Genomic DNA, 57671 nt, shown 5'->3' with positions numbered 1-57671 from the left:
TTGGTTTTACTTCCCTTTGCGATAACGGGGATGCTCGTCTTGGATCGACAACCAGGGCAGCTGGCTGTCGGTATGGATGTGATAGGTTGGCGCAACAACCTCTGGATTATCGAGAGAGGCGATAGTCAGGGTACTGGGTGCTGCGATACGTGAGGGTGGAGCCACACTCGGCGCAAAATCCCCGTCGGATAAAATCTGAAGACGCATACTCGGTCGGTTTGCCGCATAACCACTGCACCTGTTCGGCGTGAAAGTCCATCCAGGCCCCGACCGGTGCACCCGTGGTGCGCTGGCAATCCCGACAGTGACAAAAATCGGCCGCAAAAGGTGCAGTCAGCACCTCATAACGGATCGCCCCGCAATGACAACCCCCCTTCATCTTGCCCCCTCGTTGCAATTTTGCACAAGCCAAAGAGATTACCAATATAAACCGGCCGTTTACATCTATTTTCTCAAGGGAATAAGCGACAATGTACCGAGATAAAGCTGAGTGATATAGCAAGACCTCACCATTTCAGGTGATAAATGACAGATTACCAATAGAGAATATACTCCTCATATTCGCAATGAGAGGTTTCATTTTATGGTGGAAAATGAATTCGCAAGTAACGCACTACGCTCATCAGAAGACGCTAGTTTATGGGGGCTAACGAACCTGAATATAAATTTTATTCTCAACTTTGATTCAATACTATTTTATTTCAATTTTCAGATAAAAACTCACCTTAACAGTTAGAACATAAGCACCATTGAAAATACAAGATAATATTCAGTGATGTACTGTTGATAATTAACGAGGAGAAGGAGTTATCCCCCCTCTCCTCTTTGGGAGTTAAATTACGCCATCTTATTTGGCAGGAACTACAACCCAGGGGCCACCTTTGGCGGGATCATCCCCCTGGGTCCACCATTTGGCCTGATAGACGGCGCCCTTGTAGCTCACCTTGCTGCCAGCGGTGTAGACCTTGGTCGCTTCCCAGGCCGGGTTGCCACCGATGGGTGGTTCACTCGGATCGACCGGCGGTGGAGTCAGTTTGTCCACGATCCGCACTTTCGGCCAGTTGGCGTGGGAGCCGTAGAAGTTGGTCACGCACTTCTCGTAATCACCCGGCACCAACGCAGAATAAGCGGTCTGAAAGCCCACCAGCTCACACTCGAAGGAGTAACCGCCCGGGCGATCCGGATAGTACTTCCAGTTGCCATCCCAGTTGGTGTAGAGCACGTCGGTAGCACCGTTGAGATTAAGGCTGCCATAGGGAGTCTGCTGCCAGCAGGTGTTCTTCTCATCCGCCTTGAGCGGGATCTGGTAGTGGTCGGCCAGTCCTTCCCAGTAGCGGATGCGATTGACCGGCTGCCCCTTGTCCTTGTTCTGCTCGCCGCACTCGATACCGCCGTTGATGACGTTGATGGTGGTGCCAAAGCCGTAGCCGATACCAGCGTCAGCTTCCCGTTTGGAAGGTACCCAGGTGCGATCAATCACGTGCAGCATGGCCGGTTTCGGGGCCTGCGGGGTGAGGAAGAACCAGATGGCAGAAGCGAGGTTGAGCCAGGAGTCCGCCACCAGCCCCGGGTTGTTGAGCAGCACGGAGGCATCGCCATCAAACATCGCCTCGGAGAAGGCGCCGTAGTTGAAGTGGTAAGAAAGCTGCTTGGCGCCGCGGCCGAAATACCCCTGACCCGTGCTGCAGGGCCACTTCTTGTTCTGCCAGTCGTTCTGGCCACAGCCGGTGGTATAACCGGTCTGTCCCTCTGACCAGCCCATCTCCCGCACATGCACCAGCGCCTGTTGCCACTCCTCCAGCCCCAGCGGGTTATCGGAGACGTTCTCCTTGGCAATATGGCCACCGGTCTCCTGAGAGAAGTGGGCAAAGGCCGTCACAATGGATTTTTTACAGATCGCATCAGCATCGCGACCGTCAGTATATTCGCCACAGAACGCAGGGAATTTACCGATGGCCCGCAAGAAGCGGACATAAGTATATTCCGGCGCAGCCATCTGGGTTAAATATTCCCATTCAGATTGGGGAAATACCCGTTCAACCCGTTTTACGTTGTCAGGATTGCTTGCCAGACCCGGTTCAATGGCATCAACGATTTTATTTGACCGTGTCGCCAATGCCTTGGCCCATATCGCATACATGGGATTAGCCGTCTTTGCTTTTTCCATGGCTGCCAGGTCTGGGGCCGCAATCACATATCCTCCCGCATTTTGCGGATCGGGTTGAATATTCATGGCTGCACTCATTGCGGCATAGCTTGGCAATGTGCAGGTGGCAGCGATCAGCCAGGCACAACGCTTGGGTTTGAACATGTTTATCGTCCTTGTTTGAATTAATGCGTTCCAAGAGTAGGTGTTTCAACAACTAAATTCACGATGAGAATTAAGAAATAAGCAGAATTTGTGAGCCATTTCACCTTGTGATATTCAGTGCAGCTGAAACAAAGAAAAAGAACCCAAACGAAAACGACACAGCGTGATCTGTCGCCCATTTTTAGAACAGTTGAGACGGCCAGGTGACCTGCCATACGGTCATTGTTCGTGATGAAAAAAATGGCTGACAGGCTCAAGCTGTCAGCCATCATCAATGTTCAAGAAAAATGCTCAAAATAGCCGGATGTCAGGCACGCACGGCACGGATCAGGATATTGCGCGGGGTCATGGGTTTGGCACAAAACTCCCCCATTTCGACCCGATAGCCCTGCTCTTGCAAAAAGAGCGCGCGATCCAGCGCCAGCCAGATCTCGAGGGGACGGCGAAACAAATGACGCACCAGCTCCATGCGGGCGACATCGCCAAAGCGGCGCTCCCCGTGCTCCAACCAGGCGGGGTAGTCGAGCCCGGCGGGCAGCACAATCCCTTTGCGCTCTGCAGCCCAAACGCAGAATGCCTCGAAGGTGCCGGTCAGCAGGCTCTTTTGCATATTGGGCACCGGCAGATACTCATCCACCCCGCGCACCTGACGCTGCAGGCAGTCAAACCCGAGCCGCCACACCACTTCCTGCTCGCGCAGACGGGCGATCCGCGCACCGCCGGTCACCGTCTCCTGCAACGGCAATTTGAGATCCGCCTTGCTCAACACCAGCTCGCTGGCGTTGGCCGCTACCGACAGCGGGCGATAGTGGCTGGTACGGATCAGGTGGTAACAACAGGGAGAGATAGTCACGCCGCGGGCACCGCGCTCGGCCACCCGCTCCAGCAGATGGGTGTGCAGCTCGCCGCAGGCATGGAGTGCCATAGCGTGATGTTCGGGGGCGATCAGCGCCGCCGACTCGGGGGCAAAAGCATCGGCGCAGGTAAAGGTCATATTGGCGCCATCCCGCTCGGCCAGCAGCCGACCTTCGTCACAAAGCTGCTCTTGCAACTCCAGACTGAGGATAGGAGCCTGTCGATGAAGTGACACCAGCCGCCCAAGGTGGCCCTTACCGGCACACCACTCCAGATAGGGGCCCTGATGGGCAGGCAGACAGGCGGTGAACGACTCGATCTGAGCCTGCTTGCGCCCCGGCATATGCAGCGCCATCTCCTTGCTGCAGGTGATGGGCTCCGGGGTAAACGGGGCAAGCTGGCTGAGTTGCTGCAGCTCGGCTCCCTCGGCAATCCAGGGAGCAAGCAGCGTGCTGAGTGCATCCATATCCCCATCGAGCTCCGCCAACTGGGCAAGGGTCAGCCCATTGAGCAGTGCCGCCAGTTCGGGCGCCTCATCGGCAAAGGCCATGGTCAGATGATGATATGGCTGATATTGCCACCAGCGTTGGTAGCGGGTGAGCAGTCGATCCAGTTGTTGAAAACGTTGAGCCAGCACGAATGCCCCTGCCTTGCAGTCAAAAAGGAGGCTCATTCTAGCGATCCCGCTTCAAATTGCACTCTCAATACCAAACGATCAGCGCCGCGCAACAGCACAGCAAGCCTGTGAGCCAGGGCAGCCCTGACAAAGTACGGGGTTTTATGCTATATTCCGCCCCCTCTTTCACGCGCCCCGCCAACGCGGGACGCTTTACACTAGCTATGGGACCAACAACATGACCATCAACGCCATTCTGCAAGCGCGCGCGGGCGCCAAGTGTGAACTGTGCAGCGCCGAGCAGGTGCTGACCGCCTTCGTGGTGCCTCACTCCCCCGCCAGCGACGATGATCACAGCGTTGCTATCTGTGACACCTGCCGTGGTCAGCTGGAACAACCGGATACCCTGGTGGTGAACCACTGGCGTTGCCTGAGTGACAGCATGTGGAGCCAGGTGCCTGCGGTGCAGGTGATGGCATGGCGCCAGCTCAAAGCACTCTCCGGCAAGGGTGAAGTATGGGCTCAGGATCTGCTGGACATGATGTACATGGAAGACGAAGCCAAGGCTTGGGCTGAAGCTGGTATTGCTGACGAAGATGACGACAGCGTACCGACCGTTGACTCCAACGGCGCCGTGCTGCAAGAGGGCGACTCCGTTACCCTGATCAAGGATCTGGACGTGAAAGGCGCCGGTTTTACCGCCAAGCGCGGCACCCTGGTCAAGGGCATCCGTCTGACCAACAACCCGCTCCATATCGAAGGCAAGGTCAACGGCGTGCAGATCGTACTGGTTGCTGCCTACCTGAAAAAGGCCTAAGCCAAGGGCGATTGCTCTGCTGTCTGCAGCCAGAGCACAAGCACAACGGAAAAAGGATGGCGTCACGCCATCCTTTTTTATACCCGCTTGCCGCAAACGGCCAACCTGAGTCCATAACAAGCCAGCCAAAGCAACAAGGCGCATCCGAATGAACGCGCCTTGTTTACATGGCCGATGCCGTTAACCGGCAGCGGAAACGGTCACTCAGGAGGAGAGTTTGCCGTCCAGCTCGGCAATCTTGGCAGACCAGTAGGCCGGGCCGGTTTCGTGGATGTTGTTGCCTTCGGAATCGACCGCTACGGTCACCGGCATATCTTCCACTTCAAACTCGTAGATCGCTTCCATGCCGAGATCGGCAAAGGCCACCACGCGTGCCTTCTTGATGGCCTTGGCCACCAGATAAGCGGCGCCGCCTACCGCCATCAGATAGACGGCCTTGTGCTGCTTGATACTCTCGACAGTTTTCGGACCACGCTCGGACTTGCCGATCATGCCGATAAGGCCGGTTTCACCCAGCATCATGTCGGTGAACTTGTCCATCCGGGTAGAGGTGGTGGGGCCAGCCGGGCCAACTACTTCGTCACGCACCGCATCGACCGGGCCAACGTAATAGATGAAGCGGTTGGTGAAATCGACCCCTTCCGGCAGCCCTTCGCCATTTTTCAGCATGTCGGCGATACGCTTGTGGGCGGCATCGCGACCGGTGAGGATCTTGCCGGAGAGCAGCACGGTATCACCGCTCTTCCAGCTGGCCAACTCGGCCTTGGTGATGCCATCGACGTTAACGCGGCGCACGTTGCCACCCGCTTCACGGGTGATCTCCGGCCAGTCGCTCAGTTTCGGCGGGGTCAGCTCGGCGGGGCCTGAACCATCCAGCTCGAAGTGAACGTGGCGGGTGGCGGCGCAGTTGGGGATCATCACCACCGGCTTGGAAGCGGCGTGAGTCGGCGCAGATTTGACCTTCACATCCAGCACGGTAGTCAGACCGCCCAGACCCTGGGCACCGATCCCCAGCTTGTTGACCTTGTCGTAGAGCTCGACCCGCAGCTTCTCTTCGGTAGTTTGCGGGCCACGGGCGATCAGCTCCTGAATGTCGATGTGCTCCATCAGAGCCTCTTTGGCCAGCACCGCCGCTTTCTCGGCGGTACCGCCGATGCCGATGCCCAGCATGCCGGGCGGGCACCAGCCTGCGCCCATGGTCGGCACGGTTTTCAGCACCCACTCGACGATATCGTCAGAGGGGTTGAGCATCACCATCTTGGATTTGTTCTCGGAGCCGCCGCCTTTGGCCGCGATGCTCACTTCCACCTTGTTGCCGGGGATCATGTCGATATGCACCACGGCAGGGGCGTTGTCTTTGGTATTCTTGCGACTGCCAGCCGGATCGGCCAGCACGGAGGCGCGCAGCGGGTTGTCAGGATTGGTGTAGGCACGACGGGTCCCTTCGTCCACCATCTCCTGCACCGTCATGTCGCTGTCCCACTGGACTTGCATGCCGATCTTGACGAAACAGGTCACGATACCGGTGTCCTGGCAGAGCGGACGATGACCTTCGGCGGACATGCGGGAGTTGATCAGGATCTGGGCCAGCGCATCTTTGGCGGCCGGGTTGGCCTCACGGTCATACGCCGCTTTGGCAGCCTGAACAAAATCCAACGGGTGGTAATAGGAGATGTACTGGAGGGCATCTGCGATAGAATCGATGAAATCCTGTTTTTTTATAATGCTCATATCATCCTCACTGGTCCTTGTCTCTGCCACGGAGCAGGGCAAGGGCTTCCATATGATGGGCCGTGCTGACGTGCTGGCTAAAAACTATCAACCAGCAAAAAACGAACGACACGGCAGTTTTTTCTTAAGTCACCGACACCTATGATACGCTTGCCCACCAGCACCGACTAGGGTTCGGGAACCAAACTGTTGCCTGTGTAACATAAAATGACGCCAACACTTCATATCCATCATCTAGACCATAGTGCTGAACTCCATCAGCTTTTTGCCCGCCTGCAACATCAGCCGTGGGCCATGTTGCTGGAATCGGCGGGACCACTCGGCGCCGATAACGGCTTTGATGTCATCACTGCCGATCCGCTGGCGACCCTCGAAACCCGTGGCGAGGTGACCACTCTGCGTGTCGGGGCGAATATCAGCAAACACCACGAAGATCCCCTCGCCCTGCTGGCCCATACCCAGCAACAGTTGCTGGGGGAGCTGGAACTGTACGCCACTCACCTGCCCTTTATTGGCGGCGCCCTCGGCCTGTTTGGCTATGATCTGGGCCGCCGCTTCGAGCGGCTGCCGGTGCAGGCCGCCGCCGATATCGCGGTGCCGGACATGGCGGTAGGCATCTACGACTGGGCACTGCTGCGCAATGTGGCGACCGGCGACTGGCAGCTGGTGCACTGGGGGGATGAAGCTGGCCTTGCCAACCGGCTGGCCTGGCTTGAACAGCAACAGGCCAAACCGGCCCCTGCCTTTGCCTTGCAGGGGTCGTGGCAGAGCAATATGAGCCGCGCCGAGTATGGCGAGAAGTTTGCCCACATTCAGGAATACCTTGCCGCGGGGGATTGCTACCAGATCAACCTGACCCAGCGTTTCAGCGCCCCCTATCAGGGGGATGAGTGGCAGGCCTATTGCCTGCTGGCAACCGCCAACAAGGCCCCCTTCTCAGCCTTTATCCGCCTGCCGGACAGTGCACTGCTGAGCCTCTCCCCCGAGCGGTTCCTGCTGCTTGATGGCCGCCATATCGAAACCAAACCTATCAAAGGCACTCGCCCTCGCCACCCCGATCCGGCCACCGATCGGCAAGTCGCGCGGGAGCTGGCACAGGCGGACAAGGACAGATCAGAGAATCTGATGATCGTTGATCTGCTGCGCAACGACATCGGTCGGGTCAGCCGGCCTGGCTCGGTCAGCGTGCCTCATCTCTTTGCGGTGGAGTCGTTTCCGGCGGTACATCATCTGGTCTCCACCATCCATGGTGAGCTGGATGCACGCTGGCAAGGGGTCGATCTGCTGCGGGCCTGTTTCCCGGGTGGCTCCATCACCGGCGCCCCCAAGATCCGCGCCATGGAGATCATCGAAGAGCTGGAGCCCCAGCGCCGCAATGCCTATTGCGGCAGCATCGGCTATCTCAGCCAGCATGGCCGGATGGATACCAGCATCTGCATTCGCACTTTGATCGCCGAAGCGGGTCGTCTGCACTGCTGGGCCGGTGGCGGCATCATCGCCGACTCCGACGCCGACAGCGAATATCAGGAGACCTATGACAAGGTCGCCCGCATCCTGCCGCCGCTGTCGGCGCTGTAACCCTCCCCACTGTCTGGCCAACGCACAGGAGAGCTCCCCGCCATGGATCGCCACGAACTGCTGACCCGCTTCCAGTTGCAGCGACCCGCCCCGGCACATCGCCTCGCCATTGGCGGGCTCAGTCCGGCGGCGGTGTTGATCCCGGTGGTGATGCGCGATGAGGGGCTCAGCGTGTTATTGACCCGGCGCAGCCCACGGCTGCGCCATCATGGGGGACAGATCAGCTTCCCCGGCGGGCGACAGGATCCCGGCGACGAAAACCTCATTGCCACGGCGCTGCGAGAGACCGAAGAGGAGCTCGGCATTCCGGCCCGACTGATTGAAGTGATCGGCACCCTCAACCCGCTCAATACGGTGTCACGATTCGAGGTGCTGCCGGTGCTGGGGCTGCTCGATGGCAACTATCCTCTCATCCTGAGTCCGGATGAGGTGGATCACGCCTTCGAAGTGCCGCTGACCCATCTGCTGGATCGGCGCAACCACATCCCCCTGACCCTTTACAGGGGGGGGAAAGCACACACCATCTACTGGATCCCCTGGCAACAGCACTTTATCTGGGGGGCTACCGCCAGCATGATTAACCAGCTAGCCCAGCATCTCGCAAAATAACAATTTACCTACATTTGTCTGAGCGAGATTTAATCATTAACACTAAAATAACGTGCCAATTGATAAACAATAATTGAATTTTTCTTGTTTTGATCACATTTCCATAAGAAAGTGCGGTTTTTCGTGCCGTAAAGATGAATTTGATCAACATTTTTGATTAGAAAAACCGTATCCTTGCGCCGACTTAATAAGAACCACACATTCGGGGTGAGATAGATGTCAAACACAGTCACTGGCACGCAGGGAGTTGCGGCGTCAACAGAGCAAGGGATCAGCTCTACTCAAACCACTCGTTGGGAAAAACGCGACTCTACCTGGGTCATCAGTCTGTTCGGGACCGCGGTTGGCGCGGGGATCCTGTTCCTGCCGATCAACGCGGGTATGGGCGGTTTCTGGCCGCTGGTCGTCATGGCGCTGCTGGTAGGTCCCATGACCTATCTGGCCCACCGTGGCCTGGCCCGCTTCGTGCTCTCCTCCAAAAAGCCAAATGCAGACATCACCGAAGTGGTGGAAGAGCACTTTGGCGTGGGTGCTGGTAAATTAATCACCCTGCTCTACTTCTTCGCCATCTACCCCATCGTGCTGATCTACGGCGTGGGTATCACCAACACCGTCGAAAGCTTTATGGTCAACCAGCTGCAGATGAGTGCCCCGCCGCGCTGGATCCTCTCCATCGTGCTGATCATGGGCATGATGTCGGTGATGCTGGCCGGTGAAAAGCTGATGCTGAAAGTGACCGAGCTGCTGGTTTATCCGCTGATCGCCATTCTGGCCGGTATCTCTTTGTACCTCATTCCGGACTGGACCGGTGCCGCGCTGGAGCAAGTGCCCTCTGCCAAGGATTTCGCCACTACCCTGTGGCTGACCATTCCGGTACTGGTCTTCTCCTTCAACCACAGCCCGGCCATCTCCAGCTTCTCCCTTGCCCAGCGCCGCGACCACGGTGATCAGGCGGTCGAGAAAGCCGATGCCATCCTCAAGCGTACCGCCATGGTGCTGCTGGGCTTCGTGATGTTCTTCGTCTTCTCCTGCGTCATGAGCCTGACACCGGCCCAGCTGGCGGAAGCCAAGGCTCAGAACATCGCCGTGCTCTCCTATCTGGCCAACCAGCATGCCAGCCCCATCATCTCCTACTTCGGTCCGCTGGTTGCGTTCGTCGCCATCGTCTCCTCCTTCTTCGGCCACTATCTGGGTGCCCGTGAAGGTCTGAAAGGGATGATCGTGCAGAACATGCGCAAGTCCGGCAAAGAGCCGAACGCCAAGAAAGTCGAGATGTTCATCATCGCCTTCTTCATCCTGACCCTGTGGGGCACTGCCATTGCCAACCCTTCCATCCTGGGCATGATTGAATCCTTGGGCGGCCCGATCATCGCTACCATCCTGTTCATCATGCCGATGTACGCCATCAAGCGCGTACCGGCCATGGCGAAATATCAGGGCCATATCAGCAACGTATTTGTCGCTGTGATGGGGATGATCGCCATCTCCGCCATCCTCTATCAGCTGGTCGGTTAATCCCCTACCTGCCACTGATAGCAAAAAGCCAGCCGAACACTCGGCTGGCTTTTTTTATTGCGTTGTCCCGTCCTGAATAGTCTTGCCACTCATCACGCAGTTATTGCAGCCACAGCACCTGAACTCACACAACAACCAAGGAAACAACCCTTATCCGGCAACCACATCATGATGTTTCAGGGCTTCTCACCGAACCTCGACCAACAAAAATGCCAGTCGGGTAAGCGACTGGCATCTCTTGATAAACACGCACTATCTCTGGCTGATTAGAGTGGTTGCGCTTCCAACAGGAACGGCGTGATACCGGTGATTTCCGGAATACCGAGCACCAGGGTGTCTTTCTGACCATTGCTACCCGGTTTCATGGTCAGATATGCAGTGACACTGGCGTTGCGATCGGCAAATTCGCGCATCCTTTTTTCCCAGAGCCCCTCATAAATTTTTCCCTCTTTGATATCAGCAGGCCCTGTCAAGGTATTGAAACTGCATGACCGATTGTTCCAACCAGTCAACGTCAGCTTGTTCAAACCTTGAGTGTTGGCCTCTGTCTCACCGCTTACAGAACACCCTTCTTTAAACAGGATGGTCAGCTTGATCCCCAAGCCATTGTTGCTGCGCTCGGTTTTGAAATCTTGAAACAGTGCACTCTCCCCAAGGTTGTACCAGGAGTCCGCGTTGATAGGCGCAGTGACCATCGGCTGCAATGCCACTTGGCCGCCCCAATTCTGAATAGTGAGTGCAGAATCGATTTTGGCTTTGACGGGTCGATAATCGAGTACCCAGAGTGACTGGCTGCTTCCCGCCGTATCTGGCACAGACGCCACCTTGACCAACCCATCGACATTGGTATTGGACTTTTGCTCAGCCGAGTCGAAGGTACTGGGTTGGCTTTTGTTCACCAGCAACGACAACGTCAGTGGGTAACCCTCACCTTTATTCAGAGAAGAGAAGCCTTGAGGGAAGGTATAAGTGCTGACTGTGGCACTTCTTTTCTCAGCAATGTTCATCACCCAACCCGTACCCTCTGTGGACGCCGGATAGACAAGACCGACCGCACGATAACTGTCGTTGACCGGACGGTTGATTAACTGCCCCTGAGCGTCCATCAGGACGGGGAGATAGACGCCAGCCACCGGCAGCGCCCTCGGTTGCGGCTCAGGTGGAGTGGTACCACCACCACCACTATCTCCGCCACCACCACCGCAACCAACCAAACCTAATGCACCAATAATTGCCCACGAAAGCGTAGTTTTTTTCATTATTTAATCTCGTTTTTTAGCCTGAACCTTATTATTCCGCAGCTATTTTAACGGGGCAGCACCCGCACTGTCTGTCGGCTATTTGTAACCAAACATTTCATCAAAATGAATGTTTTCTTGCGCACTCCTCTCCTCAACACATTTAGGCCCGCTGATATAAAAAGCCCCTCACAGAGAGGGGCTGAATCGAAAAATCGAGCTACCGGCTCACGCCTCGCTGCTGGGCAGCGCGGAAGGTTCCAGCAGGGTTTCATCTTCGGCCATGCAAGCAGCGGCGGTGAACAGCACGTCGGTGGAGCTGTTCAGCGCCGTCTCGGCAGAATCCTGCAGCACGCCGATGATAAAGCCGACTGCTACCACCTGCATGGCGATGTCATTGCTGATGCCAAACAGGCTACAGGCCAGCGGGATCAGCAGCAAGGAGCCGCCCGCCACACCGGAAGCGCCACAGGCACTGATGGTGGCGACCACGGAGAGCAGAATGGCCGTTGCCATGTCCACTTCCATCCCCAGGGTATGTACCGCCGCCATGGCGAGCACAGTGATGGTGATAGCGGCACCCGCCATATTGATGGTGGCACCCAGCGGGATGGAGACCGCGTAGGTATCTTTGGGCAGGCGCAGTTTTTCACACAGCGCCATGTTGACCGGAATGTTGGCGGCAGAGCTGCGGGTAAAGAAGGCGGTCACACCGCTCTCTTTGAGGCAAGTCAGCACCAGCGGATAGGGGTTGCGCTTGATCTTCCAGAACACGATCAACGGGTTGACCACGAAGGCGATAAACAGCATGCAGCCGATCAGCACCACCAGCAGTTGGGCATAGCCAAACAGGGCGTCAAAGCCGGTCTCTGCCAGAGTGGAAGCAACCAGACCCAAGATCCCGAGCGGAGCACAGCGGATCACCGCTTTCACGATGGCGGAGACACCGTGAGACAGGTCAGTGATCAGCGCCTTGGTGCTCTCGTTGGCATGGCGCATGGCGATACCCAGACCGATGGCCCACGCCAAGATCCCGATATAGTTGGCATCCATCAGCGCCTTGACCGGGTTGGTCACCACGTTGAACAGCAGGGTCTGCAGCACCTCGGTGATCCCGCCTGGCGGGGTGATCTCGGCAGTATTGGCCACCAGATGGAGGTTGGAGGGGAACAGGAAGCTGGCAATCACCGCGACCACGGCCGCAGAGAAAGTACCAAAGAGGTAGAGCGCCAGCAGCGGGCGAATATTGGTCTTCTGACCCTGCTTGTGACCAATGATGGCCGCCATCACCAGTACGAATACCAGCAGCGGGGCTACCGCTTTCAGTGCACCAACAAACAGACTGCCGAGCAGACCTGCCGTTTTCGCCCACTCGGGGGCAAACAGAGCCAGCAAGATACCGAATACCAGACCAACCAGGATCTGGCTGACCAGACTGGTGCTATTGACCAGCCGAAGGAGGGGGTGTTGTTGTGTCATCAAAAAAGTCCCTAAGCACCGTAGTGCATGAATCATGAGTCCTGTCTGCAACCACTCATCGGAAGACCCCTGTCGCCCGAATGTGGTGTCTGTGGCCAGCCTTCTGTCGGGCCGATCCGCCAGTCACCGGATTGCATGACGGAATATCCCATTCGCCATCTTTTTTTTCCAGAGACTCACCAAAAAATATCCCGTTTCCATCACAAAAAACCGCAACAAAACCTTAACCACAGCGCAACCACCCATTTTTGTACGTTTTATCGACACTCTCTGCCCTCACCCTCACGACCATTCCTGTGTCATCCATGACCGGAATCGCTGTGCTATCATCCCCCATTTGCTGCGGAGTCTTGCCATGATCACATCCCTGCTCAACCAATATTTTGGTTTCTCCGCACTCAGGCCAGGTCAGGAGGCGGTGATCAGCCGGGTGCTGGCTGGTCAGAGTGCCGCCGCCATCTTTCCCACCGGCTCCGGCAAGTCCCTCTGTTATCAACTGCCTGCCCTCGCCCTGCCTCACCTGACCCTGGTGATCTCGCCGCTGCTGGCGCTGATGCACGATCAACTCGCCTTCCTTAAAAGCAAGGAAATAAGCGCTGCTACCCTCGACTCAAGCCAGAGCCCGGAGGAGAGCCGACGAGTGATGCAGCAGGCGCTGGATGGACAGCTCAAGATCCTGATGATCTCGGTGGAGCGACTCAAGAATGAGCGCTTTCGCCGCTTTATCCAGCAAGTGCCGCTCTCGCAGCTGGTCGTCGATGAGGCGCACTGTATCTCGGAGTGGGGCCACAACTTTCGCCCCGACTACCTCAAGCTGCCGAGCTATCGCCATGACCTGAAGATCCCACAGGTGTTGCTGCTGACGGCCACCGCCACACCGGCGGTGATTCAGGATATGCAGACCAAATTCGGCATCGCGCCGGAGGGGGTCGTGGTCACCGGTTTCTATCGCCCCAATCTTGATCTGGCCGTCATTCCCCTGTCGCCCGATGCGCGGGATAGCTGGCTCGCGCAGGAGTTGGCCAACGATCCGACGGCCCCCACCATCGTCTACGTCACCTTGCAACACACCGCCGAAGCCTGTGCCGAGCACCTCATTAGAGAAGGGATCAACGCCCGCGCCTATCATGCCGGACTCGACTCGGCGCTGCGCAGTCAGATCCAGCACGACTTCATGGCGGGCAAGGTGGACTGCATCGTCGCCACCATCGCCTTTGGCATGGGGATCGACAAAGCGGATATCCGGCGGGTCATTCACTACGATCTGCCCAAATCTATCGAGAACTACAGCCAGGAGATTGGCCGCGCCGGACGGGATGGCCAGCCATCGCGCTGTATCGTGCTGGCCAACCAGAGCCAGCTGCCGGTGCTGGAGAACTTCGTCTACGGCGATACGCCGGATTTGAGTGCCATCCTCCAGCTCCTTGCCATCATCAAGCAGAGCGGGAGCGAGTGGGAATTCACCCTGCTGCGCCTCTCCAACGACACCAATATCCGCCAGTTGCCCCTTAAAACCCTGCTGGTCTATCTGGAGATGGCAGGCATCATCACCCCGGCCTACAGCTACTACGCCGACTACCGCTTCAAGTTTGTGCTGGATAAAGGCGAGATAGTGAGTCGCTTCAATCCGGATCGTCGCCAGTTTCTGGAGCAACTGTTCGCCTGCGCCCCGCAAGCCCGCAGTTGGTGCACCATGGACTTTGACGCCCTCTGGCAGGGCTATCAGGGGGAGCGACAGCGGGCGGTTGCGGCGCTCGACTACCTGCAGCAGCAAGGCTGGATCGAGCTTGAAAGCAAACAGATGACCGAGGTCTACCGGATCAACCGTCAAGGGTGGGACAACGAGCAGGAAGCAAAAGCCCTGCACGCCCTGTTCCTGCAAAAAGAGCAGAGCGAGCTGGCAAGACTGCAAGCCATGCTCGACTTTTTCACCTCAAGTGAGTGCCTGAGCCACCGCCTCGCCCGCTATTTTGCCGATGAGGTGGCGCCGGTTCATTGTGGCCACTGTTCGGTTTGTCGCGGCGAGGTGGCGCATCTCCCGCCCCTGCCCTCACTGACCATGCCAAACGAGGCGGGGATCCGCGCCTGGTGCGATCCGCTGATTGCCAAGACAGGTTCGGTGGATGCGCGTGTTCTGGCCCGTTTCCTGTGCGGCATCACCACACCGCTGACCAGCCGGGTCAAAGCCAAATCGCTGGCGGGTGCAGGCCAGTTGGCCGCGCACCCGTTTGCAAGCGTCCTGGCGGCAGTGCAACAAGCCTACCCTTGCTAGATGAGTGCTGGCGGCGTCAATAGCCACCAGCAGAAACAAGCGTTTACAGACACAGAAAAAGAAGACCCTCGCGGTTGCGAGGGTCAAGCCAACGGAAACGTGCTTAAACAGAGCTTGGTGAGGCAACAGTCAACTCTCTTGCTAAAGCGTCTTGCTGCTCACACATCGCCAATCTAGGGCACTCAAAATGTAGCGTCAATGTAAAAATTAGAGCTAAAACTCCAAGCAAAGTGATTTACGTTGACGTACACGTAATGACGTTTTCATTCATAACCCCGCCAACCCGCAGCCCCATTGCCTTTCGTCAAACCCCTTAATCTTTTCGCAATAAGTTCCCTGTTTCCCATAAACATTTATTTTTTATGTCTTTGACATTTACCTCACTATCGTGGCAAAAATAATTTAACAGTCAGTAACATAGCGGTGTTGTTGACTGACCCTCCCCGCACAAGGATCGGGCAGGTTTCTTCAGAATTTAACCTATCAACCGTGATGGATTACTGGAGTCTGTTGACTAGGCTTTAAAAGCGCACAACACAAAAGCAGTCATCCACATTTTTCAGGGTAAGCGACTATAACGAGGGCAAAGTTATGGGCATATTCGAGCATTACCAACAGCGATATGAAAAAGCGAGAGAAGAGGAATATACCATCCAGGAGTTCCTGGATATGTGTAAGCAGGATAAAGCCTGCTACGCCTCCGCAGCCGAACGTCTGCTGACCGCCATTGGTGAGCCGGAGATGGTAGACACCTCAGCCAACCCCAGACTGAGCCGACTCTTCTCCAACCGCGTCGTGGCACGCTATCCCGCCTTCAAGGATTTCTACGGGATGGAAGAGGCCATCGAACAGATCGTCTCCTACCTCAAACACTCCGCCCAAGGGCTGGAGGAGAAGAAACAGATCCTCTATCTGCTGGGCCCTGTTGGCGGCGGTAAATCCTCGCTGGCAGAGAAACTCAAATCCCTGATGCAGAAGGTGCCCATTTATCGCATCAAGGGCTCACCGGTCAACGATCACCCCTTCTGCCTGTTCGATATCGAAGAGGATGGGGAGATCCTGGAAAAAGAGTACGGCATCCCGCGCCGTTACCTGCGTCCCATCATGTCCCCCTGGGTGGCCAAACGCCTGCACGAGTTTGGCGGCGACATCACCAAGTTCAAGGTGGAGAAGGTCAACCCCTCCATCCTCGATCAGATTGCCATCGCCAAAACGGAACCGGGTGATGACAACAACCAGGATATCTCCTCACTGGTCGGCAAGGTCGACATCCGCATGCTGGAGCACTTCGCCCAGGATGACGCCGATGCTTACTCCTACTCAGGTGCGCTCTGTAAAGCGAACCAGGGGGTTATGGAGTTTGTGGAGATGTTCAAGGCGCCTATCAAGGTACTGCACCCGCTGCTGACAGCAACCCAGGAGGGTAACTACAACGGTACCGAAGGGCTCTCTGCCCTCCCCTTTGACGGCATTCTGCTGGCCCACTCCAACGAATCCGAATGGCAGCAGTTCCGCAACAACAAGAACAACGAGGCCTTCCTCGACCGCGTTTACATCGTCAAGGTCCCTTACTGCCTGCGCGTCTCGGAAGAGGTGAAGATCTACGAAAAGCTGCTGGTCAATAGCGAACTGACCGAGGCCAAATGCGCCCCAGGTACCCTCGAACTGCTGGGCCAGTTCTCGGTACTGTCACGGCTGAAAGAGCCGGAAAACTCCAGCATCTACTCCAAGATGCGGGTCTATGATGGCGAGAGCCTCAAAGACACCGATCCCAAGGCGAAGAGCTATCAGGAGTATCGCGACTACGCCGGTGTGGACGAGGGGATGAATGGTCTCTCTACCCGTTTTGCGTTCAAGATCCTCTCCCGCGTCTTCAACTTCGACCACGCGGAAGTGGCTGCCAACCCGGTGCACCTCTTCTATGTGCTGGAGCAGCAGATCGAGCGCGAACAGTTCCCGCAAGAGCTGCACGATCGCTACCTTGAGTTCATCAAGGGCTATCTGACCCCGCGCTATGTGGAGTTCATCGGCAAGGAGATCCAGACCGCCTATCTCGAGTCCTACTCCGAGTACGGTCAGAACATCTTCGATCGCTACGTCACCTACGCCGACTTCTGGATCCAGGATCAGGAGTACCGTGACCCCGAAACCGGCCAGCTGTTTGACAGAGCGTCTCTCAACAGCGAGCTGGAGAAAATTGAAAAACCCGCCGGGATCAGCAACCCGAAAGATTTCCGTAACGAAATCGTCAACTTCGTGCTGCGTGCCCGGGCCAACAATGCAGGCCGTAACCCCAACTGGACCAGTTACGAGAAGCTGCGCACCGTGATCGAGAAAAAGATGTTCTCCAACACGGAAGAGCTGCTGCCGGTTATCTCCTTCAACAGCAAAACCTCGGCCGAGGAGCAGAAGAAGCACGATAACTTTGTCGAACGGATGATGGAGAAAGGCTACACCCGCAAACAGGTGCGACTGCTCTCCGAATGGTATCTCAGGGTACGCAAGTCATCCTGACCCTGACTGTTCAAGGGGGAGTTATGGCGCATTTTATCGACCGCAGGCTCAACGGCAAAAACAAAAGCGCTGTCAATCGGCAGCGCTTCATCCGCCGCTACAAGAAGCAGATAAAACAAGCGGTCTCGGATGCTGTCTCCAAGCGCAGCATTCAGGACGTAGACAAGGGTGAGAGCATCAGCATCCCGACCAAGGATATCGGCGAGCCCCATTTTCATCAGGGGCACGGCGGTAAACGGGAGATGGTGCATCCCGGCAATGACCAGTTCGTCTCCGGCGACAAGATTGACCGTCCCAAAGGAGGGGGCGGTGGACAGGGTTCCGGCGAGGGACAAGCATCCAATCAGGGAGAAGGGGCCGATGATTTCGTGTTCCAGATCTCCAAGGATGAGTATCTCGATCTGCTGTTTGAAGATCTGGAGCTGCCCAGGCTGCAGAAAACCCAGCTCAACCAGCTGATGGAGGTGAAAACCTACCGGGCGGGCTACACCTCAAACGGGGTGCCCGCCAACATCAACGTGGTGCGTTCCCTGCAAAATTCGCTGGCACGTCGCATGGCGCTGCAAGCGGGCAAGAAACGCCAACTGCATGAACTGGAAGATCGGCTGGCTCTGCTGGCCAACGATCCCAACGAGCACTTTGCCGAAATCGCCCTGCTCGAGAAGGAGATCAGGGAGCTGAAACGACGGATCGATGCGGTGCCGTTTATTGACACCTTCGATCTCAAGTTCAACAACTTCGTCAAACGGCCCGTCCCCTCCAGCCAGGCGGTGATGTTCTGTCTGATGGACGTCTCGGGCTCCATGGATCAGGCCACCAAGGAGATGGCCAAACGTTTCTATATCCTGCTCTATCTGTTCCTGAGCCGGACTTACAAGAACGTAGAAGTGGTCTATATCCGCCACCATACCCAAGCCAAGGAGGTGGATGAACACGAGTTCTTCTACTCCCAGGAGACAGGCGGCACCATCGTCTCCAGCGCCCTCAAGATGATGAATGACATCATCAATGAGCGTTATCCCGCCAACCAGTGGAACATCTATGCGGCGCAAGCGTCGGATGGTGACAACTGGGCTGATGACTCACCACAGTGCAGGGAGATCTTGGCGCGGGACATCATGCCAAGGGTGCGGTACTACTCCTACATCGAGATCACCACCCGTGCTCACCAGACCCTGTGGCACGAATATGAGTCGGTAGCCAGCCAGTTCCCCCACTTTGCGATGGAGCATATTCGCAAGGTCGAGGATATCTATCCGGTGTTCCGCGAGCTGTTCAAGAAACAAGCGGCGTGAGGAGGTCACATGATCGAAACAGAAAAACGTGTAGCGCCACTGGATGACGGACCAGACTGGAACTTCGATCTGCTGGAGACCTATCACCAGGAGATCGCCCGGGTCGCCCGTTTCTACAAGCTGGACACCTACCCCAACCAGATCGAGGTGATCACCGCCGAACAGATGATGGATGCCTACTCCAGCGTCGGCATGCCCATCGGCTATCAGCACTGGTCGTTCGGCAAGCGCTTTATCCATACCGAGCGCAACTACAAGCGCGGCCAGATGGGGCTGGCCTACGAGATCGTCATCAACTCGGATCCCTGCATCGCCTACCTGATGGAGGAGAACACCATGCCGATGCAGGCGCTGGTGATGGCACACGCCTGCTACGGCCACAACTCCTTCTTCAAGAACAACTACCTGTTCAAGGCCTGGACCGATGCCTCCTCTATCATCGACTACCTGCTGTTCGCCAAGAACTACATCACCCAGTGCGAAGAGAAGCATGGCATCGAGGCGGTGGAACAGCTGCTCGACTCCTGCCATGCCCTGATGAACTTCGGGGTGGATCGCTACAAGCGTCCCCAGAAGATCTCGATGGCTGAGGAGAAGCGGCGTCAGAAGGCGCGGGAAGATTATCTGCAGACTCAGGTCAACGAGCTGTGGCGAACCCTACCCAAACAGCATAAAGCGGCTGGCGTGGAGGACAGGCGCTACCCCGCAGAGCCCCAGGAGAACATTCTCTACTTCATCGAGAAGAATGCCCCCTTGCTGGAGCCCTGGCAGCGGGAAGTGGTGCGCATCGTGCGCAAGATAAGCCAGTATTTCTATCCGCAAAAGCAGACCCAGGTGATGAACGAGGGATGGGCCACCTTCTGGCACTACACCATCCTCAACCACCTCTATGACGAGGGCAAGCTGAGCGATCGCTTCATGATGGAGGTGCTGCACAGCCACACCAACGTGGTCTATCAACCGGCCTACAACAGCCGCTACTACTCGGGGATCAACCCCTATGCGCTGGGGTTTGCCATGTTTACTGACCTGCGCCGCATCTGCGAGAACCCGACCGAGGAAGATAGATACTGGTTCCCCGACTATGCCGGCAGCAACTGGGTCGAAACCCTCCACTTTGCCATGCAGAACTTCAAGGATGAGAGCTTTATCAGCCAGTTCCTCAGTCCCAAAGTGATGCGGGATATGAAGTTGTTCGCCATTGATGACGACGATCTGAAGAACTATCTGAAGGTCTCCGCTATCCACAATGACGAGGGGTACCGTCAGGTGCGCAATACCCTGTCGGCCCAATACAACCTCAGCAATCTGGAGCCCAATATTCAGGTCTACAACGTTGCCGTGAAGGGGGATCGCTCCCTCACCCTGCGCTATGTGCCCCACAACCGCATCCCCCTTGGCGACTCTCGCCATGAGGTGCTCAAACACCTCCATCAACTGTGGGGATTCGATGTGGTGCTGGAGCAGGATAACGGCGAGCTGCCACCCGATATCATAGGTCGTTGCCCGGAGCGCAAACCGGGGATCTGACCCGCGATCAGATATCTCTACGGCCCACTTCGGTGGGCCGTTTTTTAATCGGTTGCTTCTGCCAGCATGAGCGCAGCCCAAGCCGTACAACCCGAACAAACCACAACATAGAAAGAGGCCCGCATGGTGTGCGGGCCTCTTTGCCTTGCGGTCACTCTGCTGCGGTTATCAGTAGAAGGTCTGCTGCTCTGCCGCCATCGCCTTGAGACGGGCACAGGGGGCGAACCGGTCGCCGTGGCGCTTCTGATAATACTCCAGACGGCCAACCAGATGATCGATCCCGAGGGTGTCCATATAACGGAACGGGCCGCCGAGGAAGGGCGGGAAACCGATGCCGAAGATGGCACCGATATCACCATCACGAGCCGAGGCCACCACACCGCTATCCAGCGCCATCGCCGCTTCGTTGAGCATCAGCAGCACGCAGCGCTCGGCGATCTCCTGACGGGCCAGCTTGGCAGACGGCTTGATGCCGAGCACGCCATAGACGCTCTCGTCCACCGTCTTCTTGCCCTCTTTGCCGGTCAGCTTGTTACGCGGTGCCGCCTTGCCATAGAGGTAGAAGCCCTTGCCGTTCTTGCGCCCCTTGCGATCGTTTTGCAGCAGCTTGTCGAACGCCTTGGGTGCCTGGAACTGCTCGCCACCCAACTCTTTTTCGAGGATGGGGGAAATCTTGGCCCCCACATCAATGCCCACTTCGTCAAGCAGGGTGATGGGGCCAACCGGGAAACCGAAGTCGAGCAACGCGCTATCCATCACTTCTACCGGCTCCCCTTCCAGCACCAGACGTGCTGCTTCGTTCATGTAGGGAGCGAGGATGCGGTTGACGTAGAAACCGGCCTCGTCCTTCACCACGATAGGCGTTTTGCCCTGTGCGCGGGCGAAGGCCAGAGTGGTGGCGACCGTCTCGGCACTGGTGCCGGCGTGGGGGATGATCTCCGCCAGCGGCATCTTGTCGACCGGACTGAAGTAGTGCAAACCGATAACCCGCTCGGGGTGGCTCGCCACTGAAGCTATCTGGTTGATGGGCAGTGACGAGGTATTGGAGGCAAACACTGTGTGTTCACCACACTCACGCTCCACATCCTTCACCATCTGGTGTTTGAGATTGAGATCTTCAAACACCGCCTCCACCACCATGTCGACCCGGTGGAAACCGGAGTAGTCCAGAGTACCGGTCAGCAAGCTCATCTGCTTCTCAAGCTCACTGCGCAGGATATGACGGCGCTTGAGTTTCTTGGCCAGGATGTCGTAGCTGTAGCGCATGGCATTGCCGATCCCGGCGCTTGCCACATCCTTGATCCGCACCGGTACGCCCGCCTTGGTGGCGGTGACGAATGCGATGCCCCCCCCCATCAGGCCGCCACCCAGCACGGCTGCGTGGCCTACCTTGCGAGGCTCTGCTCCCTGATAGGTGACCTCTTTCTTCATTTCCGTGGTGGCAAAGAAGATAGAACGCAGGGCAGCAGACTCGGCCGTCATCACCAGCTCGCCGAAGTGGCGGGACTCGGCGGCGAGGCCAGCCTGCATCCCCTCCTCCACACCAATGCGCACCACGTCCAGGATCCGCTCCGGCGCAGGGTAGTTACCACGGGTCTTGGCTTTCACCCCCTTACGTGCCTGATCGAACAGCACCTTGCGGCCAAGCTTGTTGGTCTCCAGCAGCTTGCCCTGCAGATCCCGCTTCAACTCGTGGCGGGGCTTGCCCTTCTTGGCCAACTTGATGGCGGCATCCAGCAGGATCGAAGGCGGTACCACATCGTCCACCAGCCCCAATTTTTTGGCCTGTTTGGCACGCACCTGCTTGCCGGTCAGCATCAGATCCAGCGCCTTGGCCACCCCGATGAGGCGCGGCAGGCGCTGGGTACCACCGGAGCCCGGCAGCAAGCCAAGTTGCACCTCGGGTAGACCCAGCACGGTTTTACCGTGATCGGTCACCACCCGACCATGACAGGCCAGCGCCAGCTCCAACCCGCCGCCGAGGCAAGGGCCGTGAATAGCGGCGATCACCGGGATGGTCATTGACTCGATCTCGGCAAAGATAACCTGCCCTTCTCGCGACAGGGTCTCGGCATCCTTGGCACTGGTGCAGGCGGCCAGCATGGTGATGTCGGCTCCGGCGATGAAGGAATCCTTCTTGCCGGAGGTGATCACCAGACCGATCAAATCCTTGTTGCGTTTCACCTCGGCCAGCACGGTGCGGATCTCCTCCACAAAGGCGGCTTTCAGGGTATTCATGCTCTCGCCCGGCACATCCATGGTGAGAATACCAATGCCATCATGGCGAACATCCAGGGAAAAAGTCTTAGCGCTCATTATTCAACCTCCAACACCATAGCCACACCCAATCCACCCGCCGCACAGGCGGTGTTGAGTCCCAATCCCCCACCACGACGACGCAGCTCATGCAGGGTCTGGGTGATCATCCGCGCACCGGTCGCGGCAAAGGGGTGGCCATAGGCCAGCGAACCACCGAGGACGTTGAACTTCTCCATGTCCACCTCGCCGATGGCCTGATCGCGGCCCAGCTTGTCACGGGCAAACTCGTGGCTTGCAAACATCTTGAGGTTGGCCAGGGTCTGGGCGGCAAAGGCTTCGTGCATGTCGATCAAGGTGAGATCGCTGAGCGTGATGCCGGCACGGTCCAGCGCCAGCGGCGTGGCGTAGGAGGGACCCATCAACATGTCCTGCCACACATCGATGGCCGAGAAAGCGAAGCTGCGGATATAGCCAAGCGGCTCGAGACCCAGCTCTTTGGCTCGCCCTTCCCGCATCAGCAGCACGGCGGCAGCGCCATCGGTCAGCGGCGTGGCGTTGGCTGCAGTGACTGTGCCATGAACCCGATCAAACACCGGCTTGAGCTTGGCGTAGCTCGCCAAGTCCGAGCTTTCACGGATATTGTTGTCCCGCTCCAGCGGCGACTTGTAGGGCGGTACATGGGCGGTAAACACCTCGCCACTGAGCTTGCCATCGGCCCAAGCCTGCGCGGCCAGAGTGTGAGAGCGATGAGCCAACGCATCTTGCGCCTCGCGGCTGATCTGGTGGCTCTTGGCCATCTGCTCGGCGGTCTGTCCCATGGAGAGGCCAGTAGAGTATTCCGCCACGGCAGGCGGCACCGGCAACAGATCCTTGACCCTCAATGTCCGCAGAATATTGAAGCGCTGCTGCAGATTGCGCGCCTTGTTGAGATCCACCAGAGCGCGGGCCAGCTTCTTGCTCACCCCGATAGGCAGCACAGAGGAGGAATCAGCACCGCCGGCGATGGCGATGTCTACGGTACCGGCCATGATGGATTCGGTGACGTTGGCCACCGCCTGGAAACTGGTGGCGCAGGCGCGGGAGACACTATAGGCATCGGTATTGACGCTCATGCCGGTACCGAGCACGATTTCGCGAGCAATGTTGGGGGCTTCCGGCATCTGAACCACCTGACCAAACACCAGCTGGTCGATAAGCTTGGGATCGAGATCGGTACGGGCAAGCATCTCGCTCACCACCAGTTTGCCGAGATCGACTGCTGGCACGCCATGAAAGGCGGTGGCCTGCTTGGCAAAGGGGGTACGCAGCCCCGCCACGACGGCAATCCGTTCGCCCTGGCGAGTCGTCAGTTTCAATGGCTGTTTCATCCTGGCTCCTTGGTTTAAAAGGCAGAGGTCTGACCTCATCGCGCCACATCTTAACAATCCAATCACAAGTTTCATACAGCTGATTGAAACTAAATTAAGCGCGGCAAGGCCCCTTTGCTCGCCCTTGGGAAGCAACTGGAGTATAAAAAGATCAACTTCCATAAAAACAAAGGGTTTATCGCATGGCAGCGGCCGAGTTCAGAGCACTTAGGGACTATCTTGGCAGTCAGATCCTGGGGCAGGAGGAGCTAATAGAAGGGCTCCTGATTGCCCTGTTATGTGAAGGACATGTGTTAATCGAAGGGCCCCCCGGGCTGGCCAAAACCCGCGCCGTCAAGGCGCTCGCTGGTGCCGTCGAGGGACGCTTTGCCCGTATCCAGTTTACCCCTGACCTGCTTCCCGCCGATCTCACCGGCAGCGAGGTGTTTCACCCGCAGGATGCCAGTTTTGTATTCCAACCAGGCCCCCTCTTCAACCATCTGGTGCTGGCGGACGAGATCAACCGGGCACCGGCCAAGGTGCAATCAGCGCTGCTGGAGGCGATGGCCGAACACCAGATCACCGTGGGCAAAAAAAGCTGGCGGCTGCCACCCCTCTTTATGGTCGCCGCCACCCAGAATCCTATCGAGCAGGAGGGTACCTATCCCCTGCCGGAAGCCCAGCTCGACCGCTTTCTGCTCAAGCTGATGGTGGATTACCCGAGCCCTACGATGGAGCTCGCCATCTTGCAGCTCAATGCCAGCGGCGAACAGCTTGGTGCGGCGCCGGTGACCCTGAGCCAGACCAGCTTGCAACGTGCCCGCAGCGAAGTGCTGGCGGTGACCATGCAAAGCAGACTGGAGCACTATCTGGTGGAGCTGGTCTGCGCCACTCGCCCGGGCAGCGGTCTTTGCCCTGCCCTTGAGCCATTGATTGTCGTGGGGGCAAGCCCCCGCGCCACACTTGGGCTGGCTCGCTCCGCCCGCGCCCGAGCCTGGCTTGCCGGACGAGATTATGTGCTGCCGGAAGATATCCAGCTGCAAGCCTATCCGGTGCTGCGCCACCGCCTTATTCCCAGCTATCAGGCACTGGCCGACAATCTGGATAACGATATCCTGATCGCCCAACTGCTGGATCAGGTGCCATGTCCCTAGCGCCGGAGCTCCATCCCGATATCGCCCTGTCGCTGCCACGGCTGCTCAATATCCGGCTCTGGGCCAAGGCCAGGAAGCCACCTCACGCAGGCAGAAGCAGCAGCGAACGCGGCAAACCGGGCCGCTCTCCCGGACTCACGTTTCGGGAGCTGCGCGCCTATCAGGCTGGTGACGAGGTGCGCCATATCGACTGGCGAGTGACCGCACGCCTCGGTCGTCCCTTTACCCGCCTCTATAGCGAGGAGCTCGATCAGGCGCACTGGCTGCTGCTCGATCTCTCTCCCGCCATGTATTTCGGCTCCACACTGCAGCTCAAGGCGCGTCTGGGGTGCGAGCTGGCTGCAGCCCTGATCTGGCAAGGGGAGAAGCAGCACAACACCCTGATCTGCCACGGGCTTATCCCCCATCACCAGAGCCAGCGCGGCAGCGTGCTGCCCCTGCTCGAATCCCTCTGCCATCTCTATCAGCAAGGGCTGGCCCGCCGGGCGCTTTCTCACTCGCTGGCCGACACCTTGTCCGGCGTGCAGCTGCCTCATGGTGCCAAGCTGACGATCATCACCGATCACAGACCCTGCGAGTCGGCGCTCTGTCAGCAATTGCAACTGCTCTCCCGTCGCCACGATATTCACTATTGGCAGATCCGTGACCCCCTCGAGGCAGCCCTTCCCTCTGATGGCCAACTGCCGGTGGCCATTGATCGGCCAGGGCAACACTATCAGGGCTGGCTGGATGGGGGCCACGCCGGTTTCTCCCAGCGCTACCGGTATGCCGCCGAACAGCAACTGACCCACGGCAAACAGTTGCTGTTGCCATTGGTGCAGCGCCTCTATCTGCTCGATAACGGCAAGACGCTGCAACAACAGTGGCAGGAGGGGTTATGTCATCAGGGATGATCTCCCTCGCCGAACTCGACAGCGCCAGTCCCGCCTCCGACGCCATCACTCCGCCGCTGGCCGCCCTGATGCGCGACATCCACCCGGGGCCAGATCTGATTGAACAGAGTCTTGACCCCAGAGTGCAGGCGCTATTGTGGCTATTGATCACAGCGTTATTGCTGCTGCTGATCGTCCTGATTGCCCGCAGGGTGATACGTTACCGCCGCTGGTGTCGTCAGCTGGAGGGAGAGCCGGCACTGCTGGTGGCACGCATACAGGAGGCCCTGCGTCATGAAGCATTGCAACGCTGGCCCGAGGCGCGCCAGCTGCAGGGAGAGGCGTGGCTCGCCTTCGTCGATCGTCACGGGGACAGCAATTTTAGCCAGTTCTCACCTCACTGGAGCAGTTGGCTCTATGGCAGCCAGAACCCGACTCGCGAGCAGTGTGAACAGCTTCGGCAATATTATCGCCGTTGGGGTCAAACCCTCTTCTTGCAACGCTCTCCCCGCTCGGGGCGTAAAACCGCACGGAGGCATTCATGACCCTGGCGTGGCCCTGGTTTGCGCTGGCGCTGGTGCTGCCCTTGCTGGTGCGCTTCGGCTTGCCGCCCCTGCGCCGCGGCTATCTGGCTCACCCTGGGTTTGCGCTGCTGCGTCCTCAGGCCGGATTGCCGCTCTGGCACGCCATGCTGCTCTGGTGCGCCCTTATCCTCGCCCTCTGCCGCCCCCAGTGGTGGGGGGAACCGGTGATCCAATATGAAGGGAGTCGGGATCTGCTGCTGGCAGTGGATCTGTCAGACAGCATGCGCACCCCGGATATGCTCGATAACGGCGAACAACAAGCGCGGCTGACGGCGGTGCGCCAGCAGATCAAGGCGCTGATCGCCAAACGGGCCGGAGACAGGGTGGGCCTCATCGTCTTTGCCGATCACGCCTATCTGCTCTCTCCCCTCACTCAGGAGATTCCGGCACTGTTGACCTTGAGCGACGAGCTCGATTTTGATCTGGTCGGCCGAACCACCGCCCTTGGCGAAGCGATCCAGCTGGCACGTCAGCATGGGGATCCGGGTCGCCCCACCGCCCTGCTGCTGGTCACTGATGGCCGCAATACCGCAGGCAATGCCGACCCGCTGCAGGAGGCCAAACTCGCCGCAGAGCAGGGAATACGGATCTACACGCTGGGGGTCGGGGCCGATCCCGATACCTTTATCCAACCCTACGATGAGGCGGGCAGCGGTCAGGCCGATCCCAGCAGCGAACTGGACGAACCGCTCCTGAAAGAGCTGGCACAGACAGGCCAAGGGCGTTACTTTCGGGCACGCACCCAAAGCGATCTCGATGCCTTCAACGCGACTCTCAATGCCCTTGAACCTGCCCCCATGCCGATTGCCCAGTACCAACCGGTGATCGAGCTCTACCCCTGGCCGTTGGCACTGCTTTGTGGCTTGCTACTTCTGCCATCAGGGCACGGCAGGCAGGAGTTTCGCAAGGTGCATAGCTGGCTGGCACGAGGCGCGCACAGATGGAGTTGATCTTGCTCCGTCCCCTGTGGCTGATCGCACTCATCCCCTGGCTCTGGCAAGGGTGGCACCGTCGTCGCCGGCCCCCGCTGCTTGCACCTGCGATGCAGGCTTATCTGCTGCCAGCCTCACGTCCTCAGCGCCCCTGGCTCTGGCTGGCAACACTGCCCGTCATCTTGGCCCTGAGCGGACCGGCACTGCGCGGTGAGCTGCAACAGCAACCTGCGGCGCCGCTCGATATCTGGCTGCTCGACTTGTCACGCTCGATGACCGCCACCGATCTCAAACCGGATCGGGCAACCCGGGTCAGATGGCAATTACAGCAGCTGCTGAGCCGCGCCAAGGGCGAGCGCATTGCGCTGATCCTCTACGCAGGCGACGCCTACCTCGCCATGCCGCCAACCCGGGATCATCAGGCCCTTTCGCTGCTACTGCCCGACTTGCGCCCCGATATCATGCCGTTGCAGGGCAGCAACCCGGCACGGGCGGTGGAACTTGCCATGAAGCAGCTGGCCCCTGGAGAACAAGCGCGTCTGCTGCTGATCACCGACGACCTCACTCAGAATCAGATGACCCAAATCGCTGCTCTGTGGCCCTGCCAGCAACGCCTTCTCTGCCGCGACACCCAGTCGGCACGCCTCGATATTCTGCTCGCCAGCAGCGGTCAACCGGCCCCCATGCCCGCCATTCCGGCCAATGAGTTGGGGTTTGCCACCCGCATGCCCGCGCAGTTGCCCGCCCCCGATAGTCAGGCCATTGCCGCACTGGCCAATCGCCTCGGCGGTGAGCTGCAGTGGCTTGGCAGCGATGTCCCTCACTTTGCACCGCTGCCCACCACCACCTCGGCCCTCACCCCGGCACCACTGGATCTTGGCCCCTGGCTGCTGATCCCCTTGTTACCACTGGCCTTGCTGGCCAGAGTCGGCGCCCGGTTGATGATGGCGCTGATGGTGGGAGCTCAGCTGCTTGCGCCACAAGATCTGCAAGCAACAGAGAGGGGGGATCTGCAAGCGATGCAGGATTATCAACAGGGAAATTTTCAACAGGCCGCCCGCACTTTCGACGATCCGATCTGGCGCGGCAACGCCTGGTATCGGGCCGGAGCCTACCGACAAGCCATCGCAGCCTATCAGGAAGCGACGAGCGCCACCGCCCACTACAACCGCGGCAATGCCCTGCTGCAACTGGGGGAGTTTGCGGCCGCCAAGGAGGCCTATCTGGCGGCCCTGGCACTGGATCCCGGCCATGAAGATGCGCTCTATAACCTCTCTCTGTTACAGGGTGGAGCGACCGCCGCTCCCGATACCAGCAATAGCAAACAGCCCGAACCATCGGCAGCTCAGCAGGCAGCAACAATGCCCTTGCCACCCTCTCCCCCAGTGTTGCTGCTGGAGCAGCGACTGCGCAAAGAGGCGCTGCGCAGAGACCTTATCAAGGTGGAGGAGCCCTGGTGACGCAGGCTGGATGGGGGCTGTTGCTCGCACTCGCGAGTCAACTTTGCTGGGCTTTGCCCCCTAGGGCAGAGCTGCTGCCGGGGGCTGACCCCAGCGATTGGCTGCTGATCATCGAAGCGGATGGCGAGCGCCAGAGCAACGAACTGGAGATCACCCCATTACTGCGCCAGTTTGCAGTAGGCAGAGTGACCATGAGCCGGGTCACGACCCCGGTACAACAACTGACTCGCTGGCAGATCCCGCTGCACCAGAGCAACTCCCCCGCAAATACAGAGGTGGTGATTGCCCCGCTCAAGCTGGGAAATGAGTTCACCCCCTCGCTCACCCTACCATTGAGAGAGGTGAAAACAGCGGCGCTGCCACAGCCCGAGGCACCCTCGCCCCTTGAGATGCAGGCCAGCCTTGATCATCAGGGCCCGCTCTATCCCGGCCAGCCGGTGATCTACCGGCTGACACTGTGGCTGCCTACCAGCATGCAAAACCCGGCCCTGAGCGAGCTCAGCTCTGCCCACTTCACTATCCGTCGCCTCGGTAGCGACGAGTGGATCGCCCCCGCTCAGGCTGGTCTGCCCGGCAGGCTCACCCGCAGCTGGCTTATTCAGGCAAAAGCGCCGGGACTCTGGTACCTCGACTCACCCCGCTTGCAGGGGCAGCTCACGCCGCAAGGGGGCAAGCCGCAAAAACTCTCGGCCCGTGCGGCACCACTCGAGGTGAGGGTCGACAAAGCCCCCGCCACACCGGTGGCCACCCGGCTGACCCTGAGTCAACGGCTTGAACCGGCCTCCACGGGGGAAGTGGGTGAACCGCTGATCCGTATCCTCACCCTGACCATGGAAAATGGTGACAGCGGCCAGATCCAGCTTGCCCCCCTGATGGCCCATCAACTGCCAAACGGCATACAGGCACATCCCGATGGCGAGCAACAGCAGGAGCGTTACCGAGATGGCAAGCTGCTGTTTGAGCGACAGTGGCGCCAGACTCTGGTCGCGGAGCAGAGCGGCGACTATCAGCTTCCCCCCATTGATCTGCCCTGGTTTAATACCCAAAGCGGCCGGATTGAGCAGGCCAGCCTCCGTGCCATCACGCTGACGTTTCAGGCAACGACAAATCGGCAACCTGATCAGCAGACATCACAGATGGCACTGCGAGAGAGCCTTTGGTGGGTCGTGCTGGCCATAATGCTGCGTTCACTATGGCGCCACTGGCCCCGCTGGCGAGCCTTCTATCAACTGCAACGTGCCCTTGCCCAACACCAGCCGGATGCCAGTCGCAAGGCGCTGATCAAGTGGGCGACCTTGCGCTGGCAGGTCTCCTATTATCAATTAGGCCAGTTGCCCGACGCTGGGCATAATCGACTCGGCAACGCGCTCGCCGCACTCGAGCGAGCCTGTTTTGCACGGCCCTCTTCTGGTCCGTCCATCGAGTGGCGCGCTCTGGCGCGTACCCTCAGGGCTGATGAAATGGCCGGTATTGCGTACCTGATTTACCTGCTGGCCCACGGGAGTTCCCGCTCCCGCCGCCACGCCCCCTGACAAGGATTGCCCTATGGCACTGCTGTTTTTTAAAAAAAAACGTGCTCAGCAGCATATTGGTGGAAATGATCCGGACACTTCACCGGTCTCTGATCCCATGGCTGACAAACAAACCAAATTTGAAGCACTGGTTCATGCGCTGCATGGCGATCTCTACCGGTATGCCTACTGGCTGACCCGGGATCCCAACGTGGCGGAAGATCTGGTGCAAGAGACCTTCCTGCGTGCCTGGAAGGCTATCGACACCCTGCAGGATGACAAGGCGGCCAAAGGGTGGCTGATCACAATCCTCAGACGGGAGAACGCCCGCCGCTTTGAACGCAAACAGCTGGAGCTGGTGGATCTCGACGATCACCCTCAGCCCCAGCACGATGCGCTGCACAGCGAACAGGAAATGGAGAACGAGTGGTTGCACCGTCACATCGCCCGGTTGCCCGAGGAGTATCAGGAGCCACTGCTGCTGCAAGTCGTGGGAGGATTCAGTGGTGAGGAGATTGCCGAGATGCTCGGCCTCAACAAAAACACCGTCATGACCCGACTGTTTCGCGCCCGCAACCAGATCAAGGAGGCGATGGAGCAGAAGAACCAAGCAAGAGGACACGGACATGGATGAACTCGAATTTCGCCGCAACGCCATGATCCAGCCCAACGATCAACAACCGGACTTTCTCAAAACAGCTGAAGCCAGCCAAGCCAATCGGAACTATCTCGACGAGATGAAGCAGTTCGACAGAAGCCTCAAGCGCGCCATGCAGGTAGAGGTTCCCGCCGGACTGGCCGAACGGATCCTGCTCAGGCAAGCCATGCTGCAAGACAGTGACGCGCAAGATGAGATGCCGCCATCCCGACCCCTTGGCACGGCGCCAGTCAAGCTCCGGACATCAACATCCTGGCGCCAGATCGCCCTGGCTGCATCGGTCGCCTTCCTGCTGGGAATGAGCACCCGCTGGATCACGCTGCCAGAAACGGCTCCTGCGGCCCTCTCCCTCGCACAGGTGGCGATGGCTCATGTCTATGGCGAAGAACCCTTTATTGAAGGTGTCGATGAGCAGGTCAATCTGCATAACATCAATGCCAAGATGGAGAAGTATGGCGCCACCTTAAGCGGGATGGATGGGCTCAAGGTGACCTATGTCAATCACTGCTCGTTTTATCAGGGACCAGCCTTGCACATGGTGATCCAGGGAAAGATGGGGCCAGTCACTCTCTTTTTAGTGCCCAAACATGTGCCATTAACCCTGCAACAGGCCACCTTTGAAGATGGCACCCTCAAAGGAGAGATTGTCCAGCTCAAAGGCGCCAATATGGTACTGATTGGCGAGATGAGAGAGCCACTTGCCCCCGTTGCCAACGCCCTGCAGTCACGTCTGCAGTGGGACATTTAACATCGCTGGTTAACAACCTCAGATCCATCCTCAATAGCAGGCGGCGGTCACGAGCCGCTGCCTGTTCCCCCCCAGATTACTCCCCTTTGTCACTCATTTGCCTCAAGATTTCGAAAAATTGACAAAATTTTTTTTGTGACGGAGATCGGCAATCCAGGTCAATAATCCACCTTTACACCCTCAAAATGATGAATTAAACAGCAAGTTAAAACAAATGATTAACACATCGATCACTTTTATGTATTCTGCTGTCACTGGTCTGATTTCTTACCTCCTACCAGATCCATAGAATCACGCCAGAATTGATTGGGAAGAAGCTGAAATAAAAACGGATTTTGTCGAGGTTTGCATTGAACGTGCAGCCAATATCGGCAAAAAAATCTGCCTACAAGAGAGAACACCATGACGACAACTATTTTCAAGAAGAGCCTGATTGCCGCCACCATCGCGCTGGCCACCGGTCAAGTCCATGCCGCGGCATTCCAGTTGAACGAGCACTCGGCCTCCGGTCTGGGTCGCGCCTATGCCGGTGAAGCGGCTATCGCCGACAACGCCTCTGTTCTGGCCCGTAACCCTGCGGCCATGACCACCTTCGACAAGATGGCAGTTTCTGTCTCCGGCACCTACATCAAACCGGATGTCGATGTGGATGGTGCTGTTTACGCTGGCGCGAACAAAATGGCGCCAGCCAGCGAAAGTGGCATTGCTCCGGCAGCCTTCGTTCCCGCCTCCTACTTTATTCAGCCGCTGAATGACCAGTGGGCTTGGGGTATTGGCATCTTCTCCAACTACGGTCTCTCCACCGAATACTCCAAAACCTTCCCGGCTGGTGCCGGTGCTGGCGATACCGAGTTGATGACCTTCAATATCAACCCGAACATTGCCTATCGTGTCAACGAACACTTCAGTGTCGGTGCCGGTATCAACGCCGTTTACGGTGCCGCCGAACTCAACCGCTATGCCGGTCTGCTGGGCCCACTGAACCCACCTAGCCAAGGTGGCCCGCTGCCGACAGATACTCGTCTGGCTCACCTTAAAGGCGACACTTGGGGCTTTGGCTGGAACGTTGGTACCCTGTATGAAGTCAATGAAAACCATCGCTTCGCACTGACCTACCGTTCACAAGTCGATATGAGCTTTGACGGTGATTTCCAAGGCGCAAGCTCACTGAATCGCACCGTGGATGGCAACCTGAAGCTGGATCTGCCTGCACAAGCCGAGTTCGCCGGTTACCATCGCCTGAGCCCGCAGTTTGCTGTTCATTACTCTGTAAACTGGACTGACTGGAGCGCCTTCCAGGAGCTGAAAGCAACCAGCAGCCAATGTGCTGGCGGCGTATGTCTGCAAAAGGATGAGAAGTTCAAAGATTCTACTCGCTACTCCATCGGTGGTACCTGGTATATCAACCCGGCATGGGAAGCTCGCATGGGCTTTGCCTATGACAACACCCCGATCGAAGCTGACTACCGCAGCCTGAGCATTCCCGACTCAGACCGTATCTGGTACAGCGCCGGTGCCACCTACCATATCAACACCGATATGAGCGTTGACTTTGGTATGGCTTATCTGGACGGTAAAGAAGTTGACGTCAACGAAGGTCTGCGTAGCCACTCCGACAGCCTGCGTTGGAAAGGAACTTCCCACGGCAACGCCTTCCTGGCTTCTGCCCAGTTCAACATGAAGTTCTGATTATTGATAGAATGGAAAGAGCGCCGCCAGGCGCTCTTTTTTTATCCATAACTTAGATTTCAGCGCACACATGTAGCACACACGTGTTTATTTTTCTTTTCCAATCAAGCTATTAGAGTGCATCATCCCAGCATTTAATCTTGTTTTATCCAGATACTGGCCATTACCGTTGCCTTACTGGTCATACCATATAAAATCCTGCCTCCATTCATATGACCGATTGAACCTTCGGGTAACAGCAAGGATTTTGCCATGCATCCCATCATCAAACCGTCCGCCATCGCCCTGCTGGTGATCGCGGGTCAGACCCATGCCGCCGGGTTCCAATTGGCTGAACAGTCCGCTACAGGACTGGGACGCGCCTTTGCCGGTGAGGCAGCCATCGCGGATAACGCCAGTGTACTCTCCCGCAATGCAGCAGCCATGACCCGCTTCGATCAGATGGCGCTCTCTGGCGGAGTCATCTATGTCAGTCCTGACGTCAATATTGAAGGCAACACCCGCTTGCCGACCAAAGCCGGTATCGTCACCTCCGATGCTAGTGCACACGATATCGCCGCCGCAGCCTGGGTACCCAACGCCTATCTCATCATTCCACTCAATGAGCAGTGGCGACTAGGCTTCTCGGCAACCTCTTACTACGGCCTTGGCGTCAAGATGCCGGATAACTACAGCGCGGGACACTTTGGCAATGTCTCCGATATCAAGACCATGGATCTGGGTACCTCACTCGCCTATCGCATCAATGAGATGTGGTCAATTGGTGCCGGGATCTCTGCTATTCAGGGCGAAGGCGAAGTCGGTGGCACCTTCCCTTCTCGCAACCTGATCGCAAAACATTTGCAAGGGGATGGCTGGGCATGGGGCTGGAATGTCGGCACCTTGCTGAAGTTGTCCGAACAAACCCGAATTGGCCTCTCCTACCGTCACGATGTCACTTTGACCCTCTCGGGAGATGCTATCGTGGGCCGACCCAATGCAGATGGCTCCGTTACCGAGATCAGAGATACCGGTAGTCTTGATCTGCCGTTGCCAGCGACGGCAGAGTTGGCGGCGTTCCATCAGCTGACTGACAAGCTGGCTCTCCACGGCAGCCTGAACTGGACCAACTGGAGCAAATTCGTTCAGTTGGAAGCTGATCTCAACAATTTGCAGAACATGCACATCAAGGACGAGCACTGGGAAGATAGCTGGCGCTACGCCATCGGTATGACCTATCAGGTCACTCCCAAATGGCAACTGCGCTCCGGTGTGGCCTATGACGCCAGCCCTGTGCCAGCCGATCGTCGTACCATTTCCATCCCGGATGCCGATCGCCTCTGGTACAGCCTGGGAATGGGGTATCAGTTCACGCCCAACCTGACCGTGGATCTGGGGCTGACCCTGATCGATGGCAAAAAGGTGGATGTCACTGAAAAAATGGAGCTGCAACCGGGTAATCCGATGACGACCTCCACCTTCCAGGGCACTTCTGAAGGGGATGCCTGGCTGGCTGGTGCACAATTGAGCTATCTCTTCTAAATTCCTTCCCTGCAAAAAACGCTATGCCAATTATTGCCTTACTCAATAAGGTGAACACTGGCATAGTGTTCTGCAACACCATAAAATCAACCCAGTACCTTTACTGGAGCAAGGCATGTATTCCTACGTAGCAAGACAGCCGATCCTCGACAGAGACCTCAAAACTCATGCCTATGAGCTGCTCTTTCGCGATAGTCTGAATAATGTCTTCCCGAGCATCTCCTCCCAACAGGCGACGTCACGCCTGGTGGTCGAACAGTTCCTGCAACAAAATATCGATCAGCTCTTGGGCGGCCGCCCCTGCTTTATCAACTTCCCCCACTCACTGCTGCTGGAGGGATTGGCAGAGTGCCTGCCGCCCGAAAAAGTAGTGATTGAGATCCTGGAAGATTCCCCACCGGATGATGCCCTGCTGGAAAAGGTGAAACAGTTGCACAAGTTGGGATATCAACTGGCACTCGATGACTTCACCATGTCGCCGGATTGGGAGCGCTTCCTCCCCTTTATCCACATCATCAAGTTTGATCTTCGTGCCACCCCCCTGATGCAGATCAAAGTGTTTATCCAGCGGCATCAGACGCTGGGGCTCACCTATCTGGCGGAAAAAGTAGAGGACAAGGCGGAGTTCGAGCGGGTCAAACAGCTGGGGATCCAGCTGTTCCAGGGCTTTTTCTTCAGCAGACCCGAGATGGTCAAGCAAGCCACCATGGAGCCAGCGCAAGTCGTGGTGATGCAGTTGCTCAACGTGGTCAACGAGGCAGAGCCTGATATCAACAAGATTGAGCAGCTACTCGGTCAGGATATCTCCCTCTCTCTCAAGCTGTTGCGCTATGTCAACCATCTCAAAGGTCACACCAACCCTATTTCGTCATTTCGCCAGGCTGCCATCTATCTGGGAAACACCCAACTAAAGCGCTTTGTTTCGCTGGTAGCCGCGACCAGCGCCGGCAAGGGCAAGAGCGCCGAGCTCTACCAGATGTCGATGATCCGTGCCCGATTCTGTGAACTGCTGGCCCACGCCCACGCTCCGAGCCAGCAGGCACAACAAGCCTTTATCACCGGTCTCTTCTCCCTGCTGGATGTACTGATGGAGCAGCCGATGGACAAGCTGCTCGGCACTATCCCTCTCATCGACGATATTCGGCTGGCGCTGCTGGAGCGCAAAGGCAATCTGGGTTTCTACCTCGCGTTTTGTGAAGATTACGAAAGCGCCAACTGGTCACGGGTCACGGCCAGAACAGCCCGCCTGGGGCTGAGCGAGGATAAGGTGAGTCACCTCTATCTGGCCGCCACCACCTGGGTCACGGAACAACTGCTGGCGATGGAAGCCACCAATTAATTCGCCTCATCATTCACTTCGACCGCGATAGCGGTCGCCTCCCCGCCCCCGATACAGAGCGCTGCTACGCCTCGCTGCAGACCCCGTTGCCGCAGCGCGGCGATCAGCGTCACCAGAATGCGCGCGCCACTCGCCCCCAACGGATGACCGAGTGCACAGGCCCCACCATGCACATTGACCTTGTGATGAGGGATGCCGACCCCTCTCATGGCCAGCATGGTGACCATGGCGAAGGCCTCGTTGATCTCGAATAGATCCACCTCTTCCACCGACCATGCAAGACGCGCCAGCAAGCGTGAAATGGCGCCAATGGGCGCAGAGGTAAACTCGGCGGGCAATGCCGCGTGGCTCTGATAACCGACGATCCGTGCCAGCACTGGTACCTGCCAGGCTTGCGCCGTGGCGCCATCCATCAATATCAGCGCCGCCGCACCGTCCGAGATAGAGCTCGAATTGGCTGCCGTAATGGTGCCCTCCTTGCCAAACGCTGGCTTCAGGGTCGGGATCTTCTCCGGTCTGCCCTTGCCGGGCTGCTCGTCTTCGGCCAGCAACAAGCGATCACCGCGATAGACACTTGCCAGCTCGGATGCAAACGCGCCGGCTTGCTGCGCATCGCGCGCACGCTGCAACGACGCAAGAGCAAACTCATCCATGGCACTGCGGGTCAAACCGGCCTGATCGGCGCTGCGCTGGGCATGTATCCCCATCAACTGGCCATCATAGGCATCTTGCAAACCGTCGAGGAAGAGGTGGTCCAGCACCTTTTGATGCCCCATCCGAAAGCCGCTGCGGGCATTATCCAGCAGATAGGGGACACGGCTCATACTCTCCATCCCCCCCGCGACCACCACCCTGTTGTCACCAAGGCGGATGGTATCCGCCGCCAGCATCACTGCTTTCATGCCGGATCCGCACACCTTGTTGACCGTGGTAGCAGGCACACTATCTGGCAACCCTGCTTTCAACAACGCCTGCCGGGCTGGCGCTTGCCCCACGCCCGCCGCCAGCACATTGCCCATAAACACTTCATCGACCTGCTCCGGACTCAGCCCGCTTTGCTGCAGTGCCGCCTCGATGGCACAGGCTCCCAACTCAGGCGCAGTCACCTCTGCCAATGCCCCCTGAAACGCCCCCATCGGAGTCCGTTTTGCCGCCACAATTGCAATATCCATTTGCCTGCCTCTGTTTGTTACATGGCCATAACATAGGGGTTCTGACGCAATGGAACAAGAGTTGCAGTGCAGTTTACGTTTAGGTAAGGTGCAGACAGGATTTAGTTCGCCAAGAAGTCTGTATGAACAACAAGGATGAAGGACGGCGCTTCAGCATCAGTGAGCTGGCCCGGGAATTTGATATTACGACGCGCAGTATCCGCTTTTATGAGGATCAGGGGTTACTCAATCCCGCCCGAGAGGGACAAGCCCGCATTTACAGCAAGCAGGATCGGGTTCGCCTCAAGCTCACCCTGCGCGGCAAGCGGCTCGGATTCAGCCTCGCCGAGATCCGCGAGCTGTTTGATCTCTATGATGCCGACAAGAGCAGCCGCACCCAGTTACAGACCATGCTGGGACTGGTTGAGGAAAAACGGGAGACACTGCAACAGCAGATGGAAGATATCAGGATGGTACTGCTGGAGCTTGATGCCGCCGAGCAGCGTTGCCAACAAGCCCTTAGCCAGCTGGGATAACCGCCTTGCTGGCTTATCAGGTAAGTCCCTTCAGCCTGCTCACAAGATGCCAGATAGCAAAAAGCCACTCCTGAGAGTGGCTTTTCTTCAACCTGACGGTTCGCTATTAAACGCGAACGAAGTCCAGGTGGATCAGCTTGTAACGTACCGGGTGACGCTGGATAGCTTTCACTTTTACGTTAACTTCTTCACCGTTGATAACCAGAGTCAGTACAGACTCATAGAATTCCGGCTTCTCTTGAGCCAGGATCATTTTCTTGTGGTCAACAGTGATGGACAGGGCTTCTTTGCCTGCACCGTAAACGATGGCAGGAACTTGGTCAGCTTGACGCAGGCGGCGGCTCGCACCTTTCCCCAGGTCAGAACGGACTTCAGCTTGGAATACGAAAGACATAGTATGTATCTCTTTTGGATGAATTTATGGTGCTAACTGCGACCGGTCAGCACCTCGCAAAACGAGCGCGAATACTACCACGGGCCAAATTCGGATACAAGGCACCGACTCTGCATTTAGCGCCCCTGCTCCAACCGGGCGAATTGCTGCTGACGCTGGGCTGGGCTCAGGGCATCAAACTTCGCCAGGGTCTCGGCGCGCGGGCAGTAGAGACCCTCCCCCGTTCTGACTCGAATGCTCTTGCCAAGCCGCTGCTGGTTCTCTGCCACCAGCGCCAGCAAATAGCTGTAGGTATCGGCTCCCCGGGCGCTGGATAACTGGTTGGCAATGCGCCACAGGGTCTCCCCTGCGGCGACCTGATGACAAACGGTTTGTGGACCGCCGGCCGCAGGAGCCGAGAGAGTAAGCATGGCGTCACTGCCTGCGGATAAGCTAGCCGTGTGGCTGGCGAGCGCTATATCGGTGCTCGCTACTCCCTCATATCCTTGGGCACCACTCATCCCCGCAGTGCGAAAGGTCACCCCCAGCTGAACCAGAAGAGGTTCGTTCTCGGCGGGGTCGGTGAGCATATCAACACCACCGAACTCCTCTTGAGGTGTGCGGAACTCGGCGATAAAGGGCGCGACAGGTTGCGCGTGATAAGCAGGGAATCCACTCCCCTGCTGCACGATTGCACCAGCCGCAACAGCCTGCCCGGGGACGACCCCGTAAGCCATCTCGTCGATGCGCCGCAGCCTTGCCAGATAGGTTTTGGAGAGCTGCGCCTCCCCCTCGAACAGATCGAAAGGGGGGACCAGCCGGGCTGGAAAGAGGATCTGCCAGCGACCGTGCTTTTGCTTTTGGGCAAGCGGCGGAAACTGATTGCCACGCCAAGCCACAAACATAGCAGGCGGCGTGCGCGCCAGCGGGTAATATTCCGGGTTCAACTGCACCCAGGTTTGTTCCGCGATGGGTTGATAACCGCTGATCACCACCTGCGCCACACTCAACCAGATCTCCAGCATCCTTGCCTCCCTGACTTGCGGTTTGAAGGGGCTACCTGACCGGCAACCCCTTCTCAGCACCCGCTATCATGCTGTTAAAACAGTTAGATAGCAGCTTAGCACTGAGCGATGGCGTTAAGCACACGTTTATCTGAGACCGGATAAGGGGTCCCCAGATTCTGGGCAAAGAACGACACCCGCAGCTCCTCGATCATCCAGCGGATATTGGCCACCTCGGTGGGAATAAGCTGGGATTTGGGGATCTTGGCCAGCAGCGCCTTGTACTCCGACTCCACGCTGTGCACCTTGAGCATGTAGACCCGATCCCGGTTGGGATCGATGGCCAGCTTCTCCAGGCGACGCTCGATGGCCCGCAGATAGCGCAGCAAATCAGGCAACCGCTGCCAGCCGGTCTCGGTGACAAAGCCTTTGTGGATAAGGTTGCCGAGCTGCTGCTGGATATCCGACATGGCAAAGGCGGTATCGAGCTGCATCTTGCCCTTGAGCCGCTTCTTGATCTCATGGGACAGCGTCAGCACGGCTTCCACCTGCTTGGCCACCTCCACCACCGCATCATTGAGCTCGGCGCGAACATACTCCTTGAGCGCCTCGAAACCGGCCTCATCCCAGGCCAGCCCGCCATGTTGCTCGATCAGCTTGTCGCAGCCACAGGCGATACAGTCATCTATCAGCTCCGCCACCTTGCCAAACGGGTTGAAATAGAGCCCGAGCTTGGCCTTGTTGGGCAGCTTCTCCTGCAGATACTTGATGGGAGATGGCACGTTGAGCAGCACCAGCCGGCGCTGGCCCGCCCACATCAGCTGCTGCTGCACCACCGGACTCTCCACCAGCTGGATGGCGACCGAATCTTTCTCGTCTACCAACGCCGGATAAGCTTTCACCTCGAAGCCGCCGCGCTTCTGGCTGTACTCCTGAGGCAATTCACCAAAGCTCCACAGGGTGAGGCCGGACTGCTCGATATCATCGTCCGCCACTTGTGACAGGGTCTCCTGTACCTTGCCACGCAGCGACTCTTTCAATGCCTCCAAATCTTTCCCTTCCGCCACCTTCTTGTGCTTGTCATCCACCACCCGGAAGGTGAGTTTCAGGTGATCGGGCACAGCAGTCCAGTCCCAGGATTCACGAGGTACGGTGACGCCAGTCATGCGGCGCAGCTGACGCTCCATCTCGTCCAGTAGCGGCCCCTGTTCGGGGTTGATGCTGGCTAGCAGCGCATCGGCATAGTTGGGGGCCGGTACGAAGTTCTTGCGCATCGGCTTGGGCATCGACTTGATGAGGGCTACCAACAGCTCGTGACGCAGCCCGGGGATCAGCCACTCGAACCCCTTCACCTCCACCTGATTCAGGAGCGGCAGCGGGATATGCAGGGTCACGCCATCGGCGGCCTCCCCCGGCTCGAACTGATAGGTCAGCTTGAGCTTGAGACGCCCCTGCTGCCAGAAGTTGGGGTAGTCGAGATCGCTGATGTGGGCCGCATCCCCCTTCATCAGCATCTCTTTCTCGAAGTTGAGCAGTTCGGGATCCCGCTTTTGCGCCTCTTTCCACCACTTGTCGAAGTGGCGGGAGGAGATCACCTCCTCCGGCAAACGAGCATCGTAGAAGCGGAACAAGTCCTCGTCATCCACCAGGATGTCGCGCCGACGGGACTTGTGCTCCAGCGCCTCCACCTCGGCCAAGAGCTTGCGATTGTCGCTGAAGAAACGGTGACGGGTCTCGAAATCCCCCTCCACCAACGCGCGGCGTATAAAGAGCTCGCGGCACAGCGCCGGATCGATACGGCTGAAGTTGATGGTGCGCTCGTTGACCAGTGTCAGGCCATACAGCGTCACCTTCTCCTTGGCCATCACGGCGCCGTTTTTCTTCGACCAGTGGGGGTCGCTGTGGTGCAGCTTGATGAGATGACCCGCCAGCGGCTCTACCCACTCGGGTTCAATCTTGGCGTTGATGCGGGCGTAGAGACGCGAGGTTTCCACCAATTCTGCGGCCATCACCCACTTGGGCGGCTTCTTGAACAGACCCGAGGCCGGGAAGAGGTGGAAGCGGCCGTTGCGGGCGCCGAGAAACTCCGGTTTTTCCAGATCCTTGTTGCCGATATGGCTCAAGAGGCCGGTCAGCAGCGCGCAGTGCACCGTCTTGAAATCTGCCGGTTCATGGTTGGCTTTAAAACCAAGCTCCTTGACCGTCTGACGCAGCTGGAAGTGAATGTCCTGCCATTCGCGCACCCGCAGGTAGGAGAGAAACTCCTTCTGGCACATGCGGCGAAACGGGTTGCTGCCAAGGGCATCCTGCTGCTCTTTCAGGTAGTTCCACAGATTGACAAAGGCGAAGAAGTCGGAATCCTTGTCCTCAAAGCGCCTGTGTTGCTCATCGGCGGCCTGCTTCTTCTCCATGGGTCGCTCACGGGGATCCTGAATGCTGAGGGCCGCGGTGATCACCATCACCTCGCTCAAGCAGCCGGTCTGCGCCGCGCTGATCACCATCTTCGCCAAACGCGGATCAAGGGGGATGCGCGAGAGCTGGCGACCGGTCTCGGTCAGCTGCAACTTGGCTTCGCGCTCGCCGGTGGCGGGCAGCTCGCGCACCGCCTCCAGCTCTTTCAAGAGAGTCAGGCCATCCTTGATATGGCGCGACTCTGGTGGCTCGACGAAGGGGAAAGCCTCCATATTGCCAAGGCCGAGCGCCAGCATCTGCAGGATGACGGAGGCCAGGTTGGTGCGCAGGATCTCGGGGTCGGTGAAGGCAGGGCGGCTGTTAAAATCCTCCTCCGAGTAGAGGCGGATACAGATGCCGTCCGCCACCCGACCGCAACGCCCTTTACGCTGGTTGGCGCTGGCCTGGGAGACCGGCTCGATGGGCAGGCGCTGCACCTTGGTACGCCAGGAGTAGCGGCTGATGCGGGCGGTGCCCGGATCGATGACGTAGCGAATGCCCGGCACCGTCAGCGAGGTCTCCGCCACGTTGGTGGCGAGCACGATGCGTCGCCCAGCATGGGGCTGGAACACCTTATTCTGCTCGGCGTTGGAGAGACGGGCGTAGAGCGGCAACACCTCGGTATCGCGCAGATTGAGCTTGCGCAGGGCATCGGCAGTATCGCGGATCTCCCGCTCGCCGTTCATGAAGATAAGGATGTCCCCCAGCCCTTCGCGGGCCAGCTCTTCCACTGCGTCGAAGACGCCCTGCAGTTCGTCGCGCTCTTCAAGACCTTCGCTCTTGTCACTGGTAAGTGGGCGGTAGCGCACCTCCACCGGATAAGTGCGGCCGGAGACCTCGATCACCGGCGCCTTGTTGAAATGGCGGGAGAAACGTTGCGGGTCGATGGTGGCCGAGGTGATGATCACCTTGAGATCGGGGCGCTTGGGCAGCAGTTGCTTGAGATAGCCCAGAATGAAGTCGATATTGAGGCTGCGCTCGTGGGCCTCATCGATGATGATGGTGTCGTACTGGGTCAGCATCCGGTCGTTCTGGATCTCCGCCAGCAGAATACCGTCAGTCATCAGCTTGATGTGGGTCTGCTCGCTCACCTGATCGGTAAAGCGCACCTTGTAACCCACGTAGTGACCGAGTTCGGACTCCATCTCCTCGGCAATACGGGCCGCGACGGTGCGGGCTGCCAAACGGCGTGGCTGGGTGTGGCCGATAAAGCCCTTGACCCCACGCCCGAGCGCCAGACAGATCTTGGGGATCTGGGTGGTTTTGCCCGAGCCGGTTTCGCCGGCGATGATCACCACTTGATGTTCTTGAATGGCCTTGGCGATCTCCGCCTGCTTCTGGCTGACCGGCAGGTTGTCCGGATAGGTGACCTTGGGCACTCCGGCCAGACGGGTTTGATAGCGCACTTCGGCGGCGGCCAAATCAGCGGCGATGGTCTCCAGCACGGCGGCCTGTTTGCCTTCAGGCAGCTTCTTGACCCCGTGCAGACGGCTGGAAAGGCGGCGGGCGTCGAGATTCATGCAGACAGAGAGACGGCGGCGCAGCGCCTCGATAGTGAGAGACAAGGTACGAATTCCTTAAATAGGTGCCCAGAGGGGCCATATCGATTAGCTGCGAGCGATCCTAAAGAGCGAGCGGGAACGGTGCAAGCCTTAACGTAGCGTTATATATGGGAAGACAGAGAGATTGGCCGCTCCTCAAACATAACAAAACAACCATTGTAAGATGGCATAACATGAATAAATGGCAGCAAATGAAATAGCCAAGGCAAGCCGAAGCTTGCCTTGGGAGAGAGAAAAACAGGATTAACCGTGGGTGTGATGGACAAAACAGGTGGTGAGCTGGGCGTGAATGGCCTGCATGACATTGTGACGATTGATGACCCCGAGCAGACGCCCCTCCTCCACTACCGGATAGATCTTCGGCTTTTGCCCCATCATCATCTCCGCCAGACTCAAAATGCTGGTATCGGGACCCACCGACAACACCTCCTTGCGCATCACATCCTTGACCTGCGCCACCTGTTCGCAGTGATAGGCCTCCTTAAGCAGCACTGCGATGCAATCCTGCTCGGAGATCCAGCCAATCAGATGGCCCTGGCCATCCACCACAGGGCCACCGAGCTGATGACTGTTCAGAAATTTCTCGACCGCAGCTTGCACCATCATGTCGGCAGTGAAGGTGATGGGTCTGCTCTGCATATAATCCTTGGCTTTTAGCGATTCCATATCTGCTCCCCTACGGTAGTCCATCAAGCTGGCGTCTTGTGCGCCGGTACCGGCACCATGCTCGGCTTGTTCCAAGCATAGCTGGCTCGCGGCAGTATGAGTCAGCGGCCAGCCTCTCCCTCAATTGATGGCATGATCCGGCTCGCGATCCGGAATGGCTGCCATCATCATCTGCGGCAAGTGATCGGCCAGCACCGCCACCACAGCGGGATCGACCCGCCCCTGATCCGCCAGTTGCTGCATAAAGGTCAATGCGTCACGGGCAGGCAGGCCGCGCCGATAAGGTCTGTCCTGCACCATGGCCTGAAAAATATCGGCGACCCGCAGGATCCGCGCTTCGAGCGCCATGGCGGATGCCGGCAGGTGGAACGGATAGCCCTCACCGTCAGGCTCCTCATGGTGATAGGCCGCCCAGCAGGCAATCTCCTCAAACCCTTCGATGTGGCGCAGGATCTGGTAAGTCTCGAAGCTGTGGGTATTGATGATGGCCCGCTCCTCTTTCGTCAGGCTGGCAGGCTTGTCGAGGATCTCGTCCGGCACCCTGAGCTTGCCCAGATCATGCAGCAAACCGGCGATCTCCAGCATGTCACAATGGATGGCACTGACTCCCATCAATTCTGCCAGTGCCCGAGACAACCTGCTCACACCGAGCGAATGCGTCATCGTGAATGGGCTTTTGGCGTCGACAATGCCGGAGAAGATCTGCGCCAGCGCTTTTAGCTCCCCGTTGAAGGTCAGGCAAGGCTCCCGCACCTGCAGCATCTCCAGCATGTAATCATTGATGGAGCGGGCTTCCAGCTGCAGCCAGAATGCCTCAGAGCGAGACGCCTTGAGGAAGGCATCCACCAGCTCGGGGGCAAAGAACTCGTCACGGAAATCCTGCAGGCGTGCGCGGATCTCGTTGGTATGCATCAACAATGAACCATCACCATAGTAGGGTGCCGCCAACGCATCGCAGCGATCCACCAGAAAGATAAGGTTGGCCTGACGGGCTACATTGGGGTCCACATCGGCCATCTCGCGCAACAGGTGCCAGTGGGTATGGTGATAACGGATAGGCAGGGCCAGTGGGGCCAGCAAACGGAAATCCTTGAGCAGCTGATATCCCACCTCGCAGTGGCGCTGGGAGGACTCCCAATCGAACTCGCTGACCAGATGGTGATGGGTGATGGTCGAGGAGACACCGATATCATGCAGCACCCCCAACTCGAACAGCAGACAGCGTTCGGCCTCACTCATCCCCAGCTCCCGGCTGCACTCGGCAGCCATAATCCCGACCCGTTTACCGTGGGCCACATCGCCAATGCCCACCAGGTCCAGCGAGGCTGACAGGGCATACACAACCTGCCTTAGATCCACTTGCAATGAAAAGGGGGCTGCGCCCTGCGCTCTGTCCATGATCCGGGTCCCATGCGATGTTGTCGTATCAAAATGGCGCTGTTTTATGCTTCGCCTTCTATCAACTTAGTCAATAGCCGAGCCTTTTACCTTGTTTTTATAGGCATTTATGACCCTGGCACCTTGAATAGACAAAGATCACAGCTGGATTTATTTGACCACTCCCATTCAAGTCATATGTATCCGTTCAAAAATATGCGAGCAGGCTTTTTAAATCTCGCGATGACATTGTGAGCAGTTTTAAAAACTCATATCTAAGCGAAACAATCAACACCCCAACTTTACTTAATTATGACTTAATCAGAATTAAAGAGTGCTCGGTTTGCCAGTAAGAATTTTGAATAAAGGCACACCACAACGCTCATAACAGCTCTCATCCCCTAAATTGATTAGCCGAACTGTGAACTCCATCACCCATTTATTCGCCTTATCGCCATCGATAGCTGTAGACACCTCCGCCTTCTGGACACAGCTTCCCATGCTCGCTCGCAGCTCACCCGATAGCTTGCGACCGAAGGGTCGGCGAAAAAATAACGGATAACCAGCGGTTATATTCGCTATAAGGCGACAAGGATAAACGGGATTTATAGATTGAAACTGTTGAAAGCTGATTTCCAAGCTGCGGTTAACTCGGGCTATTCAGGTCATATCACTCTTTGCAGGTCATAACGACAGCGATAAAGGGGAATGTGCCCATCCGGGTATTCCATCCCCTCCAACAGCTTGTACGGGATGATATTTCCGCCGCGTTAAACGCACGCTGCTTTCATCGCCCATTTTGTGTACCAATTCACATCAGATTAGGAGTGGAGCCAATAATGGCCATTCAAATAAACAAAATAGCCATGAGCCTTGCCTTAATGGCCACCGCTGGTAGTGCCACAGCAGCCGCCAAGCCCAATATTCTTGCCATCATGGGCGATGACATCGGCTACTGGAACATCAGTGCCTACAACCAGGGGATGATGGGCTACCAGACCCCAAACCTGGACAGGATCGCCAATGAAGGGGCCCTCTTTACCGATCACTACGGTCAGCAATCCTGCACCGCCGGCCGCGCCGCCTTCATTACCGGTGAAGAGCCATTCCGTACCGGTCTGCTGACCATCGGCATGCCTGGATCCACTCACGGCATTCCGGATTGGGCCCCCACCATCGGTGATCTGCTCAAAGAGCAAGGTTACATGACGGCTCAGTTCGGCAAAAACCATTTGGGCGATCAGAACCAGCACCTGCCGACCAAGCACGGTTTCGACGAGTTCTTCGGCAACCTCTATCACCTGAACGCGGAAGAGGAACCGGAAACCTACTACTACCCGAAAGATCCGGAGTTCAAGAAGAAGTTCGGCCCACGCGGCGTCATCAAATCTTCTGCCGACGGCAAGATTGAAGATACCGGCCCCATGACCCGCAAGCGCATGGAGCATGCCGACGAAGAGTTCCTCGAGTCCTCGCTGGTGTTTATGGAGAAAGCAGTCAAGGCCAAGAAGCCCTTCTTCATCTGGCACAACGCCACCCGCATGCACGTCTGGACCCGTCTGCAAGAGAAGTATCAGGGTAAATCCGGCGTCAGCATCTATGCCGATGGCATGCTGGAGCACGATGATCAGGTGGGGATCCTGCTCGACAAACTGGACGAGCTGGGGGTCGCCGACAACACCATCGTGATCTACACCACTGACAACGGCGCCGAGACCGTCAGCTGGCCGGATGGCGGCACCACCCCCTTCTATGGTGAAAAAGGCACCACATGGGAAGGCGGGATGCGGGTTCCGCAACTGGTTCGCTGGCCGGGCGTGATCAAGCCAGGCACCAAAGTCAACGCCATGATGGCCCATCAGGACTGGATGCCGACGCTGTTGGCCGCAGCCGGTGTACCGGATGTGAAAGAGAAGCTGGCCAAGGGCTACAAGGCCAACGGCAAACAGTGGCGGGTGAAACTGGACGGTTACAACTTCATGCCGTACCTCGCCGGAAAAGCCGACACCTCCCCGCGCAACTCCATGCTCTACTTCTCCTCAAACGGCGAACTCAACGCCGTGCGCTGGAATGACTTCAAACTGAACTTTGCCACCATGGAGGGCAACATCACCGACGCGGCGCGTGTGACTCCAAACTGGCCGCAGATCATCAACCTGCGCGCTGACCCGTTCGAGAAGGCACCGCATGAGTCAGGCATGTATCTGCGCTGGATGGCAGACAACATGTGGCTGTTCGTACCTGCACAGGGGATCCTGAAAGAGTTCTTCGACACTCTGCCCAACTATCCGATGCAGCAGAGCTTCCAGATGAACCCGGCCAGCATTAGCTCCCAGAGCCTGATGCTCAAGGGCAAACTGGCAGAGCTGGATGCACTCAAGCAAAAAGTCGCCACCATCAAGTAAGGCGGTGACTCCAACGCCCATCACTCTCTGGTGGGCGTTTTCAATTTCCAGCCGGCTCGCCCGTGCCGGCTGGAAATTGAAAATCCGTTGGCCCCCTCCTAGCCCTATCTCTCTCTCGTTAAATGTACCCTGTGGAAAACCCTATGAACCCCTTGCAACAACAGATCTCTCAACTCATCGAACAGGTTGGTCACAGTGTGGTCGGCCAGTCCCATGTGATCCGCGCCCTGGTCATCGGCCTGCTGACCAATAGCCACGTGCTCCTTGAAGGTTTGCCCGGCACCGCCAAGACCCGCTCGGTCAAGGCGCTGGCAGAAGCCCTCAATACCAGCTTCGGCCGCATTCAGTTCACCCCCGATCTGCTCCCCTCAGATGTAACCGGCACCGAGATGTATCAGGAGCGTGACGGAGCCCACCAGTTGCGTTTCCAGCCAGGCCCCATCTTCAACAGCATCGTACTGGCCGATGAAGTAAACCGCGCCCCCGCCAAGGTACAAGCGGCGCTGCTGGAGGCGATGGCCGAAGGCACCGTTACCGTCGGTGACAAGAGCCATCGCTTGCCCGAGCTCTTTATGGTGCTGGCCACCCAGAACCCCATCGAGCAGGAGGGGACCTACCCGCTGCCAGAAGCCCAGATGGACCGTTTTGCCCTCAAGGTCTCGGTCGCCTACCCCGATGAAGAGACAGAGCTTGCCATCATTAGGCTGATGCGAACCGAAGAGCGCGGTACCCGCCAGCAGAACGAGGGGTTCGCCCCCCTCTCCCCTGAACTCATCTTGCAGGCCAGATCAGAGCTCTCGGCCATGACGGTCTCACCGCTGGTGGAGCACTACATCATTGCGCTGGTCATGGCGACCCGACACCCCGATCGCTACCCGGCTACCGGGCTGCCACAGTGGATTGCGGTCGGCGCCAGCCCCCGCGCATCCATTGCTCTGGACAAGTGCGCCCGCGCCTATGCCTGGCTGCAAGGGCGCAACCATGTGCTGCCCGACGATGTGCGCGCCATGGTGCCCAGCGTGCTTGGCCACCGCTTTACCCTCAGCTATGACGCGCTGGCAGATGGGGTGGATCACCAGCAGGTGGTGATGACTCTGCTCGATCACGTCGTCATCGGGTAAGCGATACCATGACACCTCGCTCCTTATCCCATGACAGGCTGACACAGTGCGGGCAACCGCCCAGTGGTGACCCCCGCATCCACTGCGACTACCTGACACTGGTCCGGCTACAGGGGCTGGTCGGCCAGTTTTCACTGCTGCCCCGGCCAAACAGCGGCAACCAGCTGTGCGGCCGCCACCCGTCACGCTTTCGCGGCCGTGGGCTCAACTTTGAAGAGCTGCGCCACTATCAGCAAGGGGATGATATTCGCACCCTGGACTGGAAAGTGACCCTGCGCACCGGCCGCCCCCATGTGCGCAGTTATAGCGAAGAGAAAGATCGTCACGTGATCCTCTGCGTTGATCAGCGCAGTTGCATGTTCTTCTCCTCGGTGGAGGTGATGAAGTCGGTGGTGGCCGCCGAAGTCGCCGCCCTGCTCGGCTGGCAAGTACTCAAAGAGAGCGATCGGGTCGGGCTCGCCATTTTGCACTGCGATGGCGTGGCGTGGCTGCGCGGCCAGCGCTCCCGTGGCCACTGGTTGGCAGGACTGCGCCAGCTCTGTGCCGCCAATCATGCTCTCTCGGCCACCAGCCGCGACAGCGAGGCGACCGGTATGGCCCCCCTGCTGGCGATGCTGGGCCGCCTCAAGTTGAAAAATACCACCCTGATCTTTCTTAGCGACTGGGCAGGCGTCACCGAGGCCGACCTGACCCGCCTCGGTTACTTGCAACAGCACAACGATGTGCTGGCACTGCACATCGCCGATCCCCTTGAGTCGACCCTGTCGACCAAAGCCGCTGGCGCCAGCTGGGTAGTTGGCGATGGCCAGTACCAGCTCAATATTGCTCCCCACCAGATCCCTGTGCTGGATCAGGGGCTAGCCCGCCAGCAGCAGCTGAAAAAAGAGCAACTGCTGCGACTGATGGCCTTCAAGGGATTGCCGCTTATTACCCTCGACACCGGTGGCCACCACCTCGCCCGCCTCATTACCGCACTGGGAGGAGATCACTGATGAACCACAAGCTGCCCGGCACCTATATGCTGCGCGAATTGCAGGACGTGACCGTACCACCCACCATCAGCTGGCAACCGCAAACCGCAGGCTGGCTGCTGCTGGCGCTGAGCCTGGGGGCGCTGGCGCTGCTCTGGCTCTATCACCGGGCACAGCGCTGGTGGCAGCAGCGTTACCGGCGTGAAGCGCAGGCGGCCCTGCGCACGATCAACTGGTCTGATGCCGGGGCCAGTCTGGCGCTGTTTCACCTGATCAAGCAGGTGTTGACCCACCTAGATCCCCGGCACGGCAAGCTGTTTGGCATGGCGTTGCTGCAGACCCTCGACAATGCCATGGCGGATAGGCAGCCCCGTTTCGCGACCGAACTGGGGGAGCGCTGGCTGGTATCGCTGGTCTGTGATCAGGTGGTGCTAAGCGTCAGTGATCAGCTCTGCCTCGTTTCCCTCTGCAACGACTGGCTTGCCCACCACCAGACTCCAATACAAACAGCCTCGTTGGCGACGGAGGCCCATCATGCTTGATGCAGGTCTCGAGTTTGCCCACCCCCACTGTTTCTGGCTGCTGCCCCTGCCGTTGCTGGTGTTTCGCCTTATTCCGGCCTATCGCACTCGGCAAAGTGCCATCAAGGTGCCCTTCTTCGACCTGCTGATCGGTCTGCTGGATGAGCCGCCGCGTGAGGGGGCAACCCAGCTAACTGCCAGCTGGTGGCAACGGATCGCCCTGATCACCGTTTGGCTACTGGCGGTGCTGGCGCTGGCCAAGCCCACCATCTATGGCACGCCTCAGGTACGCGAGCGGTTCGGGCGGAATGTGATGATAGTGCTGGATCTCTCCGGCTCCATGGCAGAGACCGACTTCTCCCCCGACCCCGGCAAGTCCCTCAGTCGGCTCGACGCCGCCAAAGAGGTGCTTAAACAATTTGCTGCAACGCGCGAAGGAGATCGGCTCGGGCTCATCCTGTTTGGGGATGCCGCCTTTCTCCAGGCGCCGTTTACCGCCGATCTCGACACCTGGCAAACCCTGCTGCAGGAGACCGATGTCGCCATGGCGGGCCAGAGCACCCATCTGGGGGATGCCATCGGTCTGGCAATCAAAGTGTTCAACAACAGCGATCGCCATGGGCAACAAGACCAGAACAGCGCCAAGCGGGAGAAAGTCGCCATCATCCTTACCGATGGCAACGACACCGGCAGTTTTGTCAGCCCGCGGGATGCGGCCCGGGTAGCCGCGGTCAACGGTGTGCGGCTGCATACTATCGCCATGGGGGATCCGGCCACCGTCGGCGAACAGGCACTCGATCTCGATACCCTGCAACAGTTGGCGACCCTGACCGGCGGCCAGTTGTTTCAGGCTCTTGATGAGGCGCAGCTGACGCGCGCCTATCAGGTGATCGGTGAGCTGGAGCCACAACGCTACGAAAGCACCCGCTTTCAGACTCGCGAAAGCCTGCACCATTACCTCATCGCCATCAGCGTCGTCCTCTATCTCACCCTCTTTTCCCTGTTGACCCTCAGGCGCTACCGCCTGCGCACTGCTCTCTCAGGAGACACGCCATGATGGATCCTCTCTACTGGCAGCAGCTCTGGCTGAATGCCCACTTTCTGCGCCCCTGGTGGCTGCTGGCCTTGCTCCCCCTTGTCGCCATCCTGCTGCTGCGCTGGCACATGGATGAAGCGAACAACTGGCAACAGCGGCTGCCGCCCCATCTGCGCGAGGCGCTGACGCTGGGGGACACCGGCTGGAAAAAGAACCTGCCCCTCAAGGTGCTGGGGCTGTTGATGGGGCTGGCCATCCTGATCTGTGCAGGGCCGACCTGGAGCCGTGAACCCTCCCCTTTTGGCGAAGATCAGGGCGCCCTGCTGATCCTGCTCGATAACAGCGACTCCATGCTGGAAACGGATATCGCCCCCAACCGGTTGACGCGGGCCAAGCAGAAGATCAGCGATCTGCTGGCGACCCGCGATGGCGGGCGCAACGGGCTGGTGGTCTTTGCCGGCTCGGCCCACACCGCCATGCCGCTGACCCGTGACAATGCCGTCTATGACCCTATCCTCGCCGCCATCCGTCCCGAGATCATGCCTAAAGCGGGCAAGCGCACCGAACAGGTGATCCCGCTGCTCACCGAACTTCTGGCCGATGAGACCGGCAGCACCGTTTTGCTGGTGAGCGATGGCATCAGCCCCTCCGCCATCGCCCCCTTGGCTGACTATTTCCGTGGTCAATCCCGTCAGCTGCTGATCCTGGCCGCTGGCGACCCGGCCCTGAGTGGCAAACGCCCGCTGGAGCTTGCCTCACTACGGCGACTGGCCAGTGACAGCGATGGCACCCTGCTCACCATGACGGTGGATAATGGCGACGTAGATCGCATCAACCGGGGGATTGAACGCAACTTTTTGATCCATAACGACTCCCTGATGCCCTGGCAGGACATGGGTTACTACCTGCTCTTTCCGGTCGTCGCCCTGCTGCTGCTCTGGTTTCGCAAAGGCTGGCTGGTGCAGTGGGGTCTGGTGGCAGCCATCGGTCTCTCCCTGTTACAGACGACGCCTGCGCAGGCCACCACCTTCTCGCTGGCGCCCGCAGAGCCGACAGAGCCTGCGATCAATCACTGGGCAAAGGAGCTGAAACAGCAGTGGTTCAACCTCTGGCTCACCCCAGATCAGCAGGGGCAGTGGTACTTCCAGCAAGGGGACTATCTGGAGGCGGCTAAACACTATGAAGATCCCTTCTACAAGGGGGTGGCCTACTACTATGGCGCCGAGTTTGCACTGGCCCAGTCAGCATTCCTGCAAGCCGACTCCGAACAGGCTCTGCTCTATGCCGGCAATGCTCTCGCCAGACAGCGTGAGTATCTGGCCGCCCGCCGGCTGTTCCGGAAACTGGCTGACGAGGCCAGCGACCCGAGCGTGCGCCAATCAGCCGCCCACAACTATCAGGTGATGAGCGGGATTGTTGACGAGATCAACCGCGCCAGTCAGAGCCAGACCGGCACGCCGGATGGACCTGATCACTCCAGTGAACTGCCCGATGATGAGCCACGCAGTGCCGACGGGGCGGAAGAGACAGTGGCTTCATCCCTGATGGCGCGCGAAACCCTGACCGCAGATCAGATCCTGGCCAATCCGGCGCAGGCCGAAAAGTGGCTGCGCCGGGTGGAGTCTGATCCCGGTGACTTCCTGCAAGCCAAATTCCGCCTCCAGCTACAAGCGCAGCAAACGGGCGCAACCGCCCGTCCTCGTTCTGCCACCCACAAGGAGCCTACCCATGTGCAACCGGCACAATAAACTCCGCCACTGGCTGTGCGGATATGTGGCGACCGCTACCCTGCTCGGGGCCGTGCTGCTCACGGTCGAAGCACAGGCTGCCGAGGCTTCTGATGCGACTGACGCCACTCAAGTAACCCTCAAGAGCTGGCTGAAAGATCAGGGGGAGGAGAAGCGCCCCTATGCCGTCAACCAACAGATCACCCTCTATCTGGAGCTGGCGACCAACCGCTGGTTTACCGCGGGTACCCGCATCGGCCAGTTCGAGCTGCCGGGGGTCATGGTCAAGCAGCGCAGCGAGCTGGCGACCAACTTCACCCTGCGCCGCGATGGCGAGACCTGGTCACATCAGCGCTGGGAGCTGACGCTCTATCCCCAGCAATCCGGCCAGTTCGAGATCCCCGCCATCGCGGTACGGGCCACCGTGGCGCGCCCTGAAGGGGGCTCCCGGCAGATCACCCTTACCACCCACCCTCAGCGTTTTGCCGCCGCTCTGCCCGACCCAGCCCTGACGGTCGGCGGGCGTTGGCTGAGCGCCAGCAATCTCACCCTGAGCCAGCGTTGGCAGCGCTCTGCGGATGACCATGCTGACGGCGAGCTGCGGGTGGGGGATGCTATCACCCGAACTGTTACCGCCAACGGACAGGATACCCTCTCGGTGCTGATCCCGCCGCTGATCACTCCGCTTGCAAGCGATGGACGGGTACAGGCCTATCCGGCGCAAGCCCGACTGAACGATACCCAGGAGCGGGGGGAGTACCTCTCGACACGGGAAGATGAGACTACCTATATCTTGCAGCGAGGTGGTGAGTTGACCCTGCCCGCGCTGGAGCTTGCATGGTGGAACAGCCAGACTGGCCAGCTGCAAACCCTGACCCTCCCTGGGCAGACCCTGCAAGTGCGACACACTCCCGCCTCCTGGCTGGCGGCCTACTGGCATCGGTTGCTTGGAGTAGCCGGTGGTGTAGCCCTGTTGGTGCTGGCGCTCCGGGCTATAGCCCGTTACTACCGCCACCACCCTCGCCCGCTCGGCTGGCAATATGGGGCCGCCATCTGGTGCAGGCAGTGGGGGGCGGTGCGGGTACTGGCCTATCGCTATCTGCGGGCCAAGAGGGGTTGGCTGGAACTGAGCCGTGTCAGTTCCGATCCGGCTTGGCAGCAACAACAGGCTGTATTCCAGCAAGATCCCCTTGAGCGGGCTGATGCGCTCAGGATGGGCTGGCGCCTGCTGGTGCGCCTGCAAAGGCGACGGGGCACCTGTCTTGGCAACATCCGTTCACGGTTGGGCCACATTATCGGCTGGCAAGCGGCCCTGCCGGAATTGCCCCCCTGACTGGCAAACCGACCTCAGCGGATCAATCATCCTGCAACGCAAACAGATAAATAAAGTGCGCCACGCAGCAACCAACCCCTGCACTGGTTGTCCCACTTTGCCCACTTCATTACACTGCCAAAGTGGGATACCAGCTGGCTGCCACGCCACCTGACTGGCGTGGCAGGTTCTCCCCTCCGGCTACCCGGCAGTGCCAAGGCAGTGTGATTTTTCCACGAACATGTAACGAGGCCTCTCTTGTTAGACATCAGAAGTACCGAGTTGAACCTGATCCCGATCTTTGTCGCGATCTATGAAGAGCGCAGCCTCTCCCGGGCGGCGACACGTATGGAGATCAGCCAACCCGCCGTCAGCAAGGCCCTCAAGCGACTGCGGGAGATCTACGGTGATCCTCTGTTTAATCGCAAGGTCGTGGGGATGGAGCCCACCTCGTTTGCCATCGACATCTATCCGGCGATGGCGGCCGCGCTGAAAAACTTCAGCTCGACCCTCTCGACCTCGCGCACCTTCAATCCGCGCACTTCCCAGCGAGTCTTCTCCATCGCCTGTGTCAGACTGGTCAGCGCCCAACTGGTTCCGGCGCTGCTGTGCAAGATCCGGGCACACGCCCCGGGTATTTCGCTCGAGGTGCATCCCCTCTTTACCGAGGATATGGAGAGTGACCTGCGGATGCAGCGTTATGATCTCATCATCGACATGACCCAGAGCGGGCGCAGCATGCTCAAGAGCGAGGTGCTCTATGGCGAGCAGGTGAAGGTGGTGTGTGCCAGCAACCACCCGCGACTGGGCAGCAACTTGACGGTGGAGGCCTATTTTACCGAGGAGCATGTGGCGTTGGCCCAGTGGCAGGTCAGAGGCAGCATGATCACCGCCGAGCACCTGCCGCAAATGGCCAACCGCAATATCGTGGTACGGGTGCCGACCGCCATGGAGATGCTGCCCATCATTGCGTGCAGCGAAATCATCGGGGTTTTGCCCACCTCCATCATAAATACCTTTGCCGGCATGTATGATGTACGGGTACTCCCCTTCCCCTTCGAGGAATCAATATTCAGCCTGTCGGCCATCTGGCATCCCAGCCGGACCACCGAGGCGGGCCACCGCTGGCTGCGCCAGCAGCTGTTCGAGGTGGTGAGCGAGCTGGGGCTGGCCACCTCCATCGATCAGCCCTAACGGGCATCACGCACCAGTCGCAATCCCATGTCAGCCATCATCACCGACTGGCTGGCAAAATCACGCCGGAAATTTTCAGACAATTCAGCCTCATAGGCGTAGCTGCCGCCTCGCACCGACTTATGGGCGAGGTGGCTCTTGCTCTCCTGGGCATTGTTCGGGTTCTCTTGAGGACTATGGCGATAGAAGGTCTCTTCATAGGCATCAGCCACAAACTCCCCCACATTGCCGGTCATGTCGTATAGCCCCAGCTCGTTGGGCTTTTTCAGCCCCACCGGATAGGCGCGATTCTTGGCGTTGCCGCTGTACCAGGCCACTTCATCAATCTGATCGGAGCCGCTGTAACGATAGCCTTTACTCAGCTTGCCCCCCTTGGCTGCATACTCCCACTCAGCTTCGGTGGGCAGGCGGTAGTGAGCGCCGGTCAACTCATTGAGCCTTGTCACAAACAGATTGGCCTGTTGCCAGCTGAGGTTGTTGACCGGTACCTCCGGTGCCTGGAAATAGCTGATGGAGGGGCCCATCACCGCTTCGAACAGGGCCTGGGTCACCTCGAATTTTGCCATGTAGAAGCTGTTGAGCGAGACCGCATGCTGCGGCCCTTCGCTCGCTTTGGCGCTAGGGTCGTTGGAGCCCATCTCAAAACGGCCCCCTTCCACCAGCACCATGTCCGCTTCAATCTTCTGTCGCAGCGGATGGAGCGGCTGGTTGCCCTGTTTGACCGAGAGGGTGCAGCCGGCCACCAGCAGGGTGGTCGCCAGCAACGGAATTGCGAATTTGAGCGGTATGATTGTCATAACCTGACCTGTGCAGTAAGAGAAGTGGCAGCCATCACTGGCCAGCAGAAACCGGCGGCGTGCTCGTCTTGCTCGCGCGCTTGCTATTGAGCTCGGCCAGCACCTCGGGGGGCGCTATCTTGCCAAGTTCACTCATGCAGGTGTCGCTCTTGGGGTGATCGTGGCGAAGGTAGATATCACACACCGCATAGAGCTGCTCCGGCGCGCCGGAGATCCGGTAGGCAAGCTCGAACGAGCCGATGGCTTTCTCGAGATCCAGCGGCTCTTGCAGCACCCCGTTGAGATACCAGAAGTAGCTGTTATTGCCAGCGAGCTCCGCCGCCTGTGCCATGGTGACTGCCGCTTCGCTCTTCTGATCGAGGCGCACCTGGGTCAGCGCCTTGGCGTAATGGAAGTTGGCATTCTGTGGCAGCGCAAGAATCCCCTTGTTGAGCAAGGCCAGTGCCTCGGCATCCCGTTGCTGGGCCCGCAAGTTGTCAGAGAGACCAAGCCAGATCAGGGGATTATCGGGCTGATTGGCCAGCAGTTGTTCGTAGCTTGCCTGCGCCTTGTCCCACTGCCGGGTCCAGCGATAGAGATCTGCCTGCAACAGCTGCTGCGCAGGGTCCTGCTGCCGGGCGAGATACTCGCTCAACTCCGCCAGCGGCTGGCCAATGGCGCTCAGTTGCCCCTCATTCATGGCGCCATAATCGCGAGCCAGATTGAGGGTAGCGGCGCGGCGAACCTCGGCACTGCTGTCATCCAGCAGCGGTGAGAGCAGTCGCCAGCGGTGCGCAAACTGATAGGGATCGGCGGCAATCACCGCCGCTTCGCGCACCAAGGCGTGCTCATCACGCAGGCTTCTGGCCACCGCCACCAGACTGTTCTGGTTCGGATAAGCAGCCAGCTGGCGCAGGGCATCGGCCCGCTCCACCGCTGGCAGGGAGATATCCTGCGCACTGTAGGCCCACTGCTGGATCTGGGCGTCTGAGGGCGCAGTGACTGCCACGGATGCGGTGGGTGCCCCATTCGCTGATGAGGTGACCGGCGGCGCA

44 protein-coding genes (1 of these 44 only partly in view) are annotated in these 57671 nt (G+C 58.4%); 28 read left to right on the top strand and 16 right to left on the bottom strand.

Annotation, left to right across the window (positions count from 1 at the left end; genetic code table 11):
- Window positions 1-106: 106 nt before the first annotated feature.
- The 3 genes from AB5Y83_RS17155 to AB5Y83_RS17145 all read right to left on the bottom strand — a co-directional run bounded on the left by AB5Y83_RS17155 (window position 107) and on the right by AB5Y83_RS17145 (window position 3839).
- Complete coding sequence (locus tag AB5Y83_RS17155) at window positions 107-259, bottom strand: GFA family protein (RefSeq protein WP_368175621.1); 153 nt, start codon at window positions 257-259, stop codon at window positions 107-109.
- Window positions 260-847: 588 nt separating this feature from the next.
- A complete protein-coding gene (locus AB5Y83_RS17150; RefSeq protein ID WP_368175609.1) occupies window positions 848-2311 on the bottom strand; it encodes a chitinase in 1464 nt (487 codons plus the stop codon).
- Between the two features lie 307 nt (window positions 2312-2618).
- Window positions 2619-3839 carry a methyltransferase gene (locus tag AB5Y83_RS17145; protein ID WP_368175608.1) on the bottom strand — a complete coding sequence of 407 codons (1221 nt, stop codon included), beginning with the start codon at window positions 3837-3839 and terminating at the stop codon, window positions 2619-2621.
- 181 nt (window positions 3840-4020) lie between these two features.
- Between AB5Y83_RS17145 and AB5Y83_RS17140 the strand changes: the two genes are divergently transcribed.
- Window positions 4021-4599 (top strand): PhnA domain-containing protein, encoded by a 579-nt coding sequence (locus AB5Y83_RS17140; protein ID WP_362782742.1) that lies wholly within the window; start codon window positions 4021-4023, stop codon window positions 4597-4599.
- Between the two features lie 204 nt (window positions 4600-4803).
- On the opposite strand, the gene AB5Y83_RS17135 is transcribed toward AB5Y83_RS17140, so the two are convergent.
- Complete coding sequence (locus AB5Y83_RS17135; RefSeq protein WP_005351759.1) at window positions 4804-6330, bottom strand: fumarate hydratase; 1527 nt, start codon at window positions 6328-6330, stop codon at window positions 4804-4806.
- Between the two features lie 294 nt (window positions 6331-6624).
- Here AB5Y83_RS17135 and pabB point away from each other — a divergent pair, with 294 nt between their 5' ends.
- From pabB to AB5Y83_RS17120, 3 genes are all read left to right on the top strand, one after another.
- Window positions 6625-7908: an aminodeoxychorismate synthase component I gene (gene pabB, locus AB5Y83_RS17130; protein WP_368175620.1), complete on the top strand. Its 1284-nt coding sequence runs from the start codon at window positions 6625-6627 to the stop codon at window positions 7906-7908.
- A gap of 42 nt (window positions 7909-7950) precedes the next feature.
- Window positions 7951-8517, top strand: a complete 567-nt coding sequence (locus AB5Y83_RS17125; protein ID WP_005360373.1) for a CoA pyrophosphatase — start codon at window positions 7951-7953, stop codon at window positions 8515-8517.
- Between the two features lie 216 nt (window positions 8518-8733).
- Window positions 8734-10032, top strand: coding sequence for a serine/threonine transporter (locus tag AB5Y83_RS17120; RefSeq protein WP_005345325.1), 1299 nt, complete (start codon window positions 8734-8736; stop codon window positions 10030-10032).
- Window positions 10033-10298: 266 nt separating this feature from the next.
- Here the strand turns inward: AB5Y83_RS17120 and AB5Y83_RS17115 are convergent, their stop codons facing one another.
- The gene (locus AB5Y83_RS17115; protein WP_368175607.1) at window positions 10299-11291 is read right to left on the bottom strand and encodes a hypothetical protein; all 993 of its coding nucleotides are present in this window, start codon (window positions 11289-11291) and stop codon (window positions 10299-10301) included.
- A gap of 207 nt (window positions 11292-11498) precedes the next feature.
- Window positions 11499-12749, bottom strand: a complete 1251-nt coding sequence (gene sstT, locus AB5Y83_RS17110) for a serine/threonine transporter SstT (protein ID WP_005351744.1) — start codon at window positions 12747-12749, stop codon at window positions 11499-11501.
- 355 nt (window positions 12750-13104) lie between these two features.
- On the opposite strand from sstT, the gene AB5Y83_RS17105 reads away from it, so the two are divergent.
- From AB5Y83_RS17105 to AB5Y83_RS17090, 4 genes are all read left to right on the top strand, one after another.
- Window positions 13105-15021, top strand: coding sequence for an ATP-dependent DNA helicase RecQ (locus AB5Y83_RS17105; protein WP_368175606.1), 1917 nt, complete (start codon window positions 13105-13107; stop codon window positions 15019-15021).
- A 591-nt stretch (window positions 15022-15612) separates the two neighbouring features.
- The gene (locus AB5Y83_RS17100) at window positions 15613-17535 is read left to right on the top strand and encodes a PrkA family serine protein kinase (RefSeq protein ID WP_033113275.1); all 1923 of its coding nucleotides are present in this window, start codon (window positions 15613-15615) and stop codon (window positions 17533-17535) included.
- A 23-nt stretch (window positions 17536-17558) separates the two neighbouring features.
- On the top strand, window positions 17559-18830 hold the full coding sequence (locus AB5Y83_RS17095; protein WP_005351738.1) for a YeaH/YhbH family protein: 1272 nt from the start codon (window positions 17559-17561) through the stop codon (window positions 18828-18830).
- Window positions 18831-18839: 9 nt separating this feature from the next.
- Window positions 18840-20360: a SpoVR family protein gene (locus AB5Y83_RS17090; protein ID WP_019445117.1), complete on the top strand. Its 1521-nt coding sequence runs from the start codon at window positions 18840-18842 to the stop codon at window positions 20358-20360.
- A gap of 168 nt (window positions 20361-20528) precedes the next feature.
- Here AB5Y83_RS17090 and fadJ read toward each other — a convergent pair whose 3' ends face one another.
- Both fadJ and fadI read right to left on the bottom strand, forming a co-directional pair.
- Complete coding sequence (gene fadJ / locus AB5Y83_RS17085; RefSeq protein ID WP_368175605.1) at window positions 20529-22676, bottom strand: fatty acid oxidation complex subunit alpha FadJ; 2148 nt, start codon at window positions 22674-22676, stop codon at window positions 20529-20531.
- Window positions 22676-23986 (bottom strand): acetyl-CoA C-acyltransferase FadI, encoded by a 1311-nt coding sequence (fadI, locus tag AB5Y83_RS17080; protein ID WP_058057647.1) that lies wholly within the window; start codon window positions 23984-23986, stop codon window positions 22676-22678. The genes fadJ and fadI overlap by 1 nt, the downstream gene beginning before the upstream one ends.
- A gap of 182 nt (window positions 23987-24168) precedes the next feature.
- On the opposite strand from fadI, the gene AB5Y83_RS17075 reads away from it, so the two are divergent.
- The 11 genes from AB5Y83_RS17075 to AB5Y83_RS17025 all read left to right on the top strand — a co-directional run bounded on the left by AB5Y83_RS17075 (window position 24169) and on the right by AB5Y83_RS17025 (window position 36433).
- The gene (locus AB5Y83_RS17075) at window positions 24169-25119 is read left to right on the top strand and encodes an AAA family ATPase (protein ID WP_368175604.1); all 951 of its coding nucleotides are present in this window, start codon (window positions 24169-24171) and stop codon (window positions 25117-25119) included.
- Window positions 25110-26012: a DUF58 domain-containing protein gene (locus AB5Y83_RS17070; RefSeq protein ID WP_368175603.1), complete on the top strand. Its 903-nt coding sequence runs from the start codon at window positions 25110-25112 to the stop codon at window positions 26010-26012. The genes AB5Y83_RS17075 and AB5Y83_RS17070 overlap by 10 nt, the downstream gene beginning before the upstream one ends.
- Window positions 25997-26536, top strand: coding sequence for a DUF4381 family protein (locus tag AB5Y83_RS17065; protein WP_368175602.1), 540 nt, complete (start codon window positions 25997-25999; stop codon window positions 26534-26536). Before AB5Y83_RS17070 ends, AB5Y83_RS17065 begins: the two co-directional genes overlap by 16 nt.
- Window positions 26533-27525, top strand: a complete 993-nt coding sequence (locus tag AB5Y83_RS17060; protein WP_368175601.1) for a VWA domain-containing protein — start codon at window positions 26533-26535, stop codon at window positions 27523-27525. Before AB5Y83_RS17065 ends, AB5Y83_RS17060 begins: the two co-directional genes overlap by 4 nt.
- Window positions 27516-28967 carry a VWA domain-containing protein gene (locus AB5Y83_RS17055; RefSeq protein ID WP_368175600.1) on the top strand — a complete coding sequence of 484 codons (1452 nt, stop codon included), beginning with the start codon at window positions 27516-27518 and terminating at the stop codon, window positions 28965-28967. The genes AB5Y83_RS17060 and AB5Y83_RS17055 overlap by 10 nt, the downstream gene beginning before the upstream one ends.
- A 20-nt stretch (window positions 28968-28987) precedes the next feature.
- Window positions 28988-30499 carry a hypothetical protein gene (locus AB5Y83_RS17050; protein ID WP_368175619.1) on the top strand — a complete coding sequence of 504 codons (1512 nt, stop codon included), beginning with the start codon at window positions 28988-28990 and terminating at the stop codon, window positions 30497-30499.
- A 13-nt stretch (window positions 30500-30512) separates the two neighbouring features.
- Entirely contained in the window at window positions 30513-31112 is a 600-nt protein-coding gene (locus AB5Y83_RS17045; protein WP_076494857.1) for a sigma-70 family RNA polymerase sigma factor, read from the top strand.
- A complete protein-coding gene (locus tag AB5Y83_RS17040; RefSeq protein WP_058057640.1) occupies window positions 31105-31884 on the top strand; it encodes a DUF3379 domain-containing protein in 780 nt (259 codons plus the stop codon). Before AB5Y83_RS17045 ends, AB5Y83_RS17040 begins: the two co-directional genes overlap by 8 nt.
- Window positions 31885-32286: 402 nt before the next feature.
- Complete coding sequence (locus tag AB5Y83_RS17035) at window positions 32287-33573, top strand: outer membrane protein transport protein (protein ID WP_005360328.1); 1287 nt, start codon at window positions 32287-32289, stop codon at window positions 33571-33573.
- A gap of 252 nt (window positions 33574-33825) precedes the next feature.
- Window positions 33826-35094, top strand: a complete 1269-nt coding sequence (locus tag AB5Y83_RS17030; RefSeq protein ID WP_258720555.1) for an OmpP1/FadL family transporter — start codon at window positions 33826-33828, stop codon at window positions 35092-35094.
- 115 nt (window positions 35095-35209) lie between these two features.
- The gene (locus tag AB5Y83_RS17025; protein WP_005333249.1) at window positions 35210-36433 is read left to right on the top strand and encodes an EAL and HDOD domain-containing protein; all 1224 of its coding nucleotides are present in this window, start codon (window positions 35210-35212) and stop codon (window positions 36431-36433) included.
- Here AB5Y83_RS17025 and AB5Y83_RS17020 read toward each other — a convergent pair.
- Window positions 36430-37605, bottom strand: a complete 1176-nt coding sequence (locus AB5Y83_RS17020; RefSeq protein WP_368175599.1) for an acetyl-CoA C-acyltransferase — start codon at window positions 37603-37605, stop codon at window positions 36430-36432. The genes AB5Y83_RS17025 and AB5Y83_RS17020 overlap by 4 nt on opposite strands.
- Before the next feature lie 122 nt (window positions 37606-37727).
- Here AB5Y83_RS17020 and AB5Y83_RS17015 point away from each other — a divergent pair, with 122 nt between their 5' ends.
- Window positions 37728-38120 carry a MerR family DNA-binding transcriptional regulator gene (locus AB5Y83_RS17015; RefSeq protein ID WP_368175598.1) on the top strand — a complete coding sequence of 131 codons (393 nt, stop codon included), beginning with the start codon at window positions 37728-37730 and terminating at the stop codon, window positions 38118-38120.
- A gap of 106 nt (window positions 38121-38226) precedes the next feature.
- Here the strand turns inward: AB5Y83_RS17015 and rplY are convergent, their stop codons facing one another.
- The 5 genes from rplY to AB5Y83_RS16990 form a co-directional block, all read right to left on the bottom strand.
- On the bottom strand, window positions 38227-38514 hold the full coding sequence (gene rplY, locus AB5Y83_RS17010; RefSeq protein ID WP_005333252.1) for a 50S ribosomal protein L25: 288 nt from the start codon (window positions 38512-38514) through the stop codon (window positions 38227-38229).
- A 116-nt stretch (window positions 38515-38630) separates the two neighbouring features.
- Window positions 38631-39518: a hypothetical protein gene (locus AB5Y83_RS17005; protein WP_368175597.1), complete on the bottom strand. Its 888-nt coding sequence runs from the start codon at window positions 39516-39518 to the stop codon at window positions 38631-38633.
- Window positions 39519-39613: 95 nt separating this feature from the next.
- Window positions 39614-43513, bottom strand: a complete 3900-nt coding sequence (hrpA, locus tag AB5Y83_RS17000) for an ATP-dependent RNA helicase HrpA (protein WP_368175596.1) — start codon at window positions 43511-43513, stop codon at window positions 39614-39616.
- A gap of 240 nt (window positions 43514-43753) precedes the next feature.
- Window positions 43754-44176, bottom strand: a complete 423-nt coding sequence (locus AB5Y83_RS16995) for a CBS domain-containing protein (protein ID WP_005333273.1) — start codon at window positions 44174-44176, stop codon at window positions 43754-43756.
- A 120-nt stretch (window positions 44177-44296) separates the two neighbouring features.
- The gene (locus tag AB5Y83_RS16990; protein ID WP_031227597.1) at window positions 44297-45574 is read right to left on the bottom strand and encodes an HD-GYP domain-containing protein; all 1278 of its coding nucleotides are present in this window, start codon (window positions 45572-45574) and stop codon (window positions 44297-44299) included.
- Between the two features lie 845 nt (window positions 45575-46419).
- Between AB5Y83_RS16990 and AB5Y83_RS16985 the strand changes: the two genes are divergently transcribed.
- From AB5Y83_RS16985 to AB5Y83_RS16950, 8 genes are all read left to right on the top strand, one after another.
- Window positions 46420-47958, top strand: a complete 1539-nt coding sequence (locus AB5Y83_RS16985) for an arylsulfatase (protein ID WP_228023709.1) — start codon at window positions 46420-46422, stop codon at window positions 47956-47958.
- 143 nt (window positions 47959-48101) lie between these two features.
- Complete coding sequence (locus AB5Y83_RS16980) at window positions 48102-49079, top strand: AAA family ATPase (protein WP_368175595.1); 978 nt, start codon at window positions 48102-48104, stop codon at window positions 49077-49079.
- 8 nt (window positions 49080-49087) lie between these two features.
- Window positions 49088-50071, top strand: coding sequence for a DUF58 domain-containing protein (locus tag AB5Y83_RS16975; RefSeq protein WP_368175594.1), 984 nt, complete (start codon window positions 49088-49090; stop codon window positions 50069-50071).
- A complete protein-coding gene (locus AB5Y83_RS16970; RefSeq protein WP_042082087.1) occupies window positions 50071-50592 on the top strand; it encodes a DUF4381 family protein in 522 nt (173 codons plus the stop codon). The genes AB5Y83_RS16975 and AB5Y83_RS16970 overlap by 1 nt, the downstream gene beginning before the upstream one ends.
- Window positions 50585-51628, top strand: coding sequence for a VWA domain-containing protein (locus AB5Y83_RS16965; protein WP_368175593.1), 1044 nt, complete (start codon window positions 50585-50587; stop codon window positions 51626-51628). The genes AB5Y83_RS16970 and AB5Y83_RS16965 overlap by 8 nt, the downstream gene beginning before the upstream one ends.
- Window positions 51625-53355, top strand: a complete 1731-nt coding sequence (locus AB5Y83_RS16960) for a VWA domain-containing protein (RefSeq protein ID WP_368175592.1) — start codon at window positions 51625-51627, stop codon at window positions 53353-53355. The genes AB5Y83_RS16965 and AB5Y83_RS16960 overlap by 4 nt, the downstream gene beginning before the upstream one ends.
- A complete protein-coding gene (locus AB5Y83_RS16955) occupies window positions 53336-54667 on the top strand; it encodes a BatD family protein (RefSeq protein ID WP_368175591.1) in 1332 nt (443 codons plus the stop codon). The genes AB5Y83_RS16960 and AB5Y83_RS16955 overlap by 20 nt, the downstream gene beginning before the upstream one ends.
- A 237-nt stretch (window positions 54668-54904) precedes the next feature.
- Window positions 54905-55840 (top strand): LysR family transcriptional regulator, encoded by a 936-nt coding sequence (locus AB5Y83_RS16950; RefSeq protein ID WP_368175590.1) that lies wholly within the window; start codon window positions 54905-54907, stop codon window positions 55838-55840.
- Here AB5Y83_RS16950 and AB5Y83_RS16945 read toward each other — a convergent pair.
- Entirely contained in the window at window positions 55837-56637 is an 801-nt protein-coding gene (locus AB5Y83_RS16945) for a formylglycine-generating enzyme family protein (protein ID WP_368175589.1), read from the bottom strand. The two genes, AB5Y83_RS16950 and AB5Y83_RS16945, sit on opposite strands and share 4 nt — an antisense overlap.
- A gap of 34 nt (window positions 56638-56671) precedes the next feature.
- Window positions 56672-57671, bottom strand: the 3' portion of a protein-coding gene (locus tag AB5Y83_RS16940; RefSeq protein WP_368175588.1) for a tetratricopeptide repeat protein. Its footprint extends 116 nt past the window's final position; only the last 1000 of its 1116 coding nucleotides appear in the window; its start codon lies beyond the right edge, outside the window — the gene reads right to left on this strand; it ends in the stop codon at window positions 56672-56674.

The sequence above is a fragment of the Aeromonas sp. R5-4 genome (genome assembly GCF_040908215.1).
GTDB lineage: Bacteria > Pseudomonadota > Gammaproteobacteria > Enterobacterales > Aeromonadaceae > Aeromonas > Aeromonas veronii.
This window is presented reverse-complemented; position numbering and strand designations above follow the sequence as displayed.

What these genes read in the sequence shown, in the direction of transcription:
- AB5Y83_RS17155 (WP_368175621.1), bottom strand. Translation starts at nt 259, where the DNA reads ATGGACTTTCACGCCGAACAGGTGCAGTGGTTATGCGGCAAACCGACC.
- AB5Y83_RS17150 (WP_368175609.1), bottom strand. Translation starts at nt 2,311, where the DNA reads ATGTTCAAACCCAAGCGTTGTGCCTGGCTGATCGCTGCCACCTGCACA.
- AB5Y83_RS17145 (WP_368175608.1), bottom strand. Translation starts at nt 3,839, where the DNA reads ATGAGCCTCCTTTTTGACTGCAAGGCAGGGGCATTCGTGCTGGCTCAA.
- AB5Y83_RS17140 (WP_362782742.1), top strand. Translation starts at nt 4,021, where the DNA reads ATGACCATCAACGCCATTCTGCAAGCGCGCGCGGGCGCCAAGTGTGAA.
- AB5Y83_RS17135 (WP_005351759.1), bottom strand. Translation starts at nt 6,330, where the DNA reads ATGAGCATTATAAAAAAACAGGATTTCATCGATTCTATCGCAGATGCC.
- pabB (WP_368175620.1), top strand. Translation starts at nt 6,625, where the DNA reads ATGTTGCTGGAATCGGCGGGACCACTCGGCGCCGATAACGGCTTTGAT.
- AB5Y83_RS17125 (WP_005360373.1), top strand. Translation starts at nt 7,951, where the DNA reads ATGGATCGCCACGAACTGCTGACCCGCTTCCAGTTGCAGCGACCCGCC.
- AB5Y83_RS17120 (WP_005345325.1), top strand. Translation starts at nt 8,734, where the DNA reads ATGTCAAACACAGTCACTGGCACGCAGGGAGTTGCGGCGTCAACAGAG.
- AB5Y83_RS17115 (WP_368175607.1), bottom strand. Translation starts at nt 11,291, where the DNA reads ATGAAAAAAACTACGCTTTCGTGGGCAATTATTGGTGCATTAGGTTTG.
- sstT (WP_005351744.1), bottom strand. Translation starts at nt 12,749, where the DNA reads ATGACACAACAACACCCCCTCCTTCGGCTGGTCAATAGCACCAGTCTG.
- AB5Y83_RS17105 (WP_368175606.1), top strand. Translation starts at nt 13,105, where the DNA reads ATGATCACATCCCTGCTCAACCAATATTTTGGTTTCTCCGCACTCAGG.
- AB5Y83_RS17100 (WP_033113275.1), top strand. Translation starts at nt 15,613, where the DNA reads ATGGGCATATTCGAGCATTACCAACAGCGATATGAAAAAGCGAGAGAA.
- AB5Y83_RS17095 (WP_005351738.1), top strand. Translation starts at nt 17,559, where the DNA reads ATGGCGCATTTTATCGACCGCAGGCTCAACGGCAAAAACAAAAGCGCT.
- AB5Y83_RS17090 (WP_019445117.1), top strand. Translation starts at nt 18,840, where the DNA reads ATGATCGAAACAGAAAAACGTGTAGCGCCACTGGATGACGGACCAGAC.
- fadJ (WP_368175605.1), bottom strand. Translation starts at nt 22,676, where the DNA reads ATGAGCGCTAAGACTTTTTCCCTGGATGTTCGCCATGATGGCATTGGT.
- fadI (WP_058057647.1), bottom strand. Translation starts at nt 23,986, where the DNA reads ATGAAACAGCCATTGAAACTGACGACTCGCCAGGGCGAACGGATTGCC.
- AB5Y83_RS17075 (WP_368175604.1), top strand. Translation starts at nt 24,169, where the DNA reads ATGGCAGCGGCCGAGTTCAGAGCACTTAGGGACTATCTTGGCAGTCAG.
- AB5Y83_RS17070 (WP_368175603.1), top strand. Translation starts at nt 25,110, where the DNA reads ATGTCCCTAGCGCCGGAGCTCCATCCCGATATCGCCCTGTCGCTGCCA.
- AB5Y83_RS17065 (WP_368175602.1), top strand. Translation starts at nt 25,997, where the DNA reads ATGTCATCAGGGATGATCTCCCTCGCCGAACTCGACAGCGCCAGTCCC.
- AB5Y83_RS17060 (WP_368175601.1), top strand. Translation starts at nt 26,533, where the DNA reads ATGACCCTGGCGTGGCCCTGGTTTGCGCTGGCGCTGGTGCTGCCCTTG.
- AB5Y83_RS17055 (WP_368175600.1), top strand. Translation starts at nt 27,516, where the DNA reads ATGGAGTTGATCTTGCTCCGTCCCCTGTGGCTGATCGCACTCATCCCC.
- AB5Y83_RS17045 (WP_076494857.1), top strand. Translation starts at nt 30,513, where the DNA reads ATGGCACTGCTGTTTTTTAAAAAAAAACGTGCTCAGCAGCATATTGGT.
- AB5Y83_RS17040 (WP_058057640.1), top strand. Translation starts at nt 31,105, where the DNA reads ATGGATGAACTCGAATTTCGCCGCAACGCCATGATCCAGCCCAACGAT.
- AB5Y83_RS17035 (WP_005360328.1), top strand. Translation starts at nt 32,287, where the DNA reads ATGACGACAACTATTTTCAAGAAGAGCCTGATTGCCGCCACCATCGCG.
- AB5Y83_RS17030 (WP_258720555.1), top strand. Translation starts at nt 33,826, where the DNA reads ATGCATCCCATCATCAAACCGTCCGCCATCGCCCTGCTGGTGATCGCG.
- AB5Y83_RS17025 (WP_005333249.1), top strand. Translation starts at nt 35,210, where the DNA reads ATGTATTCCTACGTAGCAAGACAGCCGATCCTCGACAGAGACCTCAAA.
- AB5Y83_RS17020 (WP_368175599.1), bottom strand. Translation starts at nt 37,605, where the DNA reads ATGGATATTGCAATTGTGGCGGCAAAACGGACTCCGATGGGGGCGTTT.
- AB5Y83_RS17015 (WP_368175598.1), top strand. Translation starts at nt 37,728, where the DNA reads ATGAACAACAAGGATGAAGGACGGCGCTTCAGCATCAGTGAGCTGGCC.
- rplY (WP_005333252.1), bottom strand. Translation starts at nt 38,514, where the DNA reads ATGTCTTTCGTATTCCAAGCTGAAGTCCGTTCTGACCTGGGGAAAGGT.
- AB5Y83_RS17005 (WP_368175597.1), bottom strand. Translation starts at nt 39,518, where the DNA reads ATGCTGGAGATCTGGTTGAGTGTGGCGCAGGTGGTGATCAGCGGTTAT.
- AB5Y83_RS16995 (WP_005333273.1), bottom strand. Translation starts at nt 44,176, where the DNA reads ATGGAATCGCTAAAAGCCAAGGATTATATGCAGAGCAGACCCATCACC.
- AB5Y83_RS16990 (WP_031227597.1), bottom strand. Translation starts at nt 45,574, where the DNA reads ATGGACAGAGCGCAGGGCGCAGCCCCCTTTTCATTGCAAGTGGATCTA.
- AB5Y83_RS16985 (WP_228023709.1), top strand. Translation starts at nt 46,420, where the DNA reads ATGAGCCTTGCCTTAATGGCCACCGCTGGTAGTGCCACAGCAGCCGCC.
- AB5Y83_RS16980 (WP_368175595.1), top strand. Translation starts at nt 48,102, where the DNA reads ATGAACCCCTTGCAACAACAGATCTCTCAACTCATCGAACAGGTTGGT.
- AB5Y83_RS16975 (WP_368175594.1), top strand. Translation starts at nt 49,088, where the DNA reads ATGACACCTCGCTCCTTATCCCATGACAGGCTGACACAGTGCGGGCAA.
- AB5Y83_RS16970 (WP_042082087.1), top strand. Translation starts at nt 50,071, where the DNA reads ATGAACCACAAGCTGCCCGGCACCTATATGCTGCGCGAATTGCAGGAC.
- AB5Y83_RS16965 (WP_368175593.1), top strand. Translation starts at nt 50,585, where the DNA reads ATGCTTGATGCAGGTCTCGAGTTTGCCCACCCCCACTGTTTCTGGCTG.
- AB5Y83_RS16960 (WP_368175592.1), top strand. Translation starts at nt 51,625, where the DNA reads ATGATGGATCCTCTCTACTGGCAGCAGCTCTGGCTGAATGCCCACTTT.
- AB5Y83_RS16955 (WP_368175591.1), top strand. Translation starts at nt 53,336, where the DNA reads ATGTGCAACCGGCACAATAAACTCCGCCACTGGCTGTGCGGATATGTG.
- AB5Y83_RS16945 (WP_368175589.1), bottom strand. Translation starts at nt 56,637, where the DNA reads ATGACAATCATACCGCTCAAATTCGCAATTCCGTTGCTGGCGACCACC.